42 protein-coding genes (1 of these 42 running past the window's edge) are annotated in these 44,858 nt (G+C 69.4%); 22 read left to right on the top strand and 20 right to left on the bottom strand.

Annotated elements, in window-relative coordinates:
• The 3 genes from ABT352_RS18645 to ABT352_RS18635 all read right to left on the bottom strand — a co-directional run.
• A partial coding sequence (locus ABT352_RS18645; protein ID WP_350946114.1) for a DUF397 domain-containing protein occupies positions 1 to 209 on the bottom strand: 209 nt, incomplete at its 3' end.
• A 47-nt stretch (positions 210 to 256) separates the two neighbouring features.
• The gene (locus tag ABT352_RS18640; protein WP_350946081.1) at positions 257 to 484 is read right to left on the bottom strand and encodes a DUF397 domain-containing protein; all 228 of its coding nucleotides are present in this window, start codon (positions 482 to 484) and stop codon (positions 257 to 259) included.
• 20 nt (positions 485 to 504) lie between these two features.
• Positions 505 to 1,362: a helix-turn-helix domain-containing protein gene (locus ABT352_RS18635; RefSeq protein ID WP_350946080.1), complete on the bottom strand. Its 858-nt coding sequence runs from the start codon at positions 1,360 to 1,362 to the stop codon at positions 505 to 507.
• Between the two features lie 253 nt (positions 1,363 to 1,615).
• Here ABT352_RS18635 and ABT352_RS18630 point away from each other — a divergent pair, with 253 nt between their 5' ends.
• The gene (locus tag ABT352_RS18630; protein ID WP_350946079.1) at positions 1,616 to 1,969 is read left to right on the top strand and encodes a hypothetical protein; all 354 of its coding nucleotides are present in this window, start codon (positions 1,616 to 1,618) and stop codon (positions 1,967 to 1,969) included.
• 149 nt (positions 1,970 to 2,118) lie between these two features.
• Here the strand turns inward: ABT352_RS18630 and ABT352_RS18625 are convergent, their stop codons facing one another.
• From ABT352_RS18625 to ABT352_RS18610, 4 genes are all read right to left on the bottom strand, one after another.
• Positions 2,119 to 2,706, bottom strand: coding sequence for a TetR/AcrR family transcriptional regulator C-terminal domain-containing protein (locus tag ABT352_RS18625; RefSeq protein ID WP_350946078.1), 588 nt, complete (start codon positions 2,704 to 2,706; stop codon positions 2,119 to 2,121).
• 136 nt (positions 2,707 to 2,842) lie between these two features.
• The gene (locus ABT352_RS18620) at positions 2,843 to 3,844 is read right to left on the bottom strand and encodes an AF_0692 family protein (RefSeq protein ID WP_350946077.1); all 1,002 of its coding nucleotides are present in this window, start codon (positions 3,842 to 3,844) and stop codon (positions 2,843 to 2,845) included.
• Between the two features lie 284 nt (positions 3,845 to 4,128).
• Entirely contained in the window at positions 4,129 to 4,791 is a 663-nt protein-coding gene (locus tag ABT352_RS18615) for a response regulator (protein WP_350946076.1), read from the bottom strand.
• Positions 4,788 to 6,017 carry a sensor histidine kinase gene (locus ABT352_RS18610; protein ID WP_350946075.1) on the bottom strand — a complete coding sequence of 410 codons (1,230 nt, stop codon included), beginning with the start codon at positions 6,015 to 6,017 and terminating at the stop codon, positions 4,788 to 4,790. Before ABT352_RS18610 ends, ABT352_RS18615 begins: the two co-directional genes overlap by 4 nt.
• 165 nt (positions 6,018 to 6,182) lie before the next feature.
• Between ABT352_RS18610 and ABT352_RS18605 the strand changes: the two genes are divergently transcribed.
• The 6 genes from ABT352_RS18605 (at position 6,183) to ABT352_RS18580 (ending at position 10,699) form a co-directional block, all read left to right on the top strand.
• Positions 6,183 to 7,586, top strand: a complete 1,404-nt coding sequence (locus ABT352_RS18605) for a glycosyl hydrolase (RefSeq protein WP_350946074.1) — start codon at positions 6,183 to 6,185, stop codon at positions 7,584 to 7,586.
• A 140-nt stretch (positions 7,587 to 7,726) separates the two neighbouring features.
• Entirely contained in the window at positions 7,727 to 8,272 is a 546-nt protein-coding gene (locus ABT352_RS18600; RefSeq protein WP_350946073.1) for a GNAT family N-acetyltransferase, read from the top strand.
• A 152-nt stretch (positions 8,273 to 8,424) separates the two neighbouring features.
• Positions 8,425 to 8,763 (top strand): PadR family transcriptional regulator, encoded by a 339-nt coding sequence (locus tag ABT352_RS18595; protein WP_350946072.1) that lies wholly within the window; start codon positions 8,425 to 8,427, stop codon positions 8,761 to 8,763.
• Positions 8,760 to 9,698: a hypothetical protein gene (locus ABT352_RS18590; protein WP_350946071.1), complete on the top strand. Its 939-nt coding sequence runs from the start codon at positions 8,760 to 8,762 to the stop codon at positions 9,696 to 9,698. Before ABT352_RS18595 ends, ABT352_RS18590 begins: the two co-directional genes overlap by 4 nt.
• A 94-nt stretch (positions 9,699 to 9,792) precedes the next feature.
• Positions 9,793 to 10,287, top strand: a complete 495-nt coding sequence (locus ABT352_RS18585; protein WP_350946070.1) for an NUDIX domain-containing protein — start codon at positions 9,793 to 9,795, stop codon at positions 10,285 to 10,287.
• An 82-nt stretch (positions 10,288 to 10,369) separates the two neighbouring features.
• Positions 10,370 to 10,699 (top strand): DUF5709 domain-containing protein, encoded by a 330-nt coding sequence (locus tag ABT352_RS18580; protein WP_350946069.1) that lies wholly within the window; start codon positions 10,370 to 10,372, stop codon positions 10,697 to 10,699.
• Between the two features lie 119 nt (positions 10,700 to 10,818).
• Here the strand turns inward: ABT352_RS18580 and ABT352_RS18575 are convergent, their stop codons facing one another.
• Positions 10,819 to 11,466, bottom strand: a complete 648-nt coding sequence (locus ABT352_RS18575) for an HAD family hydrolase (protein WP_350946068.1) — start codon at positions 11,464 to 11,466, stop codon at positions 10,819 to 10,821.
• A 212-nt stretch (positions 11,467 to 11,678) separates the two neighbouring features.
• On the opposite strand from ABT352_RS18575, the gene ABT352_RS18570 reads away from it, so the two are divergent.
• Together ABT352_RS18570 and ABT352_RS18565 are read left to right on the top strand one after the other, a co-directional pair.
• The gene (locus ABT352_RS18570) at positions 11,679 to 12,326 is read left to right on the top strand and encodes a Uma2 family endonuclease (RefSeq protein WP_350946067.1); all 648 of its coding nucleotides are present in this window, start codon (positions 11,679 to 11,681) and stop codon (positions 12,324 to 12,326) included.
• A 251-nt stretch (positions 12,327 to 12,577) separates the two neighbouring features.
• Entirely contained in the window at positions 12,578 to 13,207 is a 630-nt protein-coding gene (locus ABT352_RS18565) for a Uma2 family endonuclease (protein WP_350946066.1), read from the top strand.
• An 87-nt stretch (positions 13,208 to 13,294) separates the two neighbouring features.
• Here ABT352_RS18565 and hrpA read toward each other — a convergent pair whose 3' ends face one another.
• From hrpA to ppgK, 3 genes are all read right to left on the bottom strand, one after another.
• A complete protein-coding gene (gene hrpA, locus ABT352_RS18560; protein ID WP_350946065.1) occupies positions 13,295 to 17,191 on the bottom strand; it encodes an ATP-dependent RNA helicase HrpA in 3,897 nt (1,298 codons plus the stop codon).
• A 265-nt stretch (positions 17,192 to 17,456) separates the two neighbouring features.
• A complete protein-coding gene (locus ABT352_RS18555; RefSeq protein WP_502992871.1) occupies positions 17,457 to 19,760 on the bottom strand; it encodes a glycoside hydrolase family 6 protein in 2,304 nt (767 codons plus the stop codon).
• Between the two features lie 331 nt (positions 19,761 to 20,091).
• A complete protein-coding gene (gene ppgK, locus ABT352_RS18545) occupies positions 20,092 to 20,823 on the bottom strand; it encodes a polyphosphate--glucose phosphotransferase (RefSeq protein ID WP_350946064.1) in 732 nt (243 codons plus the stop codon).
• A 130-nt stretch (positions 20,824 to 20,953) separates the two neighbouring features.
• Between ppgK and ABT352_RS18540 the strand changes: the two genes are divergently transcribed.
• Entirely contained in the window at positions 20,954 to 21,469 is a 516-nt protein-coding gene (locus ABT352_RS18540) for a hypothetical protein (protein WP_350946063.1), read from the top strand.
• A 67-nt stretch (positions 21,470 to 21,536) separates the two neighbouring features.
• Here ABT352_RS18540 and ABT352_RS18535 read toward each other — a convergent pair whose 3' ends face one another.
• From ABT352_RS18535 to ABT352_RS18520, 4 genes are all read right to left on the bottom strand, one after another.
• Entirely contained in the window at positions 21,537 to 22,481 is a 945-nt protein-coding gene (locus tag ABT352_RS18535) for a hypothetical protein (protein ID WP_350946062.1), read from the bottom strand.
• Positions 22,482 to 22,533: 52 nt separating this feature from the next.
• Positions 22,534 to 23,085 (bottom strand): hypothetical protein, encoded by a 552-nt coding sequence (locus ABT352_RS18530; protein WP_350946061.1) that lies wholly within the window; start codon positions 23,083 to 23,085, stop codon positions 22,534 to 22,536.
• Between the two features lie 595 nt (positions 23,086 to 23,680).
• Entirely contained in the window at positions 23,681 to 24,661 is a 981-nt protein-coding gene (locus ABT352_RS18525; protein WP_350946060.1) for a LacI family DNA-binding transcriptional regulator, read from the bottom strand.
• 84 nt (positions 24,662 to 24,745) lie between these two features.
• Positions 24,746 to 26,383, bottom strand: a complete 1,638-nt coding sequence (locus ABT352_RS18520) for an ABC-F family ATP-binding cassette domain-containing protein (protein WP_350946059.1) — start codon at positions 26,381 to 26,383, stop codon at positions 24,746 to 24,748.
• Positions 26,384 to 26,716: 333 nt separating this feature from the next.
• On the opposite strand from ABT352_RS18520, the gene ABT352_RS18515 reads away from it, so the two are divergent.
• Complete coding sequence (locus tag ABT352_RS18515) at positions 26,717 to 27,451, top strand: hypothetical protein (RefSeq protein ID WP_350946058.1); 735 nt, start codon at positions 26,717 to 26,719, stop codon at positions 27,449 to 27,451.
• Positions 27,452 to 27,628: 177 nt separating this feature from the next.
• Positions 27,629 to 28,780, top strand: coding sequence for an acyl-CoA dehydrogenase family protein (locus ABT352_RS18510; protein ID WP_350946057.1), 1,152 nt, complete (start codon positions 27,629 to 27,631; stop codon positions 28,778 to 28,780).
• 51 nt (positions 28,781 to 28,831) lie between these two features.
• Here the strand turns inward: ABT352_RS18510 and ABT352_RS18505 are convergent, their stop codons facing one another.
• The 4 genes from ABT352_RS18505 to ABT352_RS18490 form a co-directional block, all read right to left on the bottom strand.
• Positions 28,832 to 29,872 (bottom strand): family 2 encapsulin nanocompartment cargo protein polyprenyl transferase, encoded by a 1,041-nt coding sequence (locus tag ABT352_RS18505; protein WP_350946056.1) that lies wholly within the window; start codon positions 29,870 to 29,872, stop codon positions 28,832 to 28,834.
• Between the two features lie 57 nt (positions 29,873 to 29,929).
• Positions 29,930 to 31,315, bottom strand: a complete 1,386-nt coding sequence (locus tag ABT352_RS18500) for a family 2B encapsulin nanocompartment shell protein (protein WP_350946055.1) — start codon at positions 31,313 to 31,315, stop codon at positions 29,930 to 29,932.
• A gap of 592 nt (positions 31,316 to 31,907) precedes the next feature.
• Entirely contained in the window at positions 31,908 to 33,101 is a 1,194-nt protein-coding gene (locus ABT352_RS18495) for a glycosyltransferase family 4 protein (protein ID WP_350946054.1), read from the bottom strand.
• Positions 33,098 to 33,895: a sulfotransferase family protein gene (locus ABT352_RS18490; protein WP_350946053.1), complete on the bottom strand. Its 798-nt coding sequence runs from the start codon at positions 33,893 to 33,895 to the stop codon at positions 33,098 to 33,100. The genes ABT352_RS18495 and ABT352_RS18490 overlap by 4 nt, the downstream gene beginning before the upstream one ends.
• 296 nt (positions 33,896 to 34,191) lie before the next feature.
• Here ABT352_RS18490 and ABT352_RS18485 point away from each other — a divergent pair, with 296 nt between their 5' ends.
• Together ABT352_RS18485 and ABT352_RS18480 are read left to right on the top strand one after the other, a co-directional pair.
• The gene (locus ABT352_RS18485; protein ID WP_350946052.1) at positions 34,192 to 34,677 is read left to right on the top strand and encodes a hypothetical protein; all 486 of its coding nucleotides are present in this window, start codon (positions 34,192 to 34,194) and stop codon (positions 34,675 to 34,677) included.
• 217 nt (positions 34,678 to 34,894) lie between these two features.
• The gene (locus ABT352_RS18480; RefSeq protein WP_350946051.1) at positions 34,895 to 35,761 is read left to right on the top strand and encodes an NAD(+)/NADH kinase; all 867 of its coding nucleotides are present in this window, start codon (positions 34,895 to 34,897) and stop codon (positions 35,759 to 35,761) included.
• 154 nt (positions 35,762 to 35,915) lie between these two features.
• On the opposite strand, the gene ABT352_RS18475 is transcribed toward ABT352_RS18480, so the two are convergent.
• Positions 35,916 to 36,623: a FadR/GntR family transcriptional regulator gene (locus ABT352_RS18475; protein WP_350946050.1), complete on the bottom strand. Its 708-nt coding sequence runs from the start codon at positions 36,621 to 36,623 to the stop codon at positions 35,916 to 35,918.
• Between the two features lie 202 nt (positions 36,624 to 36,825).
• On the opposite strand from ABT352_RS18475, the gene ABT352_RS18470 reads away from it, so the two are divergent.
• The 8 genes from ABT352_RS18470 to ABT352_RS18435 form a co-directional block, all read left to right on the top strand.
• The gene (locus ABT352_RS18470; RefSeq protein WP_350946049.1) at positions 36,826 to 37,626 is read left to right on the top strand and encodes a transketolase; all 801 of its coding nucleotides are present in this window, start codon (positions 36,826 to 36,828) and stop codon (positions 37,624 to 37,626) included.
• Positions 37,619 to 38,623, top strand: a complete 1,005-nt coding sequence (locus ABT352_RS18465; protein WP_350946048.1) for a transketolase family protein — start codon at positions 37,619 to 37,621, stop codon at positions 38,621 to 38,623. The genes ABT352_RS18470 and ABT352_RS18465 overlap by 8 nt, the downstream gene beginning before the upstream one ends.
• 13 nt (positions 38,624 to 38,636) lie before the next feature.
• A complete protein-coding gene (locus ABT352_RS18460; RefSeq protein WP_350946047.1) occupies positions 38,637 to 39,929 on the top strand; it encodes a M24 family metallopeptidase in 1,293 nt (430 codons plus the stop codon).
• Positions 39,930 to 39,943: 14 nt separating this feature from the next.
• On the top strand, positions 39,944 to 40,822 hold the full coding sequence (locus ABT352_RS18455; protein ID WP_350946046.1) for an NAD(P)-dependent oxidoreductase: 879 nt from the start codon (positions 39,944 to 39,946) through the stop codon (positions 40,820 to 40,822).
• A 479-nt stretch (positions 40,823 to 41,301) separates the two neighbouring features.
• The gene (locus ABT352_RS18450; protein ID WP_350946045.1) at positions 41,302 to 42,498 is read left to right on the top strand and encodes an ABC transporter substrate-binding protein; all 1,197 of its coding nucleotides are present in this window, start codon (positions 41,302 to 41,304) and stop codon (positions 42,496 to 42,498) included.
• A 79-nt stretch (positions 42,499 to 42,577) separates the two neighbouring features.
• Positions 42,578 to 43,474, top strand: coding sequence for a branched-chain amino acid ABC transporter permease (locus tag ABT352_RS18445; protein ID WP_350946044.1), 897 nt, complete (start codon positions 42,578 to 42,580; stop codon positions 43,472 to 43,474).
• Positions 43,471 to 44,478 (top strand): branched-chain amino acid ABC transporter permease, encoded by a 1,008-nt coding sequence (locus tag ABT352_RS18440; RefSeq protein ID WP_350946043.1) that lies wholly within the window; start codon positions 43,471 to 43,473, stop codon positions 44,476 to 44,478. Before ABT352_RS18445 ends, ABT352_RS18440 begins: the two co-directional genes overlap by 4 nt.
• Positions 44,475 to 44,858: the 5' end (the start) of an ABC transporter ATP-binding protein gene (locus ABT352_RS18435; protein ID WP_350946042.1), read on the top strand. Its footprint extends 390 nt past the window's final position; 384 of the gene's 774 nt are visible here — the first part of the coding sequence; its start codon is at positions 44,475 to 44,477; its stop codon lies beyond the right edge, outside the window. The genes ABT352_RS18440 and ABT352_RS18435 overlap by 4 nt, the downstream gene beginning before the upstream one ends.

Genomic DNA, 44,858 nt, shown 5'->3' with positions numbered 1-44,858 from the left:
ACGCCACCGACGAACGCCTCCCACTCCGCACGGCTATAGACGATCACCTCGCCATCAGGCCGATGACTATGCCGCACCGCGACCCGCCCACTACCATCCACCAACGATCCAGCCTCAACGCAATTCCCACCGCCGTTCTCGCTTCTCGCGCTGATGCGCCAGGCGACACCGGCGAGTTCACCAGGACCGAGCCCTTCATGCCCTTCCATCGCGTTCACCTCGGCTCCCTCCACTGTCGGCGAGCTTCCACGATGTCTCACGGGGCGGAGAAGTCGAACTCCCCGTCCTTGACGCCACCGACGAACGCCTCCCACTCCGCACGGCTATAGACGATCACCTCGCCATCAGGCCGATGACTATGCCGCACCGCGACCCGCCCACTACCGTCCCCCAACGGCCCAGCCTCAACGCAGCTCCCGCCGCCGTTGTCGCTCTTCGTACTGATGCGCCAGGCAACGTGGGCCAAATTCATGGAATCAGGCATTTCACACCCTTCCCTCGCGTTTACCGCAATAGCTTCTCTGCTATCGCGGAGATCAATACAGCCGACTCCTCGGGAGTCAGAGCCAGCTCCCGCAGTTCATCGTACGTCCGCACGAAACGCTGAGCATCTGGCGATTCAATATAAATAGCCCCTTTCGGAGTCTCCGCGTAGCCGACCTCAGGAAACGGCTTCTCCATCGTGAAAATCCGGAACGCACCGGCCGGACTGGCATGCGCCCCAGCGCTGAATGGCAGGACGCGGACCTCGATGTTGGGCTGAGCGGCATGCCTGGCCAGTTCTCCGAGTTGCTTCGCCAGGCATACGGCACCACCGACCTGCCTGCGCAGCACAGACTCATCGATGATCGACAACAGACGGGGTGGGTTGTCTCCCGCGAGGATCCCTTGACGAGTCGTGCGAAGCTCGACCCAGCGGTCGATCTGCTCGCCTTTCGCGTCATACTCAGCCGCCGTGATCGCCGCCCTCGCATACTCCGAGGTGTGGAGCAGGCCGGGCAGCAGAGTGTTATCGAAAGCCCGGATCTCACGCGCCCGGGACTCCAGCCACACATAGTCGACGAACGCACCGGCGACCTCGGTGGCGTACCCGTCCCACCAGCCCTTCTGCCAGACCTCCTGGCTGAGCTTCATCAAGCTTTCACGCCGTCCGCTGTCCGCCACGCCGTACAGATCAAGGAGGGCGAGCAGGTCAGGGCGCCGGATCGGATACTCCCCCGATTCGAAGCGACCGGCGGTGGACGGATCTCGCTGGAGGTACTCAGCCACATCTTTGAGCAACAGAGAGTTGGCCTCACGTAGCTCACGGAGTTGCTGGCCGAGCCACTGAGCTCGGAGCGTTACCCACTTGGGAGCAGCCATGCTCACCTTCCAGGCCGGGCTGTACAGGCCAGCGCTTTCAGCAACCTGGCAGATACAGCTTGTGAACTTCGGTAACCGCGTGTCACTATACCCAAAGTAGCGACCCGGTCACAGAGAGATGAAGAAAAGGCGTGTCCGACCACGAAAAGGGTCGCGTGATCACAGAAAGACCACCAAAAAGAAGAAGGCCGGGGCGGGCTTCGCTTGGAGGCCCTGCTCGCCCCGGCCACAAAGCCGGAAGGAAGCACCCGAGATGGAGCACTTCAACGGTTCAGACAACCCGACTGTCTACCATGGCGCGAGCTCGTGGGAGAGCACAACCGGAAGTGACGGCTACGCCCTTCCCAATGGAATCGACCACGGCCCCACCAGGGAGGACGTGAGGGCGTTGGCCGGCGGTCTGCCTCGGGTGTTCGCCCTGGTCCAGGAGTTCGGCGAGGACGTCCCCGAGGTGGTGGCGTACGGGCTGGCGCTGCCGGGCGGAGAGGCGGCCACCGTCGGGGTGACCGCTCGGGGGTTCGGCAGCTGGCGGAGCGCCGACAGCGCCGCGTACCGGCTCCACTCCGATCTCGTCTGGCTCGGAGAGAGCCGAGAAACTCCCGCCTGAAAGGACTACGGACCGCGTCCCCGTACGGCGACGGCCTGGCCGCGCCAGGTGACCGCTCGGCGTCGCACGAGCCCGGACAGGGAGTCGCCCGCCTCGGCGGGTCTCGCCGTCCACGCTCGGTGCCACGCGAGCCCGGACGGGGACGCCCCTCAGCGGATCTCCCCGTCCGGGCTCGCGCGAACACCGTCCAGGCTCGCGCGCAGACCCGCCAGGATCGCGTTCAGCCCGTACTCGAAGTCGGCGTCGGCCGCCTCGCGCGACTCCCCCTCTACAGGACGACCGGCGCTCGCCTGCTCCTCGACCACCCACCCGACGATGTAGCGGCCGATGACGAGAATCACCCGCCGGGCCTCCTCGGGAGGAAACCCCGCCTCGCCCAGCACCTCGACCACCGAGTCGGAGATCACGACCTGGTTCCCGACCGGCCGGGCACCGACGTGCAGCCGCGCGCCGTCGCGATAGGTGAGCAGGCTCCGGCGCAGCGCCCGCCCCCGCTCGGCGAGCCAGTCGGCCCAGTCCTGGCCCGGTCCCGGGCGGGCCAGGTGCGCGAACGCGTCCTCGATCATGGTCGCGGCCATGTGGTCGAGGAGTTCCCGCTTGCTGCCGAAGTGTCGGTACAGGGCCGGTGAGCGTACGTCGAGCTCCTGCGCGAGCCCTCGCGTGGTCAGGCCGTCCAGCCCGACCTCGTCGAGCAGCCGCAGCGCCGCCCGCATCACCGCCGCACGCGTGTGTCGCATCCCCCGCCTCCCCAGGCCATTCCCCACATCCCCACGTTCCGTTATCGACGATAACTTGGCGTGACAGGGAACGCGCGGGTCGCGGTTCCGCCCGGAACCGGACCCGACCCGCAGAGGGGTTCCACGCGTTCCCGCGTCACCCCACCTCGCCCACTCTTCGCGCGCTACGGCGGGCCACGAGGAAGAGAGCGAGCGCGCCGAGGACGAGGACCGTCTGGCCGATCAGGTTGGCGGTGGTCGCGGTGCCGTGAAGGAACAGCAGCAGGAAACCGAGGAACGCCTGGGTCAGCAGCGCGCCCCCCGCCAGCGCGAGCCGGTGCCTGACGTCCCAGCCGTCACCTCGCGACCACCGGCCGACCACGACCGCCGCCGCGACGATCAGCGCGATGCCCGCGGCGGTCCCCCACCAGTCCTCGGGACGGACGACGAACGCCGCGGACGCGACGAACGCCACCACGCCCACCAGCCAGGGTTTCGGCGACCGCCCACCCTTCGCCGGCCGGGGGCGCCGTCCGACGAGGAACGCGGCGACGACCAGGAGCACGACCACGGCGGCGGCGCCGATCCTCTGCGGCGGCGAGGCCATGAATCCACTGTCGTCGCGGATGCCGCCGAAGAGCACGAGGGAACCGAGGCCGAACACGACGCAGGTGACGATGAGGCCGGGTATGCCCAGCCAGGGAGTCGTGGCGCGGCGGGGCACCAGGGTCTCGACGACGGCGATCGGGACGCCGATGCTCCAGACGGCGTGTCCCGCGGTGAATCCCACGGCGTTGACCGCGCTGAACCCCAGCGCCGGGATGAGGGTGGAGGTGCGGGAGACGTCCCCCTCGAACAGCGGGGCGGGATTGAAGAGGGTCTGGTCGATCAGGGTCGCCTCCAGCACGCCGTACGCGCCCCCGAGCAGGATGATCGTCGGCCAGCCGCGCCCGGCGCGGCGTGCGACCTCGCGGATGATGATCGCGCCACCGCCGTACATCGGCGCGAGGACGACCAGGCCCCAGATCTCGGACGGGGGAACGTTGCCGAGAAGGTACTCGGCGACCAGCGGGGAGAGGAGGAAGAGCCCGAGTGCGGGCGCGACCCGGCGCAACGGCCCCGGACGCCCGCCGGGGGCCGCCTGAGCCGGCCGCGCCATCCTGGCTGCTTGGTCCGCCTCAGCCGCCTGAGGCGTCCGAGGTGTCGGGACCGGCTCAACAGTCGGGGCCGCCTCAGAGGTCTTGGAGGGCTCGGAGATCCGAGCCGTTCGGTCCTTCTGGATCGCGTGTCGTCGGTCGTCGGGAGGATTTCCGGTCATGACGGCGACGCTAGGTCCGGACGCCCTCCGAGCACATCGAACGCGGGAGTGGCCTTCACCCCCCTCCCAGGACGGAGCCGGGCCGTACCTCTCCCCCCTCGGACGGATTCCGGCCGAGGAGGATCTCAAAGGGAGCGCGGGCGTACGAGTCCCACGTCGTAGGCGAGGACGACGGCCTGGACCCGGTCGCGCAGACCGAGCTTGCGCAGCATCGAGGACACGTGCGTCTTGACCGTGGCCTCGGTGAGCACGAGCCGTTCGGCGATCTCGGCGTTGGACAGCGCGAGCGCGACCAGCCGCAGCACCTCGACCTCCCGCCCGGTCAGCGAGCCGAGGTCGGGCGGCGTGGCACCGGGATCAGGCAGAACGGTGACGAACCGGTCGAGCAGCCTGCGGGTGACCGACGGCGCGAGCAGCGCGTCGCCGCGCGCGACCACGCGGACCGCCTCCACCAGTTCCGCGGGCCGCACGTCCTTGAGCAGGAAGGCACTCGCCCCGGCGCGCAGGGCGGCGAACACGGACTCGTCGACGTCGTAGGTGGTCAGCACGATGACCCGGGCCGGACTCCCCGAGGCGACGATCCTCCTGGTCGCCTCCAGGCCGTCGACCCCGGGCATCCGCACGTCCATCAGGACGACGTCGGGCCTCAGCCGCTCGACCAGAAGCGCGGCCTCTTCGCCGTCCCCGGCCTCACCGACCACCTCAAGGTCCGCCCTCGCCTCCAGGATCATACGGAAACCGCCGCGGACCAACGCCTGGTCGTCGGCGAGGACCACCCGCACGCTCATCGCGGCGCTCCCAACGGGAGGCGGGCGCGCACGCGGAATCCGCCTCCGGGTCGCGGACCCGCGTCGAGGGTGCCGCCCAGCATCACGGCGCGCTCGCGCATCCCCGCGATCCCGTGACCGCCGCCACCGTCACTCCCGCCGGTTCCCATGCCGCCATCGCTCCCGCCTCCGCCGCCCATGCCTCCGCCGCTCCCCTCGCCACCGCTGTCCGCACCGTCACCGTCTCGGCCGCTCTCACCACCGCTGTTCACACCGTCGCCGCTCCCGTCACTGTGCCCGTCGTCGAAAATGTCCACTTCGAGCATCCCTGAGATGGCCCTGACGGTGACCTCCGCGCGACCGGCGCCCGCGTGGCGCAACGTGTTGGTGAGCGCCTCCTGAACGATCCGGTAGGCGGCGAGGTCGACCCCCGGCGGCAGCGCGCCAGCGGCACCGACGTCCTCCCGGCGCACCGCGACCTGCAGACCGGCGGCGCGGAACGGCTCCACGAGCTCCCCGAGCCGGTCGAGTCCCGGCCGGGGAGATCCCGGAGCGGCATCCTCGGCCGACCGCACCACGGCCAGCAACCCGCGCAGCTCCCCGAGCGCCTCACGTCCCGCCGCCTCGATCGAGCGCAGCGCGGCGCGTGCCTGGTCGGGATGTTCGTCGAAGACGTCGTCGGCGGCGGCCGCCTGCACCACGATGACCGAGACACTGTGCGCGATCACGTCGTGCAGCTCGCGGGCGATCCGCGCCTGCTCCTCGCTGACCGCCCTGCGCGACTCCTGGTCGATCGCCACACGCCTGTTGCGTACGACCTCGCCGAGCGCCCAGGCGAGGACGGGGAACGCCATCGCGAACTGCGCGTCCTGGCTGGGAGCGGTGCGGAAGTTCAGCGCGGTGAGAGCGAGCAGCGCCGCGAGCGCGGGCAGCGACACGCGGGGCGGGCGGAGCGCGGCCAGCGAACCGATCGCGAAGAGGCCCGCGAACGGGAAGAGCCCCTGCGGCGCGAGGTAGTGGACGACAAGCCCTCCGGCGAGCGCGACCGCCATCACCGTCACCGGATGGGAACGCCGCCACCACAGCGCCACGCCCTGCGCCGCGCCCGCGATCATCCCGAGGACCGTCAGCGGTCCCGGGCGCGCCACCGCCTCGTCCATCACCAGGGCGACGAGATAAAGCCCGACGACGAGCGAGACGGCGATGTCGGCGATCAACCGGAGAGTGCTGCGGGACGAACGTCGCACTCGCGGAGTATCCCAGATCGACCACCACGTTTCCGTTGTCCCCGGTCCGCCCGCCGGTCTCCTGTACGGGAGCGAACACGTCCGGCCAAGAGATCCGCGACCCGGCCCGACCGTCACGCCTCCGACACACCGTCCCCACTCCCCCGTACGAAGGACCTCATCCACATGAGTGAGACTGTTCCGCGCGGTACCGCAGCGGTTCGCGCAACAGGTCGCCGGGTACGCCGCGCCGCGCTCGCGGGCGTGCTGATGGCCGTCCTGGGCGCCTCGATGGTGAACGGCGCCCTCCCGGCCGGCGCGGCCGAGACCCCCGTGTCGCAGGGCCGGAGTGCCGTCGCCTCCTCGGTCGAGCGAGGCGACCTGTCCGCCGCGGCCGCGGTCGACGGCAGGAGCGACACCCGCTGGTCCAGCGCGTTCAGCGACCCCCAGTGGCTGCGGGTGGACCTGGGCAGGCCCACCGCGATCAGCAAGATCGTGCTGAACTGGGAACACGCCTATGCCACCGCGTTCCGGATCCAGACGTCCAACGGCGACGGCCGGTGGAAGACGATCCACCGCACGGCCGCGGGCAAGGGCGGCGTGCAGACCATCAACGTCTCGGCCACCGGCCGGTACGTGCGGCTTCACGCCACCCAGCGGGCCGGCCGGTACGGTGTCTCGCTCTGGGAGTTCCAGGTCTTCGGCAAGGGCTCGGCCACCCCCGTACCGGGCGTCACCCCGACCGCGCCGACGCCGAGTCCAAGCCCGAGTCGCCCCCCGACCGTCACACCGACGCCGAGTCCCGCCCCCAGCAGGACCCCGACCACACCGGTCCCCGAGGTTCCCGTGGGAACCTCCGCCAAGAAGGGTGTGGGTGTGTGGCAGGCGCCCGGTGTCAGCGCGGCCCTCGCGGCCTCCGGTGCGAGCTGGTACTACACGTGGTCCACGAACCACAACGGTGTCACGACTCCGAAGTCGGCCGAGTTCGTCCCGATGATCTGGGGAGCCGACAGCGTCACCGACCAGAATCTCGCCCAGGCGAAGAACGCCGGCCCCTATCTGCTCGGTTTCAACGAGCCGGACATGGCCGAACAGTCCAACATGACCGTGGAGAAGGCGCTGTCGCTGTGGCCGAGGCTCACCGCGACGGGCCAGAAGATCGGCAGTCCCGCCGTCGCCTACGGCGGTGACCGGGCGGGCGGCTGGCTGGACCGCTTCATGTCCGGGGCGGCCCAGAGGAACTACCGCGTCGACTTCGTCACGCTGCACTGGTACGGCGGGGACTTCCGCACCGAGGCGGCGGTCGGCCAGCTCAGGTCGTACCTCCAGGCCGTGTACGAGCGCTACCGCAAGCCGATCTGGCTCACCGAGTACGCCCTGATCGACTTCTCGAACGGTGTCCGCTTCCCCACCGACGCCCAGCAGGCCGCCTTCGTCACCGCGTCCACCGCGATGCTGGCCTCCCTGCCGTACGTGCAGCGCTACGCCTGGTTCGGCCTGCCCTCCTCGGACAAGGAGCCGAACAGCGGCCTGTTCCTGAGCAACGGCGTCGCCACCCCCGCGGGCCGCGCCTTCCAGGCGGCCAAGTGAGCTGAGCAGCCCGTTTGACTATGATGCGCAGGATCGGGCGACTCGATGACCGCACGTGTCACCGCCTGTCCAGACGATCACCCCCGCCTTCCCTTTCACGCCGGAAGGCGGGGTTCTCCTGCGCAGAAAGGACTCCTCGGATGAACACCCCCTCCCGGACCACACGGCCGGTCTTCCGCGCGGCCACCGTCGCGGACGTGCCCGCCCTGGTGCGCCTGGTCCACTCCGCCTACCGGGGGGAGTCGAGCCGGGCCGGGTGGACGACCGAGGCGGATCTGCTGGACGGGAGGCGGACGGACGTCGAGAGCGTGACCGCCGAGCTGGAGAAGCCGGAGAACCACATGATCCTCATGGAGGTGGACGGCGAACTCGTCGCCTGCTGCCAGGTGGAGCACCGCGGCGAATACGCATATTTCGGGATGTTCGCCGTACGCCCCACCCTGCAGAACGGCGGCTTCGGCAAGGCGCTCCTCGCCGAGGCCGAGCGCTTCGCCCGCGAGACCTGGAACGCGAGCGAGATGCGCATGACTGTGATCTCGGTCCGCGAGGAGCTCCTGGCCTGGTACGTACGCCGCGGCTACTCCCGCACCGGCGAGACGGCCCCCTTCCCCTACGGCGACGAGAGCTTCGGCCTGCCGACCAGGGACGACCTGGAATTCGAGATCTTGGTCAAGAAACTCGGCTGAGCGAACGCCCGTGCGCGGGCGGACCCGCCTGTCCCGAGGCGGACGACCGGTCGCGGCTCGGCGACCCCGGCCCGGGACAGGCGATGGCAGGCCGCATCGAACAGGTGGGCAGGTTCGCCACAATACACAGATCATCGATATATGCTGATGACATGAGACAGATGCAGGAGCCGACGTTCCTGATCCTGACCGCCCTCGCGGCCGGGCCACAGCACGGATACGGCGTGATCGCCGACGTCGAGGAGATCTCCGGCGGCAGGGTCGTGCTGCGCGCCGGGACGCTCTACGCCGCCCTCGATCGGCTACGCGCCGAAGGCCTGATCGAGTCCGATCGCGAGGAGATCGTCAACGGCCGCGTCCGGCGCTACTACCGCCTCACCGGCGAAGGCGCCCTTCGCCTCTCCGCCGAGGCCGACCGCCTCGCCCGGCACGCCACCACCGCCGTCCGCCGCCTGCGCCAGGGCTTCAGCACCGCTTGGGGACTGTCATGAGCGAACTTGAAGCGCGCTACCGGCGGTTGCTGCGGTGGTATCCGCGCACACATCGCGCGACGCACGAGGAGGAGATGCTCGGCGTCCTGCTGACCCGAACCGAGCCCGGCCGCCGACGTCCGCGCCTCGCGGACTCGGCCGACCTGATCCGGGGCGCGGCACGGATCCACCTGCGAAACGCCTTCGGCCCGGAGTCGGCCTCGTCCTGGCGGAGCGCGTTCGCCCTGGCCGGGCTGGTCTCGGCCCTGGTCCTGGCCTGCGACCTCATGGCCCTACGGCTCATCGGGGTCGCGCACGGACACCGCGGGGACATCTCGGCCATCATCCCCCTCACCCTGCCGATGGTCATCGCGCTGATCCTGCGCGCGCCACGCTGGCTCGCCGCGGGGAGTGCCTGGTTGTGGGGCACCGCCTACATCGCCTGGTATCTACCGACACAGGTGTTCTCATTCGCCTCGGGTACCGACAACCCGGGCACCTATATGTTCGACTCCGGCCAGCCGCTGCCCGTCATCCTCTATCTCGCCCCCATCGCACTGACCGCGCTTCTTGTCACGTTACGACCGCAGCGGCCCACCTTGCCACATCGGACGATAATCGGCTGGTCGGCGCTGCTCACCGTCGCGGCCATAGCGCAGACGCTGCCCCCCTTCCTCACCCCTTTCCTGAGCTACGAGGCGGAGACCGCCTTCCTCATGTTGCCCCTGACCGTGCTGGCGGTCGCCGCCGGATACGCCGCCCGCACCCCGACCGGTCGCCGCACGATCCTGCTGGCCGCGGTCCCGGTGCTCCTCACGGTAGGCAACGAACTCCTCATCCGGCTGATGACAGGAAGCCGGCTGTTCGGCTCACTCGGCCTGCTCATCCCCCTGATGATCATGATCTGGCTGGCCCGGCGCGAAACCTCCGACCCCGAGGTGGCCGTCCACGGTTGAGATCGCGATACGGTGCGCGGCGGCCGGCAGACGACCGCCGCGCGTCGGCGGGTTCCGGCCACGACCGGCCGTCGGCGAAGGTAACGTGACGCGGATGAGCAAGCCTTATCTCGACCCCGCCGAGTGGTACGCGTCCCTGCCCACCGTGTTCGTCTCGGCCTGCATGCTGCTCACCGACGCGGAGGACCGCGTCCTGCTGGTCAAGCCCAACTACCGGCCCGGCTGGAACTTCCCCGGCGGGATCGTCGAGGAGGGCGAGGCGCCCCACGACGGCGCGACGCGCGAGGTCGCCGAGGAGCTCGGGGTGTCCGTCAAGGCGGGCGACCTGCTCGTGGTCCAGTGGACACCGCCGGCGAAGGACCGTCCCCGCCCGGTGATCCACTTCATGTTCGACGGTGGCGTCCTGGACGACACCGCCCATATCCGGTTGCAGGCCGAGGAACTCGACGAGGCGGCGTTCCTCCCCTGGGACATCGCGATGTCCCTCCTGCCGGGGGAGATCGCCCCACGCCTCGCCGCGGGGCGCCTGGCCCGCGAGAGCCAACGTCCCGTCTACCTGCCGAACGGCCTCTCGGACACCGGCGGCTGAGCCACCCGGTCACGGGCCCCGCCGGGGAGGGGACGAACACCTGACCTGGGATTCAAGGCGATAAAACGGGTAGGGCCGCGGTATGAGTGAAATGCCCCCAGACCGCGAGGGTCTGAGCGACGAGCAGGCGGTCGAGGTCGAGGAGTGGACCGACGACCTCGGCCTCAACCACGAGATCGTCGAACACGACGACGAGCACCGTGACACCCTCGACGAGCGCCTCCGGCGCGAGGCACCGGACCGCGAGAGGGCCCCGCGCGACGATACCCGCCTGGTGGCGCCGGACGAAGGGTTGAGCCCCGACGAGACGTCCGAGGAGTACGCCTCGGACGTGGGCCCCGACGACGGCGACCTGTCGGCCGAGGAGCGCGCCGTCCACATCGAGCCGGACATCGAGTACCGCGACACCTGAGCACCGGGAGCACGCCACCCGCTCGGGCACCGCGACACATGAGGACCCCGGGGCCCCGCGAAGCCGCGACTCGGCGATGCGGTGAGGTCCCGGGGCCGGCTCGGTCTCGTCCCCGGCGGTCAGCGGGCGAGGGCGGCGGCCAGGGCGTGCAGGTCGTCGACCACGTGGTCCGCCTCGGCGGCGCGGGGGCGCTCCGCGTGGAGATGCCCCCAGGGCCCCCGGCGGATCAGCGCGGTCCGCATGCCCGCCGCTCGGGCGGGCAGGACGTCGTTGTCCAGCCGGTCGCCCACGTAGAGGATCTCGCCGGGCTCGCGGCCCGACACCGCGACGACCCTGGCGAAGAACTCCGGGGCCGGTTTGGAGACACCCCAGCCGTCGGAGGTGTGGATCGCGTCGACGGGCAGGTCCATCGCGACGAGCGCGTCGCGCGCCTGCGGAGGCTGGTTGCCCGCGATGATCAGCTCGTATCCGAGGTCGCGCAGCGCCGCGAGGGCGGGCCGTACGTCCGGATAGAGGTCGTCGGCGTCGAAGTTCACCCGGAGCCCGGTGGGGTCGTCGCGCTTCCACGCCTCCTGCTCGGCCTCGACCTCGAACCCGGGCCTCAGCAGCCGGAACGCGTCCTCGAACGACCGGTCGAGCGCGGCCATGCCGCCGAGCACGCCGAGCATGGTGAACCGGGTGACGCCCAGCCTGTCGGCCCAGCGCGACCAGATGCGCGTCTCGTCGATCAGCGTCTCGCCCACGTCGAACACCAGCGCCCGGACCACGGTGCCTCCCTTTCCCTTTCAGGCCCACGATCGTAGTCCGGCGACTCGGGACCGCATCGAGCGGGACCGCGTCACCCACCTCCCTCACCGAACGGGACCGGGGCCACCCGCAACCCGGCCATGCTCCCGGCCCCGCCTCCACCCCCGCGCCACGTCGCCGCCAGGCCGACCCGCGACCACGGACCATACGCGTCGCGCCGCACCACACCACCATGCAAGACTTAGAGTCATCACTCGAACACGAAGGGAGAGACTTCATGGTGACAACGGCACGCGGCCGTCCCGCCCGCCATGCTCCCCGGAAGAATCCGTCGCCGACCCATACGGCGCGGGATCTTCTCGAAATCCTGCCCCCCACCCCCGGATTTCGCGCCGAAGTCATCGACGGGAACCTGATCGTGAGCCCCGTGGGCACCCCCGAACACAGCTGGAGCGCGACGCTTCTCTCGTACGCGCTGCAGCCGGTCGTCATGGAGCGGAAGTGGCACGCCCACGTGGGTGGGGTGAACGTCTGCATCGATGGCCCCCGAGACAGTCTCGTCCCCGACCTCGTGCTCGCCCCCGCCGACTGTCCACGCTGGGGCACACTGGAGCTACGATCCTCTGGATTGATCATGGTCACCGAGATCGTCTCCCCCGGGAGCACGCGGGTCGACCGTGACGACAAACCTCGCATCTACGCCACGGGCGAGGTGCCCGTCATGCTGCTCGTCGACCCGATCGCCACCCCTCCCACGGTCACGGTACTGAGCGACCCGGAGAACGGGACCTACCAGACCGTCACACGCGTCCAGATGGGCAAGCCGCTCCGCATCTTCTCCCCCGTCGACTTCGACCTCGACACCTCGATCCTCCTTTAACCCGACCGGCCGGCCACCCACCGGACGGCGACCTCAGCGCCCCATTCAAGGAAGGCCCCCGCATCCGGCTCGCCCAGCCGCGGCACCTTCGGCCGTTCCGCTCGTTGCGGACTCTCTGTTCACGGAAAGCCTCCACATCCGGCGCCGGAAACTCCGCCGCGGCCCGCACGCAGGGATCATTTTTCTCTCACCCCGGAAAGCCTTGTGACACACTCAGAGTGCATGTTCGGACACGGAGGGATACAAATCCGATGGTTATGACAGCGTCTCAGCGATCCGTCCCGCGCACCGCACCCCAGCCACCCGCTCAGCCCTCCGTCCCAGAAGAGCAACCATTCCCTCGCACCCCGAGGGAGATCTTCGAGTCCCTTCCCCCTATCCGCGGCCTTCGGGCCGAAGTCATCGACGGGAACCTGATCGTGAGTCCTTCCGCGACCCCCCGGCACGCGCGCGTAGCCAGATCTCTCAGCAGAGCCCTGATTCCCGTGGAGGACGAGAACGGCTGGGAAAGCTTCTCCGGCGATGTCGACATCTGTGTCGAAGGCCCTCGTGACACCATCGTGCCCGACTACTGTCTGGTCCCGGTGGACGCTCCACTCTGGGGTGAGCGTGAGATCCTCTCCTCGGGGCTCATTCTGGTGGCGGAGATCGTCTCACCCGGGAGCATGGAGATGGACCGCGCCACGAAGCCCAGGATCTACGCGGGCTGCGGCGTCCCGATCATGCTGATCGTCGATCCGGTCGCCTCCCCGCCGGCGGTCACGGTCCTGAGTGATCCCGAAGAGGGCACCTACCGGACCATGACCCACACCGAGATGGGCAAGCCGCTCCGCATCCCCTCCCCCGTCGACTTCGACCTCGACACCTCGATCTTCCTGTGACTCCCGCCCCTTGACGGGGCCTCGGCCTGCGGCAACGGTTCCGCGGGAATCACTCCGGAGCCGAACGGCCCCTCCTGGGACAGCCCCTCAGAGTTTCTCCATCGCCTTGCGGATGCGCTTGTCGGAGATCGAGTACGGAGTCCCGAGGGTCTGCGCGAAGTAACTCACCCTGAGCTCCTCGATCATCCAGCGGATCTGGCGGACGTCGTCGTCCGAGCGGCGGGCCGGTGGGAGCTTCTCGACCAGTTCGTGATACTCGTCCTCGATGTCGTGCACCCTGTCCATCCGCTCCCCGTCGCGGAACGCGTCCTCGTGCACCTTCTCCAGCCGCCGTTCGGCCCCCTTGAGATAGCGGAGCAGGTCGGGCAGTCGCTTGTAACCGGTGTCGGTGACGAAACCCGGATAGACGAGGTTGGCCACCTGGTCGCGGATGTCCTCGATAGCGGGGGTGGAGCGAGACTCGGGCAGCAGGGTCGAGACGGTGTGCCAGACCTTGAGGACGCTCTCGACGCGAGTGACCACCTCGGCGGTGGTGTCGAACAGCTCGGCCCTGACCCTGTCGTGCAGTGCGGTGAAGGCCGTCTCGTCCCAGACCGGGCCGCCGTGCTCGGCCATGAGGTGATCGGCGGCGCAGGCGATGCAGTCGTCGAACAGCGCGGTGGCGCCGGCGTGCGGGCTGCGGCTCAGGGCGAGCTTGGACTGGTTGCCGAGGCGGCCGAGCACCCATTTGGCCGGTGACGGGGTGTTGAGCAGCAGCAGCCTGCGGGTGCCCTCCCACATCGCCCGGCGCTGCTCGGTCTCGGTCTCGTACATCCGTACGGCCACGGTGGCGCCCTCGTCGGCGAGTGCCGGGTACGCCTTCATCCTGCGCTCTTCGAACGTCTTGGGCAGCGCGCCCACGGTCCATCCCGTCAGGCCGGTCTTCTCCAGCCCTGCGGCCTTGGACAGGGTCTGGCGGAGCTTGGGGGCGAGCCGCCGTTTCAGCTCGGCCAGGTCCTTGCTCTCCGCCAGCTTGTGCCTGCGCCCGTCGATCACCCGGAAGGTGATCCTGAGGTGGTCGGGGACGAGGTCGGGCTGCCATGCCTCGCGCGGCACCTGGACACCGGTCAGGTTCAGCAGCTCGCGCTCCAGCACCGCGAGCAGCGGCTCCTGGGTGGGCTCGGCCCGCTGGAGCGCCTTCTTGGCGTAGTTGGGGGCGGGGACGAAGTTGCGCCGGATGTGCTTGGGCAGGCTCCGGATGAGCGCGGTGAGCAGTTCCTCGCGCAGCCCGGGGATCTGCCAGTCGAAACCCTCGACGTTGACCTGGTTGAGCAGCGCGAGCGGGATGTGCGCGGTGACGCCGTCGGCGTCGGTGCCGGGCTCGAACTGGTAGGTGAGGGGGAAGCGCAGGCCGCCCTGGCGCCACACGTCGGGGTAGTCGCGTCTGCTGACGTCGCCCGCCGTCTCGCTGATCAGCATCGACTTCTCGAAGTTGAGCAGGTCGGGCTGGTCGGCGCGAACCTTCTTCCACCAGGAGTCGAAGTGGCGTCCGGAGACGACGTCGGCGGGGACGCGCTGGTCGTAGAAGTCGAACAGCGTCTCGTCGTCGACGAGGATGTCGCGGCGCCGTGCCCGTTCCTCCAGCTCCTCGACCTCTTCGAGCAGCCTGCGGTTCTCGGTGAAGAAGGCGTGGTGGGTCTCCCAGTCGCCCTCGACCAGGGCGTGCCGGATGAACAGCTCCCGGCTCAGCTCGGGGTCGATGCGGCCGTAGTTGACCTTGCGCTGGACCACGATCGGGACGCCGTACAGCGTCACCTTCTCGTAGGCCATCACCGAGCCCTGCTTCTTCTCCCAGTGCGGCTCGGAGTAGGTGCGCTTGATCAGGTGCTGGGCGAGCGGCTCGACCCACTCGGGCTCGATCTTGGCGTTCACCCGGGCCCAGAGCCTGGAGGTCTCCACCAGCTCGGCCGACATCACCCAGAGCGGCTGCTTCTTGGCGAGCGCGGAGCCGGGGAAGATCGCGAACCGGGCGTTGCGCGCGCCGACATACTCCGTGAACGGCCTGCGCGGCTCGTTCGGGGGGCGGCGACCGCCGCCGGCGGCGTCGGCGGTCTTCTTGTCGATGTCCTTGACGCCGACGTGCGACAGCAGACCCGACAGCAGGGAGATGTGGATCTTCTGCTCGTCGCCGGGGGTGCTGTTGAGGGTGACGCCCAGGGTCTTCGACATCTGGCGGAGCTGGCCGTAGACGTCCTGCCACTCGCGGACGCGCAGGTAGTTGAGGAACTCGGCCTTGCACAGCCGCCGGAACGCGCTGGAGGAGAGCTCCTTCTGCTGCTCCTGCAGGTATTCCCACAGGTTCAGGTACGAGACGAAGTCGGACTCCTTGTCCGCGAAGCGGCGGTGTTTCTCGTCGGCGGCCTGCTGCTTGTCGGCCGGTCGCTCGCGCGGGTCCTGGATCGACAGGGCGGAGGCGATGACCATGACCTCGCGGACGCAGCCGTTGTGGTCGGCCTCCAGCACCATGCGGGCCAGTCGCGGGTCGACCGGCAGGCCAGCCAGCTTGCGGCCGAGCGGGGTCATCCGCCGCCCCTGGTCGAAGGCGCCCAGCTCAAGCAGCAGGTCGTAGCCGTCCTTGACCTGGCGCTGGTCGGGCGGCTCGACGAACGGGAAGGCGCCGATGTCGCCCAGGCCGATCGAGGTCATCTGCAGGATGACCGAGGCGAGGTTGGTACGCAGGATCTCCGGGTCGGTGAACTCCGGCCGGGTGACGAAGTCGTCCTCCTCGTACAGCCGGATGCAGACGCCCTCGGAGACGCGGCCGCAGCGGCCCTTGCGCTGGTTGGCCGAGGCCTGGGAGATCGCCTCGATGGGCAGGCGCTGGACCTTGGTGCGGTGGCTGTATCGGGAGATCCTGGCGAATCCGGGGTCGACCACGTACTTGATGCCCGGCACGGTCAGCGAGGTCTCGGCCACGTTGGTGGCGAGCACGACCCGGCGGTTGGTGTGCGACTGGAAGACCCGGTGCTGCTCGGCGGCGGACAGCCTGGCGTACAGCGGCAGGATCTCCGCGTCCTTGCGCTTCGACAGCGCCTCGGCGGTGTCGCGGATCTCGCGCTCGCCGCTGAGGAAGACGAGGATGTCGCCGGGTCCCTCCGCGCACAGCTCGTCGACCGCCTTGCCGATCGCCTGGATCTGGTCGTCGTCCTCGGCGATCGGCCGGTAGCGCACCTCGACGGGGTAGGTCCGGCCGGAGACCTCCACGATCGGCGCGTCACCGAAGTGCCGGGAGAATCGCTCGGGGTCGATCGTCGCCGAGGTGATGATCACCTTCAGGTCGGGGCGGCGCGGGAGCAGCTGCTTGAGGTAGCCCAGGATGAAGTCGATGTTGAGGCTGCGCTCGTGCGCCTCGTCGACGATGAGCGTGTCGTACTGGTCGAGGTCGCGGTCGTTCTGCAGCTCGGCCAGCAGGATGCCGTCCGTCATGACCTTGACGAGGGTGCCGTCGCCCACCTGGTCGGTGAAGCGCACCTTGTAGCCCACGGCGTCGCCGAGCGGGGTGTCGAGCTCCTCGGCGACGCGCTCGGCCACGGTGCGGGCCGCGATGCGGCGGGGCTGGGTGTGCCCGATCAGGCCCCTCACGCCCCTGCCCAGCTCAAGGCAGATCTTCGGCAGCTGGGTGGTCTTGCCGGAACCGGTCTCTCCGGCGACGATCACGACCTGGTTGTCGCGGATCGCCTCCAGGATGTCGTCCTTGCGTTGACTGACCGGCAGCGCCTCCGGATAGGTGATCGCGGGGACACCGGCGCGGCGCCGGGCGACGCGCCGTTCTGCTCGCTCGATGTCGGAGGTGATCTCCGTGGCGATCTTCTGCTGCGCGGCGCGGTTTCTGACCCTGCGTGCCCCGTCGAGCCTGCGGCGAAGCCGCCGCTGGTCACGCAGCGTGAGCTCGGGCAGGCGCGCGTGCAGGTCGGAGAGAGACGATGTCAAAGGAGGCGTTCCCATACTGAACCCAGGATACTTTCGGCCCACGTGTGAAGGCTCACCCGCGGTCGTGAGACGCGTGTGGGGCTCCACACCTGAAGGCCCCTGTGCGAAGGCCCAACCGCCCATGCTGCCCGAGACACCGCGCCACCGCATCCCAATATCGGACCGTACGCCGTCCCCTTCCCCGGAAGGGGACGGCCCCGCCTCCCCCTGTAGGGGGTGACGGGGCCGTCGCATCGGGCCTCACCCGGATCCCGCCGGGGCGGGATCCGGGGTCAGCGGGTTACGGGAGGGGAGGGTAGGCGTTCTGCAGCAGCTGGCGGAACTGGGCGGAGAACCACTGGCCGGAGACCGGGGCGTCACCCAGGGCGCCGGTGGGGTTGTTGCCGTTGCGCTCGTTACCGCCGTAGGTCGGGTCGCACATCCGGTCGAAGCCCTTGCCCTCGTTGTTCGGGATCTCCTTGCTGGAGCCGTCGGACTCACCCGGAGGCTTGACCCAGACGTAGGCGTCCAGACCGGCGGCGGGGCTGGCCTGCGGGCGCTCGCCCAGTCCGGCACCGTTCTGGTTGCACCAGTTGCCGGCGTGGACCCTGCGGTCGACGCGCGACTGGTTGACGAAGGTGTCCACGTTCGTCGAGGTGCTGGGAGCGGCCGGGCGGGCCGAGCCTCCCCAGCCGTTGCGGGAGGTGTCGATCAGCATGCCGATGTTGGACTTGAAGCCCTTCTGGATCAGCGTGTTCCTGAACGCCTGAGCGAAGGAGAGCTCGTCGACGTAGTAGTTCCAGTCGACCCACTTGGACTGGCGGACACTCTGGCCGTTGACGTTGGTGTTGATGGTGAAGTGCGGCTCACGCAGCGCCGAGTAGTTGGCGGTGTTGGTGATGAAGCCGTCCACGCTGTCGAAGCCCTTGAGGGTGCCGGAGACGGTGCTCGCGAACAGGTCGGCGGACGGGCCGAAGTTGGAGTCCCAGCCAAGCCAGCCGTGGTGACCGGCGTCGATGTAGGTGTAGACGTTCTTGATCGCGCTCAGCTTGTCCAGGGCGTAGCGGACGCCGTTGACGTAGGCGCCGCTGTCCTTCGCCTCCTGGCACGCCGCCAGGTTGAGGTTGGTCACCAGGTTCGGCAGCGAGTCGATCTCGATGATCGTCGAGATCCGCAGGCCGGCGTACTTCGACTCGGCCATGATCGCGGCGATCGGGTCGATGTATTCGGTCTTGTAGCGGTTCATGCCGTTCTCGGAGACGCGCAGCTCACCGTTGGAGGCGAGCGCCGAGCAGTCGCGGTTGGGCAGGTTGTAGATGACGACCTGGATCGTCAGCGGCTTGCTGCCGTTGGCCGCGTCCTGCAGCAGGGCCTCGTCCAGGTGGGCGCGCAGGCCCCTGCCCGAGGAGGTGCCCTCGATGGCGGCGATCCGGTCCAGCCACACGGCGGTGGAGATCTTGGAGACCGCGGTGCCACCGGGCTCGGCGGCGGCCTTGGCCGACCAGTCGGGGTTCACGTAGCCGTCGGCGTCGGCGTAGGGGTTGTCGACGTGCTCCACCGGCGTGGTGGGGCCGTCGTCGTCGGCCTCGGTCACGGCCACGGTGGCGGCGGTGTGTCCGGGGGCGGTGGCCGTGATGGTGGCGGTGCCGTTGGTCTGGTCGGCGTCCTGGGCCGCCGAGACCGTCACGTTCTGCGCCGTGTTCCAGTTGGCGGTGGTGAAGGTCAGCGTGCTGGGCGCGATGGTGATGTCGCTGTCACCCGTCTTGGCGAGGCTGACCGTGACGTTGCCACTCGGCGCCTGGCTGAGCCGGAAACCAACCGTCCTCGACGAGCCCTCGGGGACGCTGAGGGAGGTCGGGGAGGCGACGATCGACGGCGTCGTGTTGCCGCCGCCCACGGTGAAGGGCACCGCGGCGGTCTGGGTGGAGAGCGCCGGGGAGGCGTTGTCGTACGCCTTGGCACTCGCGGTGTGGGAGCCGCTCGCCAGACCGGTGGCGGAGTAGGAGTAGGGGGCGGTGGTGTCGGTGTTGACCAGCGTGCCGTCGACGTAGAACTCCACCTTGCTGATGGAGCCGTCGTCGCTCGCGGTCGCCGCGAGCGGCACGGCGGCACCGGCCTGGTAGGTGGCTCCGGAGGCGGGGCTGGTCAGGCTGACCGTGGGGGGCTGGTTGACCGGGGTCTGCCCGCCGCAGGTCACGCCGTTGACCGTGAAGGAGGTGGGCTTGGGGTTACTCCCGTTCCACGATCCGTTGAAGCCGATGCTGGTGGAGGCACCGGTGGCGAGGGCGCCGTTCCAGGCGAGGTTCTTCGCGGTGACCTGAGCGCCCGACTGTGCCCAGGTGGCCGACCAGCCCTGCTGGATCGTCTGCCCGGCGCCGAAGGTGAAGCCCAGGGTCCAGCTCGTGAGCGGGTCACCGAGGTTCTTCAGAGTGATGTTGGCGGTGAATCCGCCCTGCCAGTCATTGGTGGTGTAGGCGACGTCGCAGGCGACCGCGGCGTGCGCCGTGGCGGCCTGCCCGGTGGCAAGACCGGCGGCGGCCACGAACATGGCCGCCATGGTCGCCACCCGGTTGCGCCAGGTATGGCGGCGCGGATTGACTGTCATTCGTAATCATCTCCAGGACGATGGTGGGAGCGCTCCCATAGTCCGGATGTTTCGAGGATGTGTACAGCTTGTTGCACGTCGGAGGCCCCTGAATGGGACCGTCCCAGCCTCTGACCTCACCGAACAGTTTTCTGGAGAAATGAAAGTTTCAGACTCCTCTCGGAAACCGCTCCCGGACCGTGCGTGATAGCCGCCGGTGAGCACCGCCGGGAGCCTTTCTTGAGGACGACCTTCGAGCTCTCACGAGAAACGCGTGTCCCGGCGAGGGCGGTCTCGCGAGCCGCCCGCGCGAAGCGCGCACCCGGGCGGGCGGCTTGGGGAAAGGTCGCCGCTACGCCAGGGCCGCCATGGCGGCGCCCACGATGCCCGCCTCGTTCTGGAGGCCGGCGGGGACGATCGGGGTGCGCAGCTTGATCAGGGGCAGGAACCTGTCCGCCTTCTTACTGACCCCTCCCCCGATGATGAACAGCGAAGGGGAGAACAACGCCTCGACGTGCTCCAGATACTCCTGCACCCTCTCGGCCCACTCTGCCCAGTCGAGGTCGTGCGCCTCGCGCGCGTGGTCGGAGGCGCGCTTCTCGGCCTCCTTGCCCCTGATCTCCAGATGCCCGAGCTCGGTGTTGGGCACCAGGCGGCCGTCGATGAGCAGGGCGCTGCCGATCCCCGTGCCGAAGGTCAGCATCATCACCACCCCCGGCCTGCCCCTCGCGGCCCCCGCCGCCACCTCGGCCAGACCGGCCGCGTCCGCGTCGTTGAGCACGGTGACGGGCAACCCCGTGACCTGGGAGAACAGCCTCCGCGCGTCCGTGCCGATCCAGTCCTTGTCCACGTTGGCGGCCGACCTGGCGACCCCGTCGAGCACGATCCCGGGGAAGGTGACCCCCACCGGCCCCTCCCAGGCGAAATGCTTGACGATCTCCGCCACCACCTCGGCCACGGCCTCGGGCTTGGCAGGGCTCGGTGTGGGGATGCGCCGCCTCTCCCGCGTCAGCCGCCCTCTCGTGACGTCCACCGGCGCACCCTTGATCCCCGACCCGCCGATGTCTATTCCCAGCGCTTCCATGCACTTACCTCCTGTTGACTCCACATTCCCCCTTATAAGTGGCTGATACTCGTTTGCAGTGAGCGGTCAACCCGGTTGAAAGCGGCCCATCACACACTGTGGTCACACCAGCAGGAAAGGAATCCCTCCCATGACGATCAGCCGCCTTCTCACCGGACTCACCCTCGCCACCGCACTCGTCTCCATCGCCCCGGCGACCGCCCAGGCGGCGACCGCGCCGGCCCGAAGCGGCCCGGCGACCGCCGGCCCGACGGCGGAGCAGGGTGCCGGCCCGTGGGGCACCTACTACGCCCCCGGCAGGAGGGCCAAGGCGCACGGCTCGATCACCGTCTACGGTGAGGACCACGCCGACATCCCCGCCGCCGAGAGGGGCAAGATCTCCGGCAAGGTCTACGACCTGACCAGGGACTCCTCCTGCGGCTGGGCGGTCTTCCGCCTCACCTACCGCACCCCCGACGGCAAGAACCTGCCGTTCAAGCACCGCAGCGTCGTCGACTGCTCCTACGGCACCCCGAAGTCGTTCTCGTTCACCCAGCACGACCTCTACCAGGTCGAGCTCAAGGTCTGCTCCGAGCGCAAGGCTTCCAAGCCCTCCCTGAACTGCCTGTACGCGGGCAGCTGGAAGATCCTCTACGTCTCGAAGTGAACGCCGGGCGAGCGGGACCTCCCCGCCCGCCCGGCACGGCCACCGGGCCGCCGCCTCGGCGGGAGCGTCAACCCGCCGAGGCCGCGGCCCGGCGCCTGCGGCGCACCACGATGCCGAGGGCGGTGGCGGGCACGATCAGGCCGGCCACCAGTCCCACCAGGGGCAGGTAGTTCTCGTCGGGCTCGACGGACAGGCCCGCACCCGCCGCCGGGAAGGTGAGGGTGGCGGTGGCCATCCGTTTCACCATGCCGCTCATCAGGGTCAGCCTGGCCTTCCAGGGACCGTCGGGCATGCGCCGGTCCATGGTCACGGTCACCCGGGCGGCGGCGTCCGGAAGCAGCGTGACGCCCAGGTCAGCGGGGAAAGGCCCGGCCTGCAGACCGCCGGGGCCCTCCGTGAGCGACACCGACCCGTTCATGTCCAGGGTCCGCTCGCCGGTGTTGCGGACCTGTGCCACCAGCTGCGGGCTGCCGTCCGGGGCCCGCGCGGGCGTCAGTGTCTCGATCCGGAAGTCCGACGGAGGTTCGCCGCCCGGCCCGACATCGAGGTAGACGCGGATCCCGACCCGGTTGACGACGCGTACGGGGTGAGTGTCGTCGGGTTCGGCGACCGCCTCCGCCCAGACGACACCGAAGCGCTCTCCGCGCGAGGCCACGGGCGGCACTTTGATCGTTACCTGGGCGGTCGACGTGCCGCCCGGCGGCAGGTCGACCGAGTCTCGGTCGAGCGACATCCAGCCCACCAGTTCGTTCCTGGGGCGGCCCGCCGGCGCGTTGAAACTGTTGCGCGCGACATTGGCTGCGGCCGGATACAGGCTGATGTGCCGAGGTTTCCCGGACGTGTTGGAGATCTCCACCTTCCGATGGATGGTGGTGCCCGGGTTGAGGTGGTCGACGATGTAGGAGAGCGCGCGAGGATCGCCGCGGTAGCTGACCGGTGCTTCGAGAAGGCGGATGCCGATCGTGCCCCGAGGGTCCGCGACCCGATTCGCGCCCGCCGACGCGCCGGCCACGCTGGAACACAGCGCGGCCAGCAGCGTCAGCGCGAACGGTCCAGCGATCCGGCTACGCCACCTGATGTGTCACCGTCCCGCTGTAGTCGCCGATCTGAGCCGTGATGGGAATGTTGACGATCAGCGTGGGGTTCCACGCCGCCGTGCTGCCGCCAGTGCCTCCCGTGTGGGCCATGGATGGGATCGCGGTCTGCGCCGTCCCCGTCAGCGGGACCGCGTCGCCCGCCGTGGGCTGTCCGGGGATGAAGGTACCGCCACCGGTGGTGGCGGTCGTCGGCCCGGACCAGTACTCCACGGAGGAGAAGGGGATCGTCAGGGCGGCGGCGGTGAAGTCCGTCGCGAACACCGTCGCGGTCCAGACCGAGGTCGCCCCGCCTCGGGTGTCCGAGACCGACACCGGGCCGATCTGCCCGGTGATCGTGCCACCGGGGGGAGCCGAGCCGAGATTGATCGGACCGGCCGGTGCGGTGATGTCCAGACTCCCCGCCTCGACGGAGAACGTGACGATCGTGTCGGCGCTGGGAGCGGCGACCGCCGGTGCCGCCAAGATGACCATGAAAGCGCCTACGCCCGCCGAGGTGAGCACGGCAAATCTCTTACGCAAGATCTTTTCCTTCCGAATGACGAAGCGTGCCTTCGGGGGGCGCAGGTGATGGATCCTCCACACTTGCCGGTACAACTCTAAGAGATCAATAACTACACAGAGTAACCGAAGCGACAAATAGAAGGCACAGAAATGTTCGAGTGACAACCAAAGCCGCAGAAGAGTGCGGAGGCGGTATGCGTCGCGATTCCACCGGATTCACGGAAGGTCGTGACCCATTACTCGACTTACTCGACCCGACGCGGGACCAGTCGCCACACGAGCCGGTTCAGGACACCCGTCAGGCGAACCGCCCCGAACCCGCGGAGCCTCCGCCGGGCACCCCGCCAGGAAGCCCGGGACACCATAACTTCTTATTTACGATATATATTCGCAATAATCGAATGTAAATTTGGAAGAAAATGACACCTTGCTGCTAGATCACCTGTGGACGTGACCGGAAGCGATCCTGCGGTGTGGTGTCCGTCATCTCGGACGCCCACGGCACCCCGCGCCCCCGGAGTGCCGGCGAGACGACCAGCCAGAGGCCCGGGTGGAGGGGACCCGCCCCACGGGACACGTGGGGCGGCGTCCCCCGCCTCGCGACCGGCGCCCCTCAGCGCCTGACCGGGCCGGTCGAGGCCCTGACCACCAGTTCGGGCTCGAAGAGCAGCTCGTCGGCCGGGACGAGGGCCTTGTCGATCTGGGCCGCGAGCAGGTCGACGACCGCGCGTCCCATCGCGTCGATCGGCTGGCGCAGCGTCGTCAGCGGCGGGTCGGTGCAGTTCATCAGCGCGGAGTCGTCATAACCGATCACCGAGACGTCGTCGGGCACGGAGAGCCCGGCCCTGCGTGCCGCCCTGATCGCGCCCAGGGCCATCACGTCGCTCGCGCAGATGACGCCGGTCACGCCCTTTCGCATCAGCCGGGCGGCCGCCGCGTGCCCCCCCTCCAGGGAGAACATGGTGTGCTCCACGAACTCGGGGTCGAGGTCGGCCGCGTCCAGCTTGCGCCGCGAGGGCACGTGGTCGGGAGGGCCGAGCACCATGCCGATCCGCTCGTGGCCCAGCGACCGCAGGTGGCCGAGCGCCATCTCGGCGGCGGCCACGTCGTCGCAGGAGACCTGCGGGAAGGCGAGGTGCGCGACCGCGGCGTTCACCAGCACGGTCGGCAGACGCCGCTCCCGCAGCAGCTCGTAATGGTCGTGGGGGGCGTCGGCCTGGGCGAACAGCCCTCCGGCGAAGACGACCCCCGACACCTGCTGCTGGAGCAGCAGATCGACGTACTCCGCCTCGGAGACTCCGCCCAGGGTCCGGGTGCACAGCACGGAGGTGAAGCCCTGCTGGGCCAGCGCGCCCCCGACCACCTCGGCGAAGGCGGGGAAGATGGGGTTCTGCAGCTCGGGGAGGACGAGCCCGACCAGCCGCGCCCTGTCGCCTCGCAGCTGGGTCGGCCGCTCGTAGCCGAGCACGTCGAGCGCCGTGAGGACGGCCTCACGGGTCGCCTCGGACACGCCGGGCTTCCCGTTGAGCACGCGACTGACCGTCGCCTCGCTCATCCCGACCTTCTTGGCCACTTCTGCAAGCCGTCGCGTCATGATGAAACTATAAGGCAAAAGAAGCAATTACTTGCAGAGACTTGCGAAAGTTACGTCATCAGTCAGGTCCCGCGAGCGTCTCGGTCACCTTTCGGCGATCCGGCCCTCGTCGACGTGGATCCGCCGGGTGGTGTGCACCGCCTCCAGCATCCGGCGGTCGTGGGTGACCAGCAGCAGCGTACCGGGATAGGAGGCGAGCGCGGACTCCAGCTGCTCGATCGCGGCCAGGTCCAGGTGGTTGGTCGGCTCGTCCAGCACGAGCAGGTTCACCCCGCGCGCCTGGAGCAGCGCGAGCGCGGCCCGGGTCCGCTCCCCCGGCGAGAGGGTGGCGGCCGGGCGCGGCACGTGCGCGGCGCGCAGGCCGAACTTGGCGAGCAGCGTGCGGACGTCACCGGGGACCATGTCGGGCACGGCCGCGCCGAAGGCGTCCACCAGGGGTTCGTCACCGAGGAAGAGCCCGCGCGCCTGGTCCACCTCCCCGACGACCACGCCGGGACCGAGCGAGGCGTTGCCCTCCTCCAGCGGGAGCCGGCCCAGAAGCGCCGCGAGCAGGGTGGACTTGCCCGAGCCGTTCGCGCCGGTGATCGCCACCCGCTCCGCCCAGCCGACCTCCAGGTTCACCGGGCCGAGGGTGAACGTGCCGCGCCGGACCACGGCGTCGCGCAGCGTCGCGACGACGGCGCCCGACCTCGGCGCCACCGCGATCTCCATGCGCAGCTCCCACTCCTTGCGGGGCTCCTCCACCTCTTCCAGCCGCTCGATCATCCGCTCGGTCTGGCGGGCCTTCGCCGCCTGCTTCTCCGTCGTCTCGGTACGGAGGTTGCGGCCGATCTTGTCGTTGTCGGGCGCCTTTCGCCGCGCGTTCTTGACGCCCTTCTCCATCCAGGCGCGCTGCATCCCCGCGCGCTGCTTGAGGGAGGCGACGGTGCCCGCGTACTCCTCGTACTCCTCGCGGGCGTGCCGACGGGCGACCTCGCGCTCGGCGAGGTATGCCTCGTAGCCGCCGCCGTGCACCCTGACCAGCTGCTGGGCGAGGTCGAGCTCGACGACCCTGTTCACGGTCCTGGCCAGGAACTCGCGGTCGTGGCTGACCAGGACGGTCCCGGCGCGCAGCCCGGTGACGAAGCGTTCGAGCCGCTCCAGCCCCTCCAGGTCGAGGTCGTTGGTGGGTTCGTCCAGCAGGAAGACGTCGTATCGGCTGAGCAGCAGGGAGGCCATGCCCGCCCGCGCGGCCTGGCCGCCGGAGAGCGCCGTCATCGGCCGGTCGAGCTCCACGGCGAGGCCGAGTTCGGCGACGACCTCGGCGGCCCGGTCCTCCAGGTCGGCGCCGCCCAGGGCGAGCCAGCGCTCCAGACCGGTGGCGTAGTCGTCGTCGGCGCCCGGGGCGCCCTCCACCAGCCCCTGGGTCGCGGCGTCCAGCGCGCGCTGCGCGGCGGCCACCCCGGTACGGCGGGCCAGGAACTCCGCGATCGTCTCGCCCGCGCGGCGCTCACGCTCCTGGGGCAGGTAGCCGACCGACGCCGAGGGCGGGCTGAGCCGCACGGAGCCGTGCTCGGCGGGCAGCAGCCCCGCGAGGATCCGCAGCAGGGTTGACTTGCCCGCGCCGTTCACCCCGACCAGGCCGACGATGTCACCGGGGGCGACCACCAGGTCGAGCCCGGTGAAAAGCGCGCGGTCGCCGTGTCCGGCGGCCAGGTCCTTGGCGACGATGGTGGCACTCATACGCAAACGCTATCCGTCCGGCGACACCGCGACACCACACCCCAATTGTCCGTTATGTCCGGTTAGTGATACCGAACCCACCCGCGACCCCTCCGCCCCACAAAGGGAATTCCGACAAATCGGATATAACAGACTTGCTTCAAATAAATTTTCGGGACCCGGCGTCCGACGCCTGACCTGGCCGTTCCCGCCCAGAAACGTTACCTTACGGAGACTTAAACCTCCTTTTTTGGAGATTTTTGGCAACATCACCCGCTTCTGTGTCGTCTTATGGATGCGGGAACGGTCAACCCTGACCGTCTCCTGAAACGGGGAGAAGAGGAAAGCGTCTTGATGAAACGAATCGCCATCGGCCTGCTGTCGACCGCGGTGGGCAGCTCTCTGCTCCTGTCCGCGGGAACGGCCTCCGCGGAGCGAGTCGCTCTCAGTGTGCGCATCGACAACATCGACCCGAACCCGGTCGTCGTGAAGGGAGACGACGACACGAGGGTCTCCATCGAGGTCCGTACCACCGAGGCCACCCGCGTCGAGCTTCGCCTCAGGCCGGTCTCCGACCAGGCCCGCACCATGGCCGCCCAGGAGCCCAGGCTCCTGCACAAGGGCGACCTGTGGCGCTTCACGACCAGCTTCGACGAGAGCGACTTCGAGGGTCGCTGGGTCGCGATCGCCGACGCGTACGACAAGGACGGCAAGAAGGTGACCGACGAGGTCAACTTCTCCGTCGTGCACGAGAAGGCCGAGAAGGCCGAGACCCGCGTCTACCGGTTCTCCGCGAACCCCGAGCGCGTCCGCAAGGGCCGCTCGGTCTACTTCACCGGCAGTCTCCAGGTCGACGACAGGCGCTGGAAGGGCGTACGCGGCGAGGAGGTGGAGATCTACTTCCGCAAGCGCGGCTCCAGCGCCTGGAAGTACGTGACCTCCGCCGACACGAACTGGCAGGGTAAGTTCCGCGCCAAGGCCCGCGCGACCAAGAGCGGCGACTACCGCGCGATCTTCGACGGCACCGACAAGCTCGAGGAGAGCCGCAGCCGGACCGACGGGGTGCGTGTTTACACCCGCCGCTGGTAGTCCCGCCTGAGGCCGCGTCGCGGCCGGGTGACGCCTGACGGCGACCGACGTGAAGGCCCGGGCATCCCCCGGGCCTTCACCGTCTCCGGCATCGTCTCCGGCGTGTTCCGCTTGATGCCCCGGCTTTCGGGCATTCGGCCAAGACAGGGACACGACTACCGGAGGGGAGCCGCGCCGATGACGACCGGTGATTTCTATGACTACTTCGACCTGCTGGAGGGGCACGAGAAGGAGATCGTGCTCCGGGTGCGGGAGTTCATGGCGCGCGAGGTCGCGCCCATCGCGAACGAGTCGTGGACCAACTCCCGCTTTCCCCACGAACTGGTTCCCGGGTTCGCCAAGCTTGACATCGCGGGCCTGTCCTATCGGGGAGCGCGGAGCCTGCTGACCGGGTTCGTGGTCCTGGAGATGAACCGGGTGGATCCGTCGATGGGCACGTTCTTCGGTGTCCACAACGGCCTCGCGATGGGCAGCGTCGACCGGCTGGGCTCGGAGGAGCAGCGAGAGCGGTGGCTGGCGCCGATGGCCGCGATGGAGAAGATCGGCGCGTTCGCGCTGACGGAACCCGAGGGGGGTTCCGACGTCGCGGCCGGACTGCGCACGACGGCCCGCCGCGAGGGCGACATGTGGGTGCTCAACGGGGCCAAGCGCTGGATCGGCAACGCGACCTTCGCCGACCTGATCGTGGTGTGGGCGAAGGACGAGGCCGACGGCGCAGTCAAGGGATTCGTGGTCGAGAAGGGTACGCCCGGCTTCGCCGCGACGAAGATCGAGAACAAGATAGCCCTGCGGACGGTCCAGAACGCCGACATCACCCTCACCAACTGCCTGGTGCCGGAGATCAACCGGCTGCAGAAGGCCAACGGCTTCCGCGACACCGGCGCCATCCTGCGGCAGACCCGGGGAGGCGTGGCGTGGCAGGCGGTGGGGTGCATGATGGGCGCCTACGAGCTGGCGCTGGAGTACGCCGGGACGCGCGAGCAGTTCGGGCGGCCGATCGCGGGGTTCCAGCTCGTGCAGGACCTGCTCGTGCGGATGCTGGGCAACATCACCTGCTCACTGGGCATGGTGGTGCGGCTGGCGCAACTCCAGGACGCGGGCGTCTACAAAGACGAGCACTCGGCGATGGCCAAGGCCTTCTGCACGGCGCGGATGCGCGAGGCCGTGGGGTGGGCGAGGGAGATCCTGGGCGGTAACGGCATCGACCTCGACTACGACGTCGGCCGGTTCGTCGCCGACTCCGAGGCGATCTACTCCTACGAGGGGACGCGGGAGATCAACACCCTGATCGTGGGACGGGCGATCACCGGCATCGGCGCCTTCGTCTGAGGGCTCCACCGAGGAGACGAACGCGGAGGCGCCCGCCCGCCTCCGCACCGTCTAGTGGTCGCGGCGGGTGACGAGACGAGCGAGGGTGGTCAGCTCCGCGGCGGGCCGGGGCGGCGCACCCACTGCCTCCAGGTGACGCAGTGCCCGCGCGAGCAGCTCGTCGGCCTCCACCCGCGTCCAGTCGCGCCCGCCCGCGGCCTCGACGAGCGTGGCCGCGTGGACCAGCTCGTCGTCGGAGAGCGGCTGCTCCCGGTGGTAGAGCCCGGCCAGCTCCCGTCCGGCCGGGGTGCCCGAGGTGAGGGCCGCGACGACCGGGACGGACTTCTTGCGGCTGCGCAGATCCGAGTGGACGGGCTTGCCGGTCGTCGCGGGATCTCCCCAGATGCCGAGCAGGTCGTCGACGAGCTGGAACGCGAGCCCCAGGTCCCTGCCGAAGGCGACGAGGTGCTCGACCTGCTCGGGAGTGCCACCGCCGAACAGCGCGCCGAGCCCGCACGCGCACCCCAGCAGGGCCCCGGTCTTACCGGTCGCCATGCTCAGGCAGTCGGCCGGCCCGACATCCCGGCGATCCTCGAAGGCGACGTCCGCGCTCTGGCCGTCCAGGAGCTCCTGCACGGCGGTGCTGAATATCCGGGTCGCCTCGGCGGTCGCCGGGTGCCCTCCGGTCGCGAGCACGTCGAAGGCGAGCGTCAGCAGCGCGTCACCGGCCAGGATCGCCGGGCTGACGCCGAAGACGGCCCAGGCCGTGGGGCGGTGGCGGCGGGTCCGGTCACCGTCCATCACGTCGTCGTGCAGCAGGGAGAAGTCGTGCACCAGCTCGACGGCCGCCGCCGGTCGAAGGGCCGAGACGGCGGTCCCCCCGACGGCTTCGGCCGAGAGCAGGGCGAGCGCGGGACGGAGCGCCTTGCCCCCGCCGATCGTGGACGGCCTGCCCTGCTCGTCCCACCAGCCGAACTGGTATCCGGCGATTCGCCGCATCGAGGCGGGCAGCGTGTCGGCCGCCGGGCGCAGGGTCGCCTCGACCATGTCCCGGCTCCAGGCGAGCACCTCACCCGCGGACCGCCCGTTCGTCGACATCTCGATGGTCGTCATCCTTGCTCTCCCTCGCTCAGCGGCCGGCCCGAAGGTGGTGGGTCGCCCGGCCCGTCCTCAGTGGCCGATCTCGACGTCTTCCAGGATGCCGAGCGCGTCGGGCACCAGGACGGCGGCGGAGTAGTAGGCGCTGACCAGGTAGGAGATGATCGCCTTCTCGCTGATGCCCATGAAGCGAACCGACAGGCTCGGCTGGTATTCGTCCGGGATGCCGGTCTGGTGCAGGCCGATGACCCCCTGGTTGTCCTCTCCGACGCGCATCGCCAGGATCGAGGTGGTGCGGGTGGAGGTGATGGGGATCTTGCTGCAGGAGAAGATGGGGACGCCGCGCCAGGCGGGCACCCCGCTGCCGCCGACGTCGACGCCCTGCGGGTAGAGTCCGCGCGCGTTGCACTCGCGGCCGAAGGCGGCGATGGCGTGCGGGTGGGCGAGGAAGAAGCTCGTGCTCCTGCGACGGCTGAGCAGCTCGTCGAGGTCGTCGGGGGTGGGCGGGCCGCTGCGGGTGTGGATCCGCTGCTTGAGGTCGGCGTTGTGCAGCAGCCCGAACTCGCGGTTGTTGATCAGCTCGTGCTCCTGGCGCTCGCGCAGCACCTCGATCGTGAGCCGGAGCTGCTGCTCGATCTGGTCCATCGGGTCGTTGTAGAGGTCGGCCACCCGGGTGTGCACCCGCAGGACCGTCTGCGCGACGCTCAGCTGATATTCGCGCGGGGTGAGCTCGTAGTCGACGAACGTGCCCGGCAGGTCGGCCTCTCCCGCGTGCCCGGCGGCCACCTCGACGGCGGCCTCGCCGTACTTGTTCTGCGGCCCGCGCTCGGCCGTCTCCCGCTGCCGCAGGTGGGCCTGGAGCGGCTCGGCCTGCCCTGCCAGCTCAAGGAACGCGTGCCGGGGCAGGACCATCGCCGTGCCACTGGTGACCGCCTTGGCGGTGAACGGCCACTCGCCCTCGTCACCGACGAGCGCGTCGTCACCGAAGTGGTCGCCCGCGGCGAGCACGGTCAGCACGATCTCGTCGCCGTACGGACCCGTGCCGAGCTTGTTGACCTTGCCGTGCGCGATGAGCACGACCTCGTCGGCCGGCTGTCCCGCCTCCACGAGCACGTCGCCGGCCTGGAAGTCGCGCTGGACGAACCTGCCCGCCAGCGCGTCGAGGACGTCGGAGTCGTCGAACCCGCGCAGCAGGGGCAGCTCGCACAACTCGGCCGGGATGACCGCCACCTGCGACCCCGAGTTGGTGAAGCTCACCCGCCCGTCACCGATCGTGTAGCTCAGCCGCCGGTTGACGCGGTAGGTGCCGCCCGAGACCTGCGTCCAGGGGAGCATCCGCAGCAGCCACCGTGAGGTGATCTCCTGCATCTGGGGAGTCGACTTGGTCGTCGTCGCCAGGTTACGCGCGGCGTCCGTACTCAAGCTCAGCTGCGACCGGCCAGCCTCGAACTCCGTCACAACACACCACCGATCCGTACTCGTATCTGACAGGGGAGAAAAAGACATGAAACAGCCAGGGGGGAACGTCAATTACCCGCGACAGAAACGGCAGAATCGTTGACCCCCCGATGCGCGGAGCCGGATACGGCCCGCCATCGTGGACGCCTCAATATTGGGAGGTCCTTAAATAACCTGTCAAGCATTGACTACGATCCGGCCGGCAATTAAAAAAGTCGCCATCGCCAAATGCCCGAAAAACATTGAATGTCTTGTTCATCGCGGCGCCGCACGCATACGACGGGCTCCGCGGGCCGGGGTGTCCGCCATGACGGACACGGCATCACGCATCCTCGGCGACCGGCGCCGCGACGCGGAAACCCCTCGCGTGAAACGGGCCCAGGTCACGTCCTCGCGACCTGGGCGCACCCCGGACAGGCCGGCGGCCGATCCCGGACGCTCCCCGGTCGTCCCGGACACGCCCATATCCCGGGCGCCCGGACACACCCGCGGCCTCGCACGAAAACGCGACGGCACAGCGACGAAAAATGCGAAATATGAACCAGAGCGACATTTCCCTTAAAAGCGGAAAGTCGGGCAAAGCTGGTAAGTATTACCGTTCCGGCGCGCGGTCCAGAAGCTCGGCGAACAGGTTCTCCCAGAGCGGCATGACCACCTCGGGCGTGTAGTCGCGCGCGGTGACGATCGCGGCGGCCCCGATCCGCTCCCGCAACTCCCGGTCCTCGATGAGCCGGACCATCGCCGCCGCCAGCGCGTCGACGTCCTTGGGCGGGACGAGCAGCCCGTCGACGCCGGGGGTGAGCACGTCGGCCGGGCCGGTCGGGCAGTCGAAGGCGACCACGGGCAGCGCCTGGGCCATCGCCTCGATCATCACCATCGGCAACCCCTCGAACCGCGAGCTGAGCACGTAGAAGGACGCCTTGGCCAGCTCCTCGTCGAGGTGCTCGGTCCGTCCCATCAAGGTGACGTTGTCGCCCAGCGCGTGCTCCTTCAGGAGCTCGCGCAGCTTGTCCTTCTTCGGGCCGGTGCCGTAGATGCGCAGCCGCCAGTCCGGGTGGCGGTCGACGACCTGCCGGAACGCGGGGATCAGCAGGTCGAACCCCTTCTGCCCGACGAGCCGCCCGGCCGCGACCGCGAGCCTCCCCTCCCGTTCGGCGGGCGGCTGCCGCACCGGGCCGACCGCGTTGGGTATCCGCACGACGGGGGTGTCGGGCAGAAGCTCCTGGTATTCCTTCCTGTCGGTCCCGGTGAGCACGGCCACCGCGTCCAGGCCGCCGTAGTGGCGGGCGATCGCCGACCGGACCGCCGCGGGGTGGGTGGCCAGGTTCATGTGTTCCTGGGCGACCCTGACCACGCTCGCGGGAGTGCGCCGGGCGGAGATGAGGTTCAGCGCGGGACGGGTGGTGACCAGGATGCCGTCCTGGAGCGCGGAGACGTACTCGATGACGGCCCGCTCCACGCGCTCGGTGAAGTAGGAGGCCGCGAACTCCCCCGCGGGCACGATCTTGCCGCGGATCCGCCGCCAGGCCTTGCGTCCCACCGAGTCGACCGGCCTGGCCTCCCGCTGGTCCGACAGCGCCAGGAGACGGACGCGCTCGTCGATCGGGAACTGCGGGCTCTCCCTGCGGCGCACCACGCTGACGATCTCGACCTCGTGTCCGGCCGCGGCCATCGCGTTCGCCTGGTTGATCACCGTGCGGATCGTTCCACCCATGCCGTACGCGTGCAGGAGCATGTAGCGGATCTTCATCGCACCGGGAGCTCCGGGCACCCCCGGGGCCGTCACGCGGGCTCCGCGGCGCGCGGCAGGTATCCCCAGTTCTCACACATCGGCCTGAGCGGCTCGGGGATCTCCTCCGTCGTCGGCAGTTCGCGCGCGGGCTGCACGCTCCCGGAGCGGATCTTGTCCTTCCAGTCGCCCAGCCCCTTCTCCAGCACGGACTGCTCCCCGTACGTCAGCATCTCCGGCTCCCAGGGAACGCCGAGGAAGTCACACAGGCGGCGCCCCTCGGTCTCGGGGTCGGCGGTCAGGTCCTCGTAGCGCACGGTGCACCCGCTGAGCGCCCCCCGGGCCCGCTGCACGGCCTTCATGTAGCGAAGGGCGTCGAGCGCCGCCTCCTCGGGCGTCCTCTTGCCCGCGCCCGCCTCGTACCACGAACTCGCGATGGACGCCGGGTGGCGCAGCAGGAAGACGAACCGGGCGTCCGGCCAGCACGCGGCGATCCGCCGGTACGCGAAGGCGTTGGCCGGAGTCTTGTCCACGACGAACGTCTTGCCGCTTTTGACCAGCTCGCGGTGCAGCACGCGGTCCCACAGCAGGTGTTCCAGGTCGGCCCGGTCGTGCCCGAGCGCCCCCATCGCCTTCTCCGCCAGCGAGGTGCCGAACTCCACCCGCAGCCTTCGGACGTGCAGCTCGTGCGGGGCGTGCAGCATGGAGTGGGCGTTGAGCAGGACCCTCAGCAGCGTGGAACCGGACCGCACCGGCGAGAGGATGAAGATCGGGGCGATCAGCAGCCGGTCGATCTTCGGGTCCGAGGGCGGCCTGAACGATTCCTCCGCCGCCGCCGCGGGTGCCCTCACCGCCACCGGTGGACCAACTTTTCCTACTCGGTTAAGCTGGAATCCGGTGAGCCTGACAAGTGCGTTGTTTGCCTTGCGCTGCCAGTCCATGCCCAGGGAGGGTAGCCACCTTTCCTGGCATTTAACTGTGTGTTCACTCAAGACCACCTCTTCGCGCACGGCCCGAAGCCGGTGATTCACGCTCTCCACCCGGGGTAGGGACACGTTCCCACAGCTCAGAGGGCATGCAGCCGACAGCGACCGAGCTCCGGCACACCGCCCCGAGCACCGCCGCCGCCCCGCGAGGAGGAGATCGGGTGACCCACGACGTACGGCCGGAGACGGCCTCCTCCCGAACCTCGCCCGACGCCTCGTCCCGCGTCGATGCCGCAACCGAGGCCGACAGCAGTGCCGACAGCAGTGCCGATACCGGGGCCGATATCGAGGTCGACGACGCGACCGCCGAGGCCCTGGGCAAGCTCTCCGAGGCCTTGGAGACGACCCAGAGGGCTCGCGGACACCTCTACTCCTTCCACCAGCTGACCGGCCACGCCGACCTGCAACTCGACGAGGCCGTGGAACTGCTGCGCGCCGCGGGTCACCCCGAGATGGCCGACATGGTGACCCGCGAGCTGATCGGCCTGGACGTCATCCCCGACAGGTGGACCTTCCAGATCGTGGAGGAGTACGAGGACGGGTACCACGCCGCCTTCACCGGCGTGGAAAGGCGGATCAGGGAGCGGCTCGCCGGCGGGCGCCGCCACCTCCACGAGGCGCGGATGAAGAAAAGGCGCCAGGGCTGAGGCTCTCCACCTCCGCCACCCCCGAAAGCCCCCACGCCTGGAAGCCCGTTCCTCGCCGCCGAACCCTTATCTGTGCCCGGCGCTCGCACCTGTGCCCGCACTCACCGCGGGGCCTGCCGCCCAAGGGCTCGCCCGCTCCTCGCCGCCGTACCCCGATCTCGCGGACCGCGGGATTCGGCGTACGGATCCGATGGCGGCTCCCCGTACAGTGTGAGGCATGGGGATGGTCAAGACCGTGGGACTGGTTCTGCACCCGCAGCGCGATTCGAAGGTGGCCATCGACACGATCGTGGAGTGGGCCCGCGCCCGCGACGTCACGGTGCTCGGGCTGCCCGACGAGGTCGGGCGCATCGACTGCAGCGCCGTCGCGGTCGACGCCCCCACCCTGGTCGACCGCGCCGACCTGCTCGTCAGCCTCGGCGGCGACGGCACGATGCTGCGCACCATGCGGCTCGCCTCGGAGCGCAAGCTCCCCGTCCTGGGCGTCAATCTCGGCAAGCTGGGATTCCTCGCGGAGATCGACGTCGACGAGCTGCCTCCCGCGCTGTCGGCCATCGACAACCACGACTACAGCGTCGAGCCGCGCATGGCGGTGCGGGCGACCCTGCCCGACGGCACGACGATGACCGCGTTCAACGACATCGCCCTGGTGCGGATACCGGGTGACGGGCTGTCGGCGGTGTCGATCACCGTGGAGGGCCATCCCTTCGTGCGCTACGCGGCCGACGCGGTGATCGTGGCCACCCCCACCGGGTCGACCGCCTACAGCTTCTCCGCGGGCGGCCCCATAGTGTCGCCGACGGTCGAGGGGTTCCTGGTGGTTCCCGCCGCCGCGCACTCGTCGTTCAACCGGGCCCTCGTGCTGTCGGCCGACGAGCGGGTGGTGCTCGACCTGCTGCCGACGAGCGGACGACTCGCCGTGGAGGTGGACGGCGCGGTGGCCGCGCACCTGACACCCGGGGACGCGCTCGGTATCACCGCGATCCGCGCCGCCGCCTGGGTGGTCAGGCTCGGCCCCAAGAGCTTCTACGACCGCGCCCGCCGCAAGCTCCGCGTCAACGGCAGCGCCGAGGTCGACCAGTAGCCGGATCTCGTCGTGGCGGAGCCGACACCTCAGGTGGCGACCGTCCTGTCACAGGGACCTCACCCGTGCCGGCCCGAGGGCCGGATCACCCGTCCGCCGTCTTTCCCGGCGTGAGCCCCTCAAGGCATGCGGCCCGCGATGTTTTCTCGCGACGCTAACGGCGGCTGCGCTCGATGTGCTGGAGCATCACCTCGTGGTGGTGACGGATCGCGGCGCGGGTGGCGGTGTCGTCACCGGCGGTCATCCCGTCCAGGATGGGCTTGTGAATGGCCATCTGAGCGTCGGCGCTGTCCGGTAACAGCCAGTCGGGGATCAGGTCCCTGTTGACCCAGTCGTCGTACTCGTAAGAGATGATCGCGGTGTGGACCGCCTCGTAGATCGAGGTCAGGAACGGGTTGCCGGAGGTCCGGACGACCGCCGCGTGGAAGACCGTGTCGGCGGCGATCCACGCCGACGTGCCGTGGGCCATGCTCTCCTTGAGGCGTTGCAGCGCCGACCTCACCTCGGCGAGGTCGGTTTCGGGGTTTCGCAGCCCTTCGGTCGCGCCCAGCGTCTCCAGCCAGAGCCTCAGGTCGACCAGGCGTGACAGGGACTGCCTGTCGAGGTCGAGCATCAGGTTGACGGAGGCGGCCAGGCCCGACTCCGGGCGGCGCATCACGTACGCTCCCGAGCCCTGCTTGATCTCGACAAGCCCCATGAGCGACAACGTGCGCAAGGCCTGGCTGACGATCGGCCGACTGGCGCCGAACATCTCCGCGAGGTGGCGCTCCGACGGCAGGCGCGCGCCTTCGGCGATGTCCTGGGTGATGATGAGCTGTCGAATCTGCTCGGCGACGTCGTCTGCGAGCCGGCTGGTCGACACGGTTCGGACGGCCCCGAACTCCACAACCTTGCGTGGGCGTGAACCGTTTTCGTGGTCCGCCAGCGCCATGGATTCCTCCAGTTTGACCAAGACGAGAGAGAGCGTACGCCCGCCACGGAACCGCCAGGAAGAGGGCTTGACACGGCATAAGCTCTGTGGTTGTACTAAAGCGGCATAGCCACTTTACCACTAGAGAGCAGACATGGACCAAAAAACCGAGTCACTCGCCGCGTTGGCCGACCGCATCCGGCTTCACGCCGTGCGGATGGTGGCGACGCATGGGCTTGGCTATCTGGGACAGGCGCTGTCGTCGGCCGAGATCCTGGCGACCGTCTACGGCAGGGTGTACCGACCCGAGGTGGACCGCATCGTGATCTCACCGGGCCACTATGTGATCGGAGCGTTCGCGGCGGCGGCCGAGTGCGGCCTGCTCGATCCGGCCGCGCTCGCGACCTACGGTCACGACGGCTCGCGTTTGGAGGCGATCGGCACGGAACGCTCCCCCTCGATCGACCTCACCTGCGGATCGCTGGGTCAGGGCCTGTCCGCCGCGGTCGGCTTCGCGCTCTCCGACCGGCTGCTGGGCCGCACCGACGCCAGGACCGTGGTGCTCGTCAGCGACGGCGAGTTGGAGGAGGGCCAGGTCTGGGAGGCGGCGATGTTCGCCGCCCACCACGGGCTCGGCGGCATCATCGCGCTCGTCGACGCGAACAACTCCCAGGTGGACGGCCCGGTCGCGGAGATCACCACGATCGAGCCCGTCGCCGACAAGTGGCGCGCGTTCGGGTGGCACGCCCAGGACGTGGACGGCCACGACATCCAGGCGCTGGAGTCCGCGCTCGATAAGGCCGTCCGGTCCGACCGCCCCGCGGTCGTCACCGCCAGGACCGCCACGACCACCGGCCTGGACTGTCTGCCCAGCACCATCGACGGACACTTCGTCAAGCTCCCCCCGAAGTTGGCCGAGCAGGCCGTCGCCGAACTGGAGGCCCGCCTTGCGTAGACCGCCGTACCCCACAGTCCTGAAACCGTACGGCAGGACACTGCTGGATCTGGCCCGCGTCGACGAGCGGATCGTCTGCCTGTCCGGAGACCTGACCCGTCAGTGCGAGATAGACCTGTTCCGCGACGAGCTGCCGGAACGTTTCGTCAACGTCGGCATGGCCGAGGCCAACATGATCGGCATCGCCGGGGCGCTGGCCCGGGCCGGTCACGTGCCGTTCGTGCACACCTTCGGCGTCTTCGCCACCCGGCGCCCGTTCGACCAGATCGTCAACGCCGTCGCGTACCCGAACCTGCCGGTGCGCATCGTCGGCTTCATGCCGGGCATCTCCAGCCCCGGTGGCCCGAGCCACCAGGCCATCGAGGACGTGGCGCTGATGCGTGCGCTGCCCAATCTGACGGTGATCGACGCCGCCGACGCCACGGAGATCCAACAGGTCGTGCCCGCGATCCTCGACCATCCGGGCCCGGTCTACCTGCGCCTCAAGCGCGGTGAGATCCCGGTGATCTTCGAGGAGGGGTACGAGTTCTCGATGCACCGCGCCCAGCGGCTGCGGACGGGTGGCGACGCGGTGATCGTCGCCAACGGCATGATGCTTCCCTCCGCCATTGTCGCCACCGACATACTCGCCGCCACCGGGATCGACTGCGGCCTCGTGCACGCCCCCGTGGTCAAGCCGCTGGACGCCGCCACGGTGGTGGACGCCGCGGCCGGGGTGCGCGCGGTCGTGACCGCGGAGAACCACACGATCGTCGGCGGCCTGGGGTCGGCGGTCGCCGAGGCCCTGGCCGAGGCCGGGTCGGGCGCCAGGCTGCGCCGGGTCGGCCTGCGGGACACCTTCGCCGAGGGCGCGCTGACCGCCCATCACCTTTTCCAGACCTACGACCTCACCACCCAGTCGATCGTCGACGCGGTGTGGGGTGTGCTCAAGCCAGGCGGCCCCGCGCCGGTCGCCCCGACAAGTCCCGCCGCCGTCGGCGAGTACTCACCAGTCTGATACGGGAGGCCCTGTGACCAATTTCTATGCTCCACCGGCTGAGACCGGCTCGATCGCCTCACTCGGCGCGACCATGGGTGTCGACTGGGAGGAACGAGTCAACTTCGACCGGCTCCGCAGGGAGCGCTTCGCCAAGGTGCAGAACGCGTTCGCCCACTCCGACCTGGGCGCGCTTGTTCTGTTCGACATGAACAACATCCGCTACACGACCGGCACCCACATCGGGAACTGGGCGCGCGACAAGCTTTTCCGGTGCGCGCTCGTGATGCGGGACCAGGAGCCGATCCTGTGGGACATCGGTTCGGCCGCACGCACGCACCAGCGGTTCGCGCCCTGGTTCGGCAAGGAGAGCTGGCAGGCGGGCCTGTCCAGCTGGCGTGGCTCGATTCCCGAGGAGGTGGGTGTCGAGCGGGGCAACGCGGCCAGGATCGCCCAGCTGCTCCGCGACCACGGCCTGGCAGGTGAGCCGATCGGTGTCGACGTGGTCGAGTTGCCGGTGCTGCGCGCCCTGGAGGGCGCCGGTCTCACCGTCGTCGACGGACACTCGTTCATGCAGGACGTCCGCGCGGTCAAAACCCCCGACGAGATCGCCCTGCTGGACCATTCGGCCGGCCTGGTGGACGGGGCCTACGAGGAGCTGTTCCGCACCCTGCGGCCGGGCATCCGCGAGAACGACTGCGTGGCGCTGGTCAACCGTTATCTCTACGAGCACGGCTCGGAAGAGGTCGAGGCGGTCAACTCCATCTCCGGCGGCCGCTGCAGCCCGCATCCGCACGTGTTCTCCGACCGCCTGATCCGGCCCGGCGACACCGCGTACTTCGACATCATCCACTCCTTCAACGGCTACCGGACCTGCTACTACCGGACGTTCAACGTCGGAGGGGCCGGCCTGGCCCAGGTGGAGGCGTACCGGCGGGCCCGGGAGTTCATGGACAACGCGATCGCCGAGATCCGTCCCGGCGCGACCTCGGCCGACGTGGTCCGGCACTTCCCGGCCGCTCAGGAGTTCGGGTACGCCAACGAGGAGGAGGCGTTCGGTCTGCAGTACTGCCACGGGCTCGGCCTGTCCAACTGGGAGCGGCCGCTGATGAGCCGATACCACTCCTTCGAGCATCCGGTGACGTTGCAGGAGGGCATGGTCTTCGCGATCGAGACCTACTGGCCGACGCCGGACGGCAGCGCCGCCGCGCGCATCGAGGAGGAGGTCGTGGTGACCGCGGACGGCTGCCAGTTGCTCACCCGATTCCCGGCCGACCAGCTGTACGTGACGGGCATCCGGTATACGCGGGGCGCCGACCTACTGTGAGCGGAGAAGAGAAGATGACAGAGATCGGCTGGATCGGCGCCGGACGGATGGGCGCGGCGATGGCCGGCCGCCTGCTGGACGCCCGCCTCCCGGTGCGGGTCTGGAACCGTACGCGGGCCAAGGCGGAGGCGCTGGTGCCGCGCGGCGCGACGGTCGCCGACGAGGTGTCCGACCTGGGCGGCTGTGACGTCGTGTTCATCATGGTCTCGACCTCGGACGACCTGCGCGAGGTGTTGCGCCGCCTCTACGAGGGAACAGCCCTGCCGGGCACGGTGGTCGACTGCTCGACCGTCTCCGCGGAGGCGTCGGCCGAGGCGCGCGCCGAGTCGGCCGCGCGCGGCGTGCGTTTCGTGGCCTCCCCGGTGAGCGGAAACCCGCATGTGGTCGCCGCCGGGGACGCGCGCCTGGTGGCGTCGGGCGACCGGGAGAGCTTCGACCTGGTCCGGCCGTTGCTGGAGACGATCGGCCAGAGCGCGGTCTACGCCGGTCCGGGAGAGGTGAGCCGGCTGGTCAAGGTCTGCCACAACCTCTACCTGGGGATGATGGTCGAGTCCCTGATCGAGGTGGTGACGCTGGCCGAGAAGGGCGGTGTGGACAGGGCCGCGTTCCTGGAGTTCCTCGGCGGCACCGTGCTCGGCTCCGAGTGGGTCCGTCACCGCACCCCCGACCTGCTGGAACGGGACTGGCGTCCGACCTTCACGACCGCGCTGCTGCGCAAGGACTTCGATCTCGGCCTCGGCGCCGCCCGGACCCACGAGGTGCCGATGCCGGTGGCGAGCCTGGTGCACCAGATCATCCAGGCCGCGATCGGGCAGGGCCACCGCGACGACGACTTCCTGTCCATGTACGACGTGCAGGCGGCCAACGCCGGTCTGCGACACGACTCCACATGAGCGCTGTATGAGCGGCGTGATTCCGGTGGACGTGTCTACCGGAATGTTCGTCGCGGGCGAGCGGGTCGGGCCGTCGCCGGGCCGATCACGTCCCGGTGACCGGCCCGGCGACGACCGAGGTCGTCGCCGAAATCGCCGGTGGGAACGGTCGAGGACCTGCTCGCGGCGGTCGGCGCGGCGCCCGCGGCGGGTGGCGCCCTGGCCGGCGTCGAGGCGTTATTCGAACCTGAATACGTGACCGCCGACCGGTAGCTACGGCTTGGTAACGAGCCGTTGGCGACCTTGACACCATGGGCGGATCATCCGTTTAAATTGGCTAAGCCACATGGCCACTAGGGCACTTCGAAGCGACATAATTACCCAAACCGGTATTTATCCGAAGATAAATAGGCACCAAAGTCAGGCATCGTTACGGGCGTGGCCACCGGCTCCGACCGTAGGAGGGAACCGGCCGTGCCACAGCACAGGGAGCTAACGACATGACACGCAAAGGGGCCGTATCGGGGATCGCCGCGCTCGCGTTCGCACTCGCCCTGACCGGTTGCGGCGGCAGCACCGTCGCGGGCGGCGAGAGTGCCGAATCAACCGGCACGAGCGACTCGATCAAGATCGGGTTCATGGTGCCGAAGTCCGGCATCTACGCCTCGATCGGCAACGACCTCGACCGAGCGATGCAGATCTACCTCGACAAGAACAACGGCGAACTGGGTGGCCGCAAGGTCGACCTGGTCACGGTCGACGAGGGCAGCACGCCGCAGACCGGCACGGCCGCCGCCCGGCGGCTCGTGCAGCAGGAGCAGGTGGCCGTCGTCACCGGCATCGTCAACAGCGCCACGGCCGTCGGCGTGGCCACGGTCTTCTCCGACGCGAAGATCCCGGTCGTCTCCACCGGCCAGGTCGCCGACAACCCGTTCTGGTGGCGGGTCGGCTGGACCAATCCGATGATGAACACATCCATCGTGGACCACCTCGTGGCCCAGGCGAAGGACAAGCCGGCCTACCTGATCGGCGCGGACTACAAGCAGGGCCGCGACATCATCGACGACGTCAAGGCCGGCCTGGAGGCCGGCGGTGTCAAGGTCGTCGGCACCACGTTCACCCCGTTCGGCACCACCCAGGACTACCAGCCGTACCTGTCGGAGATCAAGAAGAGCAAGGCCGGCACGGTGTACGCGTTCTACGCCGGCGCCGAGGCCGCCAAGTTCGTGACCCAGTACGGCCAGTTCGGTCTCAAGGACCAGGCGACGCTCTACGGTAACCAGGCGCTGACCGAGGGCAACCTCGCCGCGCAGGGCTCGGCCGCCGCCGGCGTGCTGACGAACTCGATCTACAGCCCGAGCATCGACACCCCGGTCAACAAGGAGTTCGTCGATGCGTACGTGGCCAAGTTCGACGCGCAGCCGTCCGTCTACTCCGAGGCCCAGTACGCCTCGGCCGCGGTGCTGGACAAGGCGATCGCGTCGATCGGCGACGGCGCGATCACCGGAGACGCCGTCAACGCGGCGCTGGGCAAGGTGGGCGATGTCGAAACGCCGCGCGGAACCTGGCGCTTCGACACCTTCCAGGCACCCAGCCAGACCATCTACCTGCGGCGGGCCACCGAGACCGACGGCGTCATGAGCGACCAGGTGCTCGAGGTCCTGGGCGTCTACTCCAGCGACGGCAAGAAGTCCTGAAAAGCCCGCGGGCGGCGCGTCCCGGCAGGACACGCCGCCCGCCACAGGCATCGATGAGGCATCCATTGGAGGGAGGAACGTGTCCGTAGTAACGCAATGGTTCGACGCCAACCTCATCACGGTGATCAACGGACTGGCGTACGGTCTACTGCTCTACACGCTGGCCGTCGGTCTGTCGCTCGTGTTCGGCATGCTCAGCCTGTTGAACCTGGCGCACGGCACGCTTTTCCTCGCCGGCGCCTATGTCGCCGCCGTGGTCGTGGCACCGAGCGGCGCGTGGCTGTCGTGGGTGCTGGCGCTCAGCATCGCGCTGGTCGTCGGCGCACTGGCCGGGGTCGGGCTCACCACGATGACCCGGCTGCTGACCCGCCGCGGCCACATGGCGGAGGCACTGCTCACCCTCGGCATCTCGCTGGCCGGGTCCAGCCTGCTGCTGTGGATCTTCGGCGCGGATGTGCGCTCGGTGCCGGCACCCGCCGGCCTGGACGGCAGCGTCACGATCCTCGGCAACCCCTACCCCGTCTACCGGCTGGTGCTGATCGGCTTCGGGCTGCTCATCGCCCTGCTGGCCGAGGTGATCCTGGAGCGCACGATGATGGGTGCCGTCGTGCGGGCAATCGTCGCCGACGCCGACATCGTCAGCACGCTCGGCATCGACACCCGGAAGATCCTTTACGGCGTGCTGGCCGTCGGCTCCGCACTCGCCGTGGTGGCCGGTGTCCTCGGCGGCCCGATGCTCGGCGCCGCGCCCGGGCTCGACGGCCACGTCCTGTTGATCGCCTTGGTCGTGGTGGTCATCGGCGGCATGGGATCGGCCCGCGGCGCGCTCATCGGCGGCCTGCTGATCGGTCAGGTGCAGACCCTCGGCACGGCCCTCGCGCCCGAGGTCGCCCCGTTTCTCATATTCGGCGCGATGGCGCTGGTCCTGGTCGTGCGGCCGCACGGCCTCCTTGGCCGAGCGGAGGCGACCACATGAACATCCTCGAACGTCCGGCCACGGGCGCGCTCGTCCCGCCGCTGCTCGTCCCGCCACTGCTCGTGCTGGCCGCCGCCGCGCCACCGTTCCTGCTCGGCCCCTACGCGGTCTCCACCCTCACCCAGATCCTGGCCTTCTCCCTCATGGTGATGAGCATCGTCCTGCTCATGGGCATCGCCGGAGTGCCGACCATCGGGCAGGCCGGCTTCTTCGGCGTCGGCGGCTACGTGACCGCCCTGCTGGCCGGCCACCTCACCACCAGCGCGCCCGCGCTGCTGGTGATCTCGGCGGCGGCAGGGGCGCTGGTCGCCGCCGCCACCGGCTGGCTGCTCGTCCGGGTAAGGGGCACGTACGTGCTGATGCTGACGCTGGCCATCGGCGAGTTGCTCGCCCTGGTGGCCATCGCGCGGGTCAGCCTCACCGGCGGCTCCGACGGCCTCGCGAACATCCCGGCGCTGACACTGCTGCCCGGCGTCACGCTGCGGCACATCGCCGTCGTCTACTGGTACATCGCCGGAGCCGTGCTTCTCATGGCGGCCCTCATCGCGCTGCTGATCCGCTCGCCGTTCGGCCGGGCGCTACGCGGCGTGCGCGACAACGAACCGCGGATGCGCGCGCTCGGCTACAGCACCGCCCTCTACAAGTACGCCGCGTTCACCGTCAGCGGCGCGTTCGCCGGCGTGGCCGGGTCGCTGTGGGTGACCCAGACGTTGTTCATCTCCCCGTCCGACATGAGCTTCCACACCTCGGCGCTGGCACTGCTCGCGCTGATCGTCGGCGGGTCGCAGAGCCTCTGGGGGGCGGTGGCCGGCTCCGCATTGATCATCGTCGCGCAGAACATGCTGCCGATCTCCATGCAGGGCCTCGGCCCCCTCGTACTCGGCGTGGTGCTCGTGGTGGTGGTCTACACGCTGCCGGACGGCTTCGCCGGGATCCGCAACCCGCTGCGCCGTCGCCCGCCCGCGGCCGTGACCGCCGAGCCGCCAAGGAAGGAGCGGGTATGACCGCCGCACTACGGCTGGATGGCCTGACCCGGGCGTACGGCGCGCTGCGCGCGGTCGACGGCGTGACGCTGACGGTCCGCGCCGGGGCCCGGCACGCACTGATCGGACCCAACGGTGCCGGGAAGTCCACGATGTTCAAGCTGCTCTCCGGCGAGGTCCGTCCGACCGACGGCCGGATCCGCTACTTCGACGACGACATCACCCGCCACTCCCAGCCACGCCGGGTCCGGATGGGGATCGCCCAGACCTATCAGCACTCCAGCGTCTTCATGTCGCTCACAGTCGCCGAGAACGTCGCGCTCGCCGCCCAGCGGGCACAGGGCATCGGCACCGTGTGGTGGCGCGGCTCCGCCCGATACGCGGACCGGGCCGCCGCCACC

The organism is Streptosporangium sp. NPDC000563 (assembly GCF_040299985.1).
Taxonomy (GTDB): Bacteria; Actinomycetota; Actinomycetes; order Streptosporangiales; family Streptosporangiaceae; genus Streptosporangium.
Note: the sequence above shows the minus strand (reverse complement) of the source record. Positions and strands in the feature narration are given on the sequence as shown.

What these genes read in the sequence shown, in the direction of transcription:
- ABT352_RS18640 (WP_350946081.1), bottom strand. Translation starts at nt 484, where the DNA reads ATGCCTGATTCCATGAATTTGGCCCACGTTGCCTGGCGCATCAGTACG.
- ABT352_RS18635 (WP_350946080.1), bottom strand. Translation starts at nt 1,362, where the DNA reads ATGGCTGCTCCCAAGTGGGTAACGCTCCGAGCTCAGTGGCTCGGCCAG.
- ABT352_RS18630 (WP_350946079.1), top strand. Translation starts at nt 1,616, where the DNA reads ATGGAGCACTTCAACGGTTCAGACAACCCGACTGTCTACCATGGCGCG.
- ABT352_RS18625 (WP_350946078.1), bottom strand. Translation starts at nt 2,706, where the DNA reads ATGCGACACACGCGTGCGGCGGTGATGCGGGCGGCGCTGCGGCTGCTC.
- ABT352_RS18620 (WP_350946077.1), bottom strand. Translation starts at nt 3,844, where the DNA reads ATGGCGCGGCCGGCTCAGGCGGCCCCCGGCGGGCGTCCGGGGCCGTTG.
- ABT352_RS18615 (WP_350946076.1), bottom strand. Translation starts at nt 4,791, where the DNA reads ATGAGCGTGCGGGTGGTCCTCGCCGACGACCAGGCGTTGGTCCGCGGC.
- ABT352_RS18605 (WP_350946074.1), top strand. Translation starts at nt 6,183, where the DNA reads ATGAGTGAGACTGTTCCGCGCGGTACCGCAGCGGTTCGCGCAACAGGT.
- ABT352_RS18600 (WP_350946073.1), top strand. Translation starts at nt 7,727, where the DNA reads ATGAACACCCCCTCCCGGACCACACGGCCGGTCTTCCGCGCGGCCACC.
- ABT352_RS18595 (WP_350946072.1), top strand. Translation starts at nt 8,425, where the DNA reads ATGAGACAGATGCAGGAGCCGACGTTCCTGATCCTGACCGCCCTCGCG.
- ABT352_RS18590 (WP_350946071.1), top strand. Translation starts at nt 8,760, where the DNA reads ATGAGCGAACTTGAAGCGCGCTACCGGCGGTTGCTGCGGTGGTATCCG.
- ABT352_RS18585 (WP_350946070.1), top strand. Translation starts at nt 9,793, where the DNA reads ATGAGCAAGCCTTATCTCGACCCCGCCGAGTGGTACGCGTCCCTGCCC.
- ABT352_RS18580 (WP_350946069.1), top strand. Translation starts at nt 10,370, where the DNA reads ATGAGTGAAATGCCCCCAGACCGCGAGGGTCTGAGCGACGAGCAGGCG.
- ABT352_RS18570 (WP_350946067.1), top strand. Translation starts at nt 11,679, where the DNA reads ATGCAAGACTTAGAGTCATCACTCGAACACGAAGGGAGAGACTTCATG.
- ABT352_RS18565 (WP_350946066.1), top strand. Translation starts at nt 12,578, where the DNA reads ATGGTTATGACAGCGTCTCAGCGATCCGTCCCGCGCACCGCACCCCAG.
- hrpA (WP_350946065.1), bottom strand. Translation starts at nt 17,191, where the DNA reads ATGGGAACGCCTCCTTTGACATCGTCTCTCTCCGACCTGCACGCGCGC.
- ABT352_RS18555 (WP_502992871.1), bottom strand. Translation starts at nt 19,760, where the DNA reads ATGACAGTCAATCCGCGCCGCCATACCTGGCGCAACCGGGTGGCGACC.
- ppgK (WP_350946064.1), bottom strand. Translation starts at nt 20,823, where the DNA reads ATGGAAGCGCTGGGAATAGACATCGGCGGGTCGGGGATCAAGGGTGCG.
- ABT352_RS18540 (WP_350946063.1), top strand. Translation starts at nt 20,954, where the DNA reads ATGACGATCAGCCGCCTTCTCACCGGACTCACCCTCGCCACCGCACTC.
- ABT352_RS18525 (WP_350946060.1), bottom strand. Translation starts at nt 24,661, where the DNA reads ATGACGCGACGGCTTGCAGAAGTGGCCAAGAAGGTCGGGATGAGCGAG.
- ABT352_RS18520 (WP_350946059.1), bottom strand. Translation starts at nt 26,383, where the DNA reads ATGAGTGCCACCATCGTCGCCAAGGACCTGGCCGCCGGACACGGCGAC.
- ABT352_RS18515 (WP_350946058.1), top strand. Translation starts at nt 26,717, where the DNA reads ATGAAACGAATCGCCATCGGCCTGCTGTCGACCGCGGTGGGCAGCTCT.
- ABT352_RS18510 (WP_350946057.1), top strand. Translation starts at nt 27,629, where the DNA reads ATGACGACCGGTGATTTCTATGACTACTTCGACCTGCTGGAGGGGCAC.
- ABT352_RS18505 (WP_350946056.1), bottom strand. Translation starts at nt 29,872, where the DNA reads ATGACGACCATCGAGATGTCGACGAACGGGCGGTCCGCGGGTGAGGTG.
- ABT352_RS18480 (WP_350946051.1), top strand. Translation starts at nt 34,895, where the DNA reads ATGGGGATGGTCAAGACCGTGGGACTGGTTCTGCACCCGCAGCGCGAT.
- ABT352_RS18470 (WP_350946049.1), top strand. Translation starts at nt 36,826, where the DNA reads ATGGACCAAAAAACCGAGTCACTCGCCGCGTTGGCCGACCGCATCCGG.
- ABT352_RS18455 (WP_350946046.1), top strand. Translation starts at nt 39,944, where the DNA reads ATGACAGAGATCGGCTGGATCGGCGCCGGACGGATGGGCGCGGCGATG.
- ABT352_RS18450 (WP_350946045.1), top strand. Translation starts at nt 41,302, where the DNA reads ATGACACGCAAAGGGGCCGTATCGGGGATCGCCGCGCTCGCGTTCGCA.
- ABT352_RS18440 (WP_350946043.1), top strand. Translation starts at nt 43,471, where the DNA reads ATGAACATCCTCGAACGTCCGGCCACGGGCGCGCTCGTCCCGCCGCTG.